Origin of the sequence: Pseudomonas sp. TMW22090 (assembly GCF_022496665.1) — a bacterium.
Classification (GTDB): Bacteria; Pseudomonadota; Gammaproteobacteria; order Pseudomonadales; family Pseudomonadaceae; genus Aquipseudomonas; species Aquipseudomonas gregormendelii.
In genome coordinates, this window is record NZ_SCFH01000006.1 from 340,710 (window position 1) to 397,625 (window position 56,916).

At 60.7% G+C, this 56,916-nt stretch carries 54 protein-coding genes and 1 other RNA gene (2 of these 55 running past the window's edge); 25 read left to right on the forward strand and 30 right to left on the reverse strand.

Annotation, left to right across the window (positions count from 1 at the left end):
* On the forward strand, window positions 1-951 hold the 3' portion of the coding sequence (gene rlmF / locus EQV97_RS18840; RefSeq protein ID WP_045062125.1) for a 23S rRNA (adenine(1618)-N(6))-methyltransferase RlmF. It extends 66 nt beyond the left edge of the window; only the last 951 of its 1,017 coding nucleotides appear in the window; its start codon lies off the left edge, out of view; its stop codon occupies window positions 949-951.
* 186 nt (window positions 952-1,137) lie between these two features.
* On the opposite strand, the gene EQV97_RS18845 is transcribed toward rlmF, so the two are convergent.
* Window positions 1,138-1,419: an HU family DNA-binding protein gene (locus tag EQV97_RS18845; RefSeq protein ID WP_007905514.1), complete on the reverse strand. Its 282-nt coding sequence runs from the start codon at window positions 1,417-1,419 to the stop codon at window positions 1,138-1,140.
* A gap of 485 nt (window positions 1,420-1,904) precedes the next feature.
* Between EQV97_RS18845 and yejK the strand changes: the two genes are divergently transcribed.
* Window positions 1,905-2,909 (forward strand): nucleoid-associated protein YejK, encoded by a 1,005-nt coding sequence (gene yejK / locus EQV97_RS18850; RefSeq protein ID WP_122838817.1) that lies wholly within the window; start codon window positions 1,905-1,907, stop codon window positions 2,907-2,909.
* Window positions 2,909-3,259: a glutaredoxin family protein gene (locus EQV97_RS18855; protein ID WP_122838816.1), complete on the forward strand. Its 351-nt coding sequence runs from the start codon at window positions 2,909-2,911 to the stop codon at window positions 3,257-3,259. The genes yejK and EQV97_RS18855 overlap by 1 nt, the downstream gene beginning before the upstream one ends.
* Before the next feature lie 85 nt (window positions 3,260-3,344).
* Here the strand turns inward: EQV97_RS18855 and EQV97_RS18860 are convergent, their stop codons facing one another.
* The 5 genes from EQV97_RS18860 to EQV97_RS18880 form a co-directional block, all read right to left on the reverse strand.
* The gene (locus tag EQV97_RS18860) at window positions 3,345-4,283 is read right to left on the reverse strand and encodes a glutathione S-transferase family protein (RefSeq protein WP_240889497.1); all 939 of its coding nucleotides are present in this window, start codon (window positions 4,281-4,283) and stop codon (window positions 3,345-3,347) included.
* 84 nt (window positions 4,284-4,367) lie between these two features.
* Window positions 4,368-4,676 (reverse strand): GIY-YIG nuclease family protein, encoded by a 309-nt coding sequence (locus EQV97_RS18865; protein WP_045062121.1) that lies wholly within the window; start codon window positions 4,674-4,676, stop codon window positions 4,368-4,370.
* 40 nt (window positions 4,677-4,716) lie between these two features.
* Window positions 4,717-5,187 carry a nuclear transport factor 2 family protein gene (locus EQV97_RS18870; RefSeq protein ID WP_122838814.1) on the reverse strand — a complete coding sequence of 157 codons (471 nt, stop codon included), beginning with the start codon at window positions 5,185-5,187 and terminating at the stop codon, window positions 4,717-4,719.
* A gap of 112 nt (window positions 5,188-5,299) precedes the next feature.
* Window positions 5,300-6,583, reverse strand: coding sequence for a CynX/NimT family MFS transporter (locus tag EQV97_RS18875; RefSeq protein ID WP_201147553.1), 1,284 nt, complete (start codon window positions 6,581-6,583; stop codon window positions 5,300-5,302).
* A 13-nt stretch (window positions 6,584-6,596) separates the two neighbouring features.
* Window positions 6,597-7,256: a FadR/GntR family transcriptional regulator gene (locus tag EQV97_RS18880; protein WP_122838812.1), complete on the reverse strand. Its 660-nt coding sequence runs from the start codon at window positions 7,254-7,256 to the stop codon at window positions 6,597-6,599.
* Window positions 7,257-7,512: 256 nt separating this feature from the next.
* Here EQV97_RS18880 and EQV97_RS18885 point away from each other — a divergent pair, with 256 nt between their 5' ends.
* Together EQV97_RS18885 and EQV97_RS18890 are read left to right on the forward strand one after the other, a co-directional pair.
* The gene (locus tag EQV97_RS18885; RefSeq protein ID WP_240889499.1) at window positions 7,513-7,656 is read left to right on the forward strand and encodes a hypothetical protein; all 144 of its coding nucleotides are present in this window, start codon (window positions 7,513-7,515) and stop codon (window positions 7,654-7,656) included.
* Window positions 7,653-9,155, forward strand: a complete 1,503-nt coding sequence (locus EQV97_RS18890) for a S8 family serine peptidase (protein ID WP_346769735.1) — start codon at window positions 7,653-7,655, stop codon at window positions 9,153-9,155. Before EQV97_RS18885 ends, EQV97_RS18890 begins: the two co-directional genes overlap by 4 nt.
* Window positions 9,156-9,228: 73 nt before the next feature.
* On the opposite strand, the gene EQV97_RS18895 is transcribed toward EQV97_RS18890, so the two are convergent.
* From EQV97_RS18895 to EQV97_RS18910, 4 genes are all read right to left on the reverse strand, one after another.
* Window positions 9,229-9,993 carry an amino acid ABC transporter ATP-binding protein gene (locus tag EQV97_RS18895; protein ID WP_122838810.1) on the reverse strand — a complete coding sequence of 255 codons (765 nt, stop codon included), beginning with the start codon at window positions 9,991-9,993 and terminating at the stop codon, window positions 9,229-9,231.
* Window positions 9,994-10,004: 11 nt separating this feature from the next.
* Complete coding sequence (locus tag EQV97_RS18900; protein ID WP_045062116.1) at window positions 10,005-11,102, reverse strand: amino acid ABC transporter permease; 1,098 nt, start codon at window positions 11,100-11,102, stop codon at window positions 10,005-10,007.
* Window positions 11,103-11,112: 10 nt separating this feature from the next.
* Entirely contained in the window at window positions 11,113-12,294 is a 1,182-nt protein-coding gene (locus EQV97_RS18905; RefSeq protein WP_045062115.1) for an amino acid ABC transporter permease, read from the reverse strand.
* Between the two features lie 65 nt (window positions 12,295-12,359).
* Window positions 12,360-13,391: an amino acid ABC transporter substrate-binding protein gene (locus EQV97_RS18910; protein ID WP_122838809.1), complete on the reverse strand. Its 1,032-nt coding sequence runs from the start codon at window positions 13,389-13,391 to the stop codon at window positions 12,360-12,362.
* Window positions 13,392-13,860: 469 nt separating this feature from the next.
* Here EQV97_RS18910 and EQV97_RS18915 point away from each other — a divergent pair, with 469 nt between their 5' ends.
* From EQV97_RS18915 to EQV97_RS18935, 5 genes are all read left to right on the forward strand, one after another.
* Window positions 13,861-14,517: an alpha/beta fold hydrolase gene (locus tag EQV97_RS18915; protein WP_122838808.1), complete on the forward strand. Its 657-nt coding sequence runs from the start codon at window positions 13,861-13,863 to the stop codon at window positions 14,515-14,517.
* Window positions 14,518-14,613: 96 nt separating this feature from the next.
* Complete coding sequence (gene rhlB / locus EQV97_RS18920) at window positions 14,614-16,101, forward strand: ATP-dependent RNA helicase RhlB (protein WP_240889501.1); 1,488 nt, start codon at window positions 14,614-14,616, stop codon at window positions 16,099-16,101.
* 141 nt (window positions 16,102-16,242) lie between these two features.
* The gene (locus EQV97_RS18925) at window positions 16,243-17,190 is read left to right on the forward strand and encodes an ornithine cyclodeaminase family protein (protein WP_240889503.1); all 948 of its coding nucleotides are present in this window, start codon (window positions 16,243-16,245) and stop codon (window positions 17,188-17,190) included.
* A gap of 147 nt (window positions 17,191-17,337) precedes the next feature.
* The gene (locus EQV97_RS18930; RefSeq protein WP_240889505.1) at window positions 17,338-18,474 is read left to right on the forward strand and encodes an FAD-binding oxidoreductase; all 1,137 of its coding nucleotides are present in this window, start codon (window positions 17,338-17,340) and stop codon (window positions 18,472-18,474) included.
* Between the two features lie 81 nt (window positions 18,475-18,555).
* A complete protein-coding gene (locus EQV97_RS18935; protein WP_122838804.1) occupies window positions 18,556-19,182 on the forward strand; it encodes a transcriptional regulator in 627 nt (208 codons plus the stop codon).
* 100 nt (window positions 19,183-19,282) lie between these two features.
* Here the strand turns inward: EQV97_RS18935 and hmpA are convergent, their stop codons facing one another.
* On the reverse strand, window positions 19,283-20,461 hold the full coding sequence (hmpA, locus tag EQV97_RS18940; RefSeq protein WP_122838803.1) for an NO-inducible flavohemoprotein: 1,179 nt from the start codon (window positions 20,459-20,461) through the stop codon (window positions 19,283-19,285).
* 146 nt (window positions 20,462-20,607) lie between these two features.
* Here hmpA and norR point away from each other — a divergent pair, with 146 nt between their 5' ends.
* The 5 genes from norR to EQV97_RS18965 all read left to right on the forward strand — a co-directional run bounded on the left by norR (window position 20,608) and on the right by EQV97_RS18965 (window position 25,001).
* Window positions 20,608-22,158, forward strand: a complete 1,551-nt coding sequence (gene norR / locus EQV97_RS18945; protein ID WP_240889507.1) for a nitric oxide reductase transcriptional regulator NorR — start codon at window positions 20,608-20,610, stop codon at window positions 22,156-22,158.
* 137 nt (window positions 22,159-22,295) lie between these two features.
* A complete protein-coding gene (locus tag EQV97_RS18950; RefSeq protein ID WP_240889509.1) occupies window positions 22,296-23,198 on the forward strand; it encodes a chemotaxis protein in 903 nt (300 codons plus the stop codon).
* Between the two features lie 27 nt (window positions 23,199-23,225).
* The gene (locus EQV97_RS18955; protein WP_240889511.1) at window positions 23,226-23,684 is read left to right on the forward strand and encodes an N-acetyltransferase; all 459 of its coding nucleotides are present in this window, start codon (window positions 23,226-23,228) and stop codon (window positions 23,682-23,684) included.
* Window positions 23,685-23,840: 156 nt separating this feature from the next.
* Entirely contained in the window at window positions 23,841-24,167 is a 327-nt protein-coding gene (locus EQV97_RS18960; RefSeq protein ID WP_122838800.1) for a hypothetical protein, read from the forward strand.
* A gap of 84 nt (window positions 24,168-24,251) precedes the next feature.
* Entirely contained in the window at window positions 24,252-25,001 is a 750-nt protein-coding gene (locus EQV97_RS18965) for a YkgJ family cysteine cluster protein (RefSeq protein WP_122838799.1), read from the forward strand.
* A gap of 87 nt (window positions 25,002-25,088) precedes the next feature.
* On the opposite strand, the gene EQV97_RS18970 is transcribed toward EQV97_RS18965, so the two are convergent.
* A complete protein-coding gene (locus EQV97_RS18970; protein ID WP_122838798.1) occupies window positions 25,089-25,346 on the reverse strand; it encodes a hypothetical protein in 258 nt (85 codons plus the stop codon).
* Between the two features lie 288 nt (window positions 25,347-25,634).
* On the opposite strand from EQV97_RS18970, the gene EQV97_RS18975 reads away from it, so the two are divergent.
* From EQV97_RS18975 to EQV97_RS19000, 6 genes are all read left to right on the forward strand, one after another.
* The gene (locus tag EQV97_RS18975; RefSeq protein WP_240889514.1) at window positions 25,635-26,795 is read left to right on the forward strand and encodes an efflux RND transporter periplasmic adaptor subunit; all 1,161 of its coding nucleotides are present in this window, start codon (window positions 25,635-25,637) and stop codon (window positions 26,793-26,795) included.
* Window positions 26,792-29,893 carry a multidrug efflux RND transporter permease subunit gene (locus EQV97_RS18980; protein WP_240889516.1) on the forward strand — a complete coding sequence of 1,034 codons (3,102 nt, stop codon included), beginning with the start codon at window positions 26,792-26,794 and terminating at the stop codon, window positions 29,891-29,893. Before EQV97_RS18975 ends, EQV97_RS18980 begins: the two co-directional genes overlap by 4 nt.
* Window positions 29,894-29,902: 9 nt before the next feature.
* Window positions 29,903-30,580: a heavy metal response regulator transcription factor gene (locus EQV97_RS18985; RefSeq protein ID WP_240889517.1), complete on the forward strand. Its 678-nt coding sequence runs from the start codon at window positions 29,903-29,905 to the stop codon at window positions 30,578-30,580.
* A complete protein-coding gene (locus EQV97_RS18990) occupies window positions 30,570-31,934 on the forward strand; it encodes a heavy metal sensor histidine kinase (protein ID WP_122838794.1) in 1,365 nt (454 codons plus the stop codon). The genes EQV97_RS18985 and EQV97_RS18990 overlap by 11 nt, the downstream gene beginning before the upstream one ends.
* A 287-nt stretch (window positions 31,935-32,221) precedes the next feature.
* Window positions 32,222-32,446 (forward strand): hypothetical protein, encoded by a 225-nt coding sequence (locus tag EQV97_RS18995; protein WP_240889520.1) that lies wholly within the window; start codon window positions 32,222-32,224, stop codon window positions 32,444-32,446.
* A 292-nt stretch (window positions 32,447-32,738) separates the two neighbouring features.
* Window positions 32,739-34,241, forward strand: a complete 1,503-nt coding sequence (locus EQV97_RS19000) for a diguanylate cyclase (RefSeq protein ID WP_240889522.1) — start codon at window positions 32,739-32,741, stop codon at window positions 34,239-34,241.
* Between the two features lie 121 nt (window positions 34,242-34,362).
* Here the strand turns inward: EQV97_RS19000 and lpxC are convergent, their stop codons facing one another.
* The 18 genes from lpxC to rsmI all read right to left on the reverse strand — a co-directional run bounded on the left by lpxC (window position 34,363) and on the right by rsmI (window position 53,861).
* Window positions 34,363-35,274, reverse strand: coding sequence for a UDP-3-O-acyl-N-acetylglucosamine deacetylase (gene lpxC, locus EQV97_RS19005; RefSeq protein WP_045059296.1), 912 nt, complete (start codon window positions 35,272-35,274; stop codon window positions 34,363-34,365).
* A gap of 112 nt (window positions 35,275-35,386) precedes the next feature.
* Window positions 35,387-36,580 (reverse strand): cell division protein FtsZ, encoded by a 1,194-nt coding sequence (gene ftsZ, locus EQV97_RS19010; RefSeq protein ID WP_122838793.1) that lies wholly within the window; start codon window positions 36,578-36,580, stop codon window positions 35,387-35,389.
* A 73-nt stretch (window positions 36,581-36,653) separates the two neighbouring features.
* Window positions 36,654-37,913 (reverse strand): cell division protein FtsA, encoded by a 1,260-nt coding sequence (gene ftsA / locus EQV97_RS19015; protein ID WP_122838792.1) that lies wholly within the window; start codon window positions 37,911-37,913, stop codon window positions 36,654-36,656.
* A 15-nt stretch (window positions 37,914-37,928) separates the two neighbouring features.
* Window positions 37,929-38,798 carry a cell division protein FtsQ/DivIB gene (locus EQV97_RS19020; protein ID WP_045059293.1) on the reverse strand — a complete coding sequence of 290 codons (870 nt, stop codon included), beginning with the start codon at window positions 38,796-38,798 and terminating at the stop codon, window positions 37,929-37,931.
* Window positions 38,799-38,802: 4 nt separating this feature from the next.
* Window positions 38,803-39,759 (reverse strand): D-alanine--D-alanine ligase, encoded by a 957-nt coding sequence (locus EQV97_RS19025; protein WP_122838791.1) that lies wholly within the window; start codon window positions 39,757-39,759, stop codon window positions 38,803-38,805.
* Window positions 39,756-41,216, reverse strand: coding sequence for a UDP-N-acetylmuramate--L-alanine ligase (gene murC, locus EQV97_RS19030; protein ID WP_122838790.1), 1,461 nt, complete (start codon window positions 41,214-41,216; stop codon window positions 39,756-39,758). The genes EQV97_RS19025 and murC overlap by 4 nt, the downstream gene beginning before the upstream one ends.
* The gene (murG, locus tag EQV97_RS19035; protein ID WP_122838789.1) at window positions 41,209-42,279 is read right to left on the reverse strand and encodes an undecaprenyldiphospho-muramoylpentapeptide beta-N-acetylglucosaminyltransferase; all 1,071 of its coding nucleotides are present in this window, start codon (window positions 42,277-42,279) and stop codon (window positions 41,209-41,211) included. Before murG ends, murC begins: the two co-directional genes overlap by 8 nt.
* Window positions 42,269-43,480, reverse strand: a complete 1,212-nt coding sequence (gene ftsW, locus EQV97_RS19040; protein ID WP_177328545.1) for a putative lipid II flippase FtsW — start codon at window positions 43,478-43,480, stop codon at window positions 42,269-42,271. Before ftsW ends, murG begins: the two co-directional genes overlap by 11 nt.
* Before the next feature lie 2 nt (window positions 43,481-43,482).
* The gene (murD, locus tag EQV97_RS19045; protein WP_240889525.1) at window positions 43,483-44,829 is read right to left on the reverse strand and encodes a UDP-N-acetylmuramoyl-L-alanine--D-glutamate ligase; all 1,347 of its coding nucleotides are present in this window, start codon (window positions 44,827-44,829) and stop codon (window positions 43,483-43,485) included.
* A 5-nt stretch (window positions 44,830-44,834) separates the two neighbouring features.
* Window positions 44,835-45,917, reverse strand: coding sequence for a phospho-N-acetylmuramoyl-pentapeptide-transferase (gene mraY, locus EQV97_RS19050; RefSeq protein ID WP_045059287.1), 1,083 nt, complete (start codon window positions 45,915-45,917; stop codon window positions 44,835-44,837).
* Window positions 45,917-47,284: a UDP-N-acetylmuramoyl-tripeptide--D-alanyl-D-alanine ligase gene (gene murF / locus EQV97_RS19055; RefSeq protein ID WP_240889527.1), complete on the reverse strand. Its 1,368-nt coding sequence runs from the start codon at window positions 47,282-47,284 to the stop codon at window positions 45,917-45,919. The genes mraY and murF overlap by 1 nt, the downstream gene beginning before the upstream one ends.
* The gene (locus EQV97_RS19060) at window positions 47,277-48,740 is read right to left on the reverse strand and encodes a UDP-N-acetylmuramoyl-L-alanyl-D-glutamate--2,6-diaminopimelate ligase (protein WP_122838786.1); all 1,464 of its coding nucleotides are present in this window, start codon (window positions 48,738-48,740) and stop codon (window positions 47,277-47,279) included. The genes murF and EQV97_RS19060 overlap by 8 nt, the downstream gene beginning before the upstream one ends.
* A complete protein-coding gene (locus tag EQV97_RS19065) occupies window positions 48,740-50,479 on the reverse strand; it encodes a penicillin-binding protein 2 (protein ID WP_205940065.1) in 1,740 nt (579 codons plus the stop codon). Before EQV97_RS19065 ends, EQV97_RS19060 begins: the two co-directional genes overlap by 1 nt.
* Complete coding sequence (gene ftsL, locus EQV97_RS19070) at window positions 50,479-50,772, reverse strand: cell division protein FtsL (RefSeq protein WP_045059283.1); 294 nt, start codon at window positions 50,770-50,772, stop codon at window positions 50,479-50,481. Before ftsL ends, EQV97_RS19065 begins: the two co-directional genes overlap by 1 nt.
* On the reverse strand, window positions 50,769-51,710 hold the full coding sequence (gene rsmH / locus EQV97_RS19075; RefSeq protein ID WP_122838834.1) for a 16S rRNA (cytosine(1402)-N(4))-methyltransferase RsmH: 942 nt from the start codon (window positions 51,708-51,710) through the stop codon (window positions 50,769-50,771). Before rsmH ends, ftsL begins: the two co-directional genes overlap by 4 nt.
* Before the next feature lie 2 nt (window positions 51,711-51,712).
* Window positions 51,713-52,168 (reverse strand): division/cell wall cluster transcriptional repressor MraZ, encoded by a 456-nt coding sequence (gene mraZ / locus EQV97_RS19080; protein ID WP_008147486.1) that lies wholly within the window; start codon window positions 52,166-52,168, stop codon window positions 51,713-51,715.
* A 357-nt stretch (window positions 52,169-52,525) separates the two neighbouring features.
* Window positions 52,526-52,879: RNase P RNA component class A (gene rnpB, locus EQV97_RS19085), an RNA gene on the reverse strand.
* Between the two features lie 76 nt (window positions 52,880-52,955).
* Window positions 52,956-53,861, reverse strand: coding sequence for a 16S rRNA (cytidine(1402)-2'-O)-methyltransferase (gene rsmI, locus EQV97_RS19090; protein ID WP_163019387.1), 906 nt, complete (start codon window positions 53,859-53,861; stop codon window positions 52,956-52,958).
* A gap of 176 nt (window positions 53,862-54,037) precedes the next feature.
* On the opposite strand from rsmI, the gene EQV97_RS19095 reads away from it, so the two are divergent.
* The 4 genes from EQV97_RS19095 to EQV97_RS19110 form a co-directional block, all read left to right on the forward strand.
* On the forward strand, window positions 54,038-55,849 hold the full coding sequence (locus EQV97_RS19095) for a penicillin-binding protein activator (protein ID WP_240889530.1): 1,812 nt from the start codon (window positions 54,038-54,040) through the stop codon (window positions 55,847-55,849).
* The gene (locus tag EQV97_RS19100) at window positions 55,849-56,211 is read left to right on the forward strand and encodes a YraN family protein (RefSeq protein WP_045059279.1); all 363 of its coding nucleotides are present in this window, start codon (window positions 55,849-55,851) and stop codon (window positions 56,209-56,211) included. Before EQV97_RS19095 ends, EQV97_RS19100 begins: the two co-directional genes overlap by 1 nt.
* A gap of 104 nt (window positions 56,212-56,315) precedes the next feature.
* The gene (locus tag EQV97_RS19105; protein WP_045059278.1) at window positions 56,316-56,909 is read left to right on the forward strand and encodes a phosphoheptose isomerase; all 594 of its coding nucleotides are present in this window, start codon (window positions 56,316-56,318) and stop codon (window positions 56,907-56,909) included.
* Window positions 56,906-56,916, forward strand: the start of a protein-coding gene (locus EQV97_RS19110) for a BON domain-containing protein (protein WP_122838782.1). The gene runs 568 nt beyond the window's last position; the window shows 11 of its 579 coding nt (coding positions 1-11); its start codon is at window positions 56,906-56,908; its stop codon lies beyond the right edge, outside the window. The genes EQV97_RS19105 and EQV97_RS19110 overlap by 4 nt, the downstream gene beginning before the upstream one ends.

A 56,916-nucleotide genomic window follows, 5' to 3' on the forward strand; every position in this document is an offset into this window, starting at 1 on the left:
GTCGAGCCCCGCGAAAAGGCCAGCCTGCACCCGCGCAACCGCCACCAGGGTCGTTATGACTTCCCGGCGCTGATCAAGACCACGCCCGAACTGGCGAAGTTCGTGATCACCAACCCGTACGGCAAGGAAAGCATCGACTTCGCCAGCCCGGACGCGGTGCGGGTGTTCAACCGCGCGCTGCTCAAGTCGTTCTACGGCGTGGCCCACTGGGACATCCCGGCGGATTACCTATGCCCGCCGGTTCCAGGGCGTGCCGACTATGTGCACTTCCTGGCCGACCTGTTGGCCAGCGTCAATGACGGCGAAATCCCCCGCGGCGCGCCGGTCAAGGTGCTCGACATCGGCATGGGCGCCAACTGCGTCTATCCGCTGATTGGCTACAGCGACTACCGCTGGCACTTCCTCGGCTCGGAAATCGACCCGACCGCCGTGGCCGCTGCCAAGGCCATCGTCCAGTCCAACGGGCTGAACAAGGCCATTCAGTTGCGCCAGCAAACCAACCCCAAGCACATTCTGCTGGGGTTGCTGGAACCCGGCGAACGCTTCGACCTGACCATGTGCAACCCGCCGTTCCACGCCTCGATGGACGAAGCCACCAAGGGCAGCGAGCGCAAATGGCGCGCACTCGGCCGCGCCGACCCGAAACGCAAGCTGCCGGTGCTGAACTTTGGTGGCCAGTCGGCTGAACTGTGGTGCGAGGGCGGCGAGGCCCGCTTCGTGACTCAATTGATCGCCGAGAGCGCGCACTTCCAGCACAAGGTGCTGTGGTTCAGCACCCTGGTGTCCAAGGCGTCGAACCTGCCCGCGATCGAGATCGCCCTGAAAAAGGCCGGCGTGCTGGAAAGCCAGGTCGTGGAAATGTCCCAGGGGCAGAAGAAAAGCCGCTTCGTCGCCTGGACGTTCCAGACCAAGAGCGAACAGCAAATCTGGCGTCAGCGCTGGGCTCGCTGAGACCGTAGGCGCTGCGGCACGCTGCGATCTTTTGATGTTGTTGTGAAAGATCAAGAGATCGCAGCCTCGTTTCACTCGACAGCTCCTACGGCGGTGATACTCCCGCGATCGTTCGAGCCCTCCGGCAAATCACAGGCACAAAAAAACCGTGCCCGGATCGCTCCGGAGCACGGTTTTTTACACGTCTTACTTGTTAACAGCGTCGGTCAGGCCTTTGGCCACAACCAGCTTGATAACTTTCTTGGCAGCGATTTCGATGGCAGCGCCAGTCGAAGGGTTGCGGCCAGTACGGGCAGGACGTTCGGTCACTTTCAATTTGCCGATACCTGGCAGAGTGATTTCGCCGCCATTTTCCAGCTGATCGGCAACGATTTGGCCCAGTTGGTCCAGAGCATTACGCGCGGTGGTTTTTGGCGCGTCGATAGCTTCAGCGATGTCGGCGATCAGTTGGTCTTTAGTAAGAGCCATGTAGTGTTCCTTCCCTATCAAATTCATATGGATTGCAGAGTGCAGTGTCAGCCATCGAGCCCGATCTTCTGGATCTGGCACCCTCGGCCAATAACCACGGGATCGGGGTTATAGATACCGAAATCAGGGTTTGGTTCGACCTGACAAATGCTGAATGCACGCTTAACGCAGTGACTTCGCGCAAGACCGGGCAAAACTAGCACAGAGACGGGGAAATATCCGCCTCTAGCTAACCATTTGGTCAGCTTTATTGGTCTAAAACGTTAAAAAACAGCATAAGGACTATCTCGTTGCCCTGAAATGCCCTCGCGCCCCCCGTAGGAGCTGCCGAAGGCTGCGATCTTTTGATCTTTTTTGTTTAAAAAGCAAAGTCAAAAGATCGCAGCCTTCGGCAGCTCCTACAAAGGGCATGCATTCCTAGTTGCGGTACACTGGGCGCTTTTTCGGGGAGCGCGCCCTCCTCTCTACAATCAGCCGAGAAGCCCATGCCGATCCGCCATTGCATCGTCCACCTGATCGACAAAAAACCCGACGGCACGCCTGCAGTTCTGCATGCCCGCAACGAAGAGTTGCCTGAGTCGAGCGCCATCGAGAACATGCTTGCCGACCTCAACGAGAGCTACAACGCCAAACAAGGCAAGGCCTGGGGTTTGTTCCATGCCGAGTCCGGGGCGCACCCGTTCAGCGGCTGGCTGAAGGAGTATCTCGAAGGCGGCAAGGACTTCACGGCATTCAGCCGGGTGGCGGTGGAGCATCTGCAGAAGCTGATGGAGGAATCCAACCTCTCGGTCGGTGGGCACGTGCTGTTTGCACACTATCAGCAAGGCATGACTGACTACCTGGCCATCGCCCTGCTGCATCACAGCGAAGGCGTCGCCGTGACCGAGCAGCTCGATGTGACCCCGTCCCGTCACCTGGACCTGGGTCAACTGCACCTCGCGGCGCGGATCAACGTGTCGGAGTGGCAGAACAACAAGCAGTCCAAGCAGTACATTTCGTTCATCAAAGGCAAGAACGGGAAAAAGGTCTCGGAGTATTTCCGCGACTTCATCGGCTGCCAGGAAGGCGTCGACGGCCCCGGTGAAACGCGCACGCTGCTCAAGGCCTTCAGTGATTTCGTTGAAAGCGAAGACCTGCCGGAAGAGTCCGCCCGGGAGAAAACCAAGACGCTGGTGGACTACGCCAGCAGCCAGGCCAAGATGGGTGAGCCCATGGGCCTGGAGGAACTGTCCGGGTTGATTGATGAAGAACGTCCTAAGGCGTTCTACGATCACATCCGCAACAAGGACTACGGCCTGTCTCCGGAGATCCCTGCGGACAAACGTACCCTGAATCAATTCCGTCGTTTCACGGGCCGTGCCGAGGGCCTCTCCATCAGCTTTGAAGCGCACCTGCTGGGCTCGAAGATCGAGTACGACGAAGAAGCCGGCACCCTGATCATCAAGGGCCTGCCAACCCAGCTCACCGATCAGCTCAAGCGTCGCAACTGATGCTGCGGGGCGTGCTGAAAAAATTCCTGCTGATACTGCTGGTGATCGTGGTCTATCAGAACTGGGGCAAGATAGAACGGGTGTTCAATCCGTCCCAAGTGGTATCGGAGCAGACCCAGGCCAAGGCCAATGTGGTGCTCTACGCCACTGAATGGTGTGGTTACTGCAAGTTGACCCGACGGTTTCTCGACCAGAAAGGCATTCCGTACAAGGAGTTCGATATCGAGAAGGATGCCCAGGCGCGCAAGGCTTACGAGGCGCTGGGTGGCGGCGGCATTCCGATCATCGATGTAAACGGGACGTTGATTCGCGGGTATGACCCGCAAGCCATACTCGCAGCCTTGAAATAAACAAGATCGCAGCCTTCGGCAGCGCCTGCAGATGAACACCGCTCTGCTCTGATGCAGGAGCTGCCGGAGGCTGCGATCTTTTGATTTACCGCTGTTTTTCGAGACGAAACCCGAATCGCGGGAAATGCACATGCACCACCCCGCACCGCTCATCCTCGCGACGCAGAATCAGCTCTTCACTTCCGGCAAACAACAACTCACCCGCCACCGGATCAACCCCGTAATCCGTGGCCGCAATCACTACCCGCTGACCCGCCTCGAAACCGTTAGGTTCTGCAAAGCGTTCCTGCGGCAACTGCGCCGGTGTAGCGCTGCGTGCCACCTCCAGCGCTTGCTCTGAACTCATCTCGCTCGGGGCCCCATGACCAAAGCCCAAGACGCGGCCCAACCAGGCGGACACTGCCGGATACCCATCGACCAGCGGCGAAGTGACCGGCGTCGCCTTGAGGAACCACAGTGGGTGCGCCAGGGCGAAATCGGCAATCGACGGCTCGCCGAAGAGGAAATCACCCTGCTCGCGCTGCAGTTGCTGTTCGAGTCGCGCCATGATCGTCGGCCACTGGTGCCTGGCTTGCTCGGCAGACAAGCGGGTGGCGCTGCCGCCACTGAACAGCCCGGCGCGATCCGCCAGGAAGGCCTTGATGGCATCCGGCGGCAGGCTGGCAAAACGCACGGCGACAGATTCCGGCTGAAACACCAGGCTAACGGCATGCTGGAACACCACTGAGTCCGCCCAGGCGGCGAACGACGCAGCGATCATCTCCTGACCTTCCGGGAAGAGTGCCGGCAAGGCTTTTTCCTGCTCCAGGCGCCGGGCAATCAACGCAGTGTCGCAGTAGATGTCTGCACCGACCTGCAACACCGGCGTCTTGCGATAGCCACCCGTCAAGGCGGTGAGGTCAGGCTTGGGCATTACCGGTGAAATCTTCACCGAACGCCAGGACAGCCCCTTGAAACCCAACAACAGGCGGGCCTTTTCGGCGAAAGGGGACGTCGGGTAATGATGCAGGATCAACTCGGACATGCTCGGCTCCGCCGCGCGAATTAGGAGTCAGCAGCTTAGCGCGCAATCCGCAGGCGGCCTACGGGTCTGCCTGATGGGAACTGATCAGTCAGATTGATAGTTCGCGACCAGGCATTCCTTGGCGCTTTTCCTGAGTTTCTTTATCAGCCGCTCCTGACGTAGCGCTTCACTCCTGTCGCGACAGGCCTCGGTGTACACCAGGGCCACGGCCGGGCTTGAGAGGAAGAAGCGCGCGCCTTTACCCCGCTGATGAGTGGCGAAGCGGCGAACGGGGTCGTCGCTGATCCCGCAGTACAGCGAACCATTGGCGGCACGTACGAGGTAGACAAACCAGGGCTTGCTGACCAGCGGCGTTTCGACGGCGCTGACAGACGTTTGGCTGAGACTGTTCAATTGACGATCTGGATTGGAAAAGAAACAAGTGGCGATCTTATCAGCGCCCGGCCTGGAATGCCTTCAACCCCTTCAAGGCCTGGGCCCGAACGGCGTTTTTTACCAAGGGCGACCAGCCCAACAGCAGACCTTTGAAACCGAGCGCCTGGCGTGACCAGGACCACAAGTCAAAACGGTCGTGGTGCTCGCAGATTTTTCCGTCGCGAAACACGAACCGTGCCTGGATGTCGTTGACCACGGTATTGCCGGTCTGACTGAACAGGTACGTCGCCACCCAATGTGCACTCCCGGTACGCTCGTCGGCACGGACATCGTCGAACGTCAGGGAAAAGTTCCTGGCACGAGTGGTGAGCATGCGCCACATATCACCCGCATCACGCCCATGCAGTTCACCGAAGGCCGGGTCACTGAACACCACGTCATCGGTGTAGCAGGCGCTCATGGCTTCGGCATCCAGCCGCTGGAAAGCCTGGTAAAACCGGGTAATCAATGCTTGGTGGGCATCACTCATGTGCAGGCTCCCTGGGTTGCAGAACAGTTTTGAAGTCTGCCCGCACGATAGCCTGTCAATTCGCGGAACACTATCGGCATTCGTGGGCCGAATACCGATAGTGTCCGATGAGTCAGAGTTTTTCGCTGACTACTTGAACGTACAACGATCGCCCGGCTCCCAGGCCGGCAAGGATCGCGCCCAGGCCGATGACCCCGAAAATCCAGCCGACCGCTGCCCAGCCGCCGGTCCAGTCATGCACGATGCCGACCGCCAATGGCCCCATGGATGCCAGGGTGTAGCCGAAGCCTTGAGCCATGCTCGACAGGTTCGCCGCCACGTGGGCATCTCGCGAGCGCAGCACGATCAGGGTCAGCGCCAGGCTGAACGCCCCGCCCTGCCCCAGCCCGAGCAGAATCGCCCAACCCCACAAGCCATCGATCGGCGCATACAGGCACCCGAACAGGCCGCTGAGGGTCAAGGCCATGACGACCACGATCGCCAGGCGCTGGTCCTTGCCGCGAGTCGCCAGCCAGGGAGCCGCCAAAGAACTGGCCAACTGCACGATCACCGAGCCGGAAAGCACCAGCCCCGCCTGGGTCGGCGTCAGGCCGCGACCGATCAGGATCGAAGGCAACCAGCCGAACACGATGTACGCCAGGGACGATTGCAGGCCCATGTACAAGGTCACTTGCCAGGCCAGCGGGTCGCGCAGCAAACCGCGAACCCGGTAGGCGACATTGTGCGCACCGTGTTTCTGCCCGACTTGCGGCAGCCAGAACAGCGCCGCGACCAACGCCGGAATAACCCAGAAGCCCAGGCCCGTGGCCCAGCTCTGGTCGAAATGTTCGCTCAGCGGCACGGTGGCGCCTGCGGCCATCGCCGCCCCCAGGCACAGGGCCATGGTGTAGACCCCGGTCATGGTACCCGCGTGTTTGGCAAAGTCGCGCTTGACGATACCCGGCAGCAATACGCCGATCACACCAATGCTGGCACCCGCCAGCACGCTGCCGGCAAACAGGCCGATTTCGCCAAACGAACTGCGCAGGATGATTCCTCCGGCCAGCGTCAGCAGAATGCCCAGCACCACCCGTTCGGCGCCGAAACGGCGCGCCAGGATCGGTGCCAGCGGTGCGAACAGGCCGAGGCACAGCACCGGCAAGGTGGTCAGCAGACCGGCCTGGGCCGCCGATAATCCGAGGCTTTTCGACACGTCACTGAGCATCGGCGCCATGCTCGATAGCGCCGGGCGCAAGTTCAATGCCACCAGGATCAGGCCCAGCAACAGCAGCCAGGGCCGGCGCAGGATCGGATGGCTGTTCTGCACCTCGTCGTCATCGGCCTCGGCGTCGATCAGCAGCTCTTCGAGCTCTGCCGTGCGTTTGGCTTCAGGGATGTTGCTGTTACGGCTGGACATGGTTTTCTCGTGTTCAAGGTTCGTTGATCAACTGCCTGGACAGGGCTTTGGCCCGTTCCGGGTCACGTTGCTCGACGGCGTCCAGCAGTTCGATATGCAGGTCGAACACTTCCTGGCGCCGTGGGGTGATGTTCAGGGTCTGGCGCAGTTGCGCACCGACGATGCTGGAGAAGTAGCGATACAGCTCACTGAGCGTGGGGTTGTGTGCGGCATCGACCAGGCGCCGATGAAACACCAGGTCGCAGGCGATGTAGCTGTCGAGATCGCCATGGTAGTGGCTGCCGCTGACGCCCAATGCTTCACGCAAGGCCACCAGGTCTTCATCGGTGCGGCGCAAGGCGGCCAGGCCAATGGCCTCGACTTCAAGAATGTGCCGGGTCTCGCGGGCCTGTTCATGAGAGCAGCGGGACAGCGCTTTGAGGGTGTCGAGTGGATCGATCACCGCGCGCAGGTAACTGCCGTCACCCTGGCGGATCTCAATCAACCCGGAAAAAGCCAACACGCGCATGGCTTCGCGCACGGTGTTGCGGCTGATACCCAGTTCTGCGGACAACTCGGGTTCGGTGGGCAGGCGTTGGCCCACAGCCCACGTGCCTTCGGTGATGCGTAAACGCAGCTGATCCAACGCCTGGTCGACCAGAGACCTTTTTACCAATGGAGACATCTCAGACAAAACACTCGTGCAGTCATCCAATCATAGGATGTATTTTCTGACATGTTAGTCAGGTTTACTCCAGAAGACAACCGCTGCTCCATCAAGGTAGAACTGCCTGCCTACATCCGACAGATATTGAAGAAGTTTCCCGCAACAGCCTCAGCCCTTTCCGATAGATGAACGCTGCACCCGGTCAATAGACTTCCTGCACCCAAGGCACTGCCTTGGGCCGTGCTTCAGCGCCTCCTAACTTCACACAGACAAGGAACACGCTATGCAGGAATTCAAATACGGCACCAAATCAGATCCTTCGTTCTTTCTGGACACCGCCTCTGATCTGGTCGTCGTCCGAACCCTTCCCGGCTTGCCAGCCGTTCTCGACACCACCGCCCCCCCCTGGACCATGCACAACGGGTGATTCATTTTGAGTCGTCAGGACTGAGCGTTTTCAAGCTGCCAGCCGACTCCGGGGATCTGCAGGCCTGCAAGCGCTGCTTGCGACAACTACCCAACGTGCGTTTCGCCGGCAGCGGCCTGGTGGCGGCGGACACCGGGGAACCCGTGATCTATACCGAAAATATCTTCATCAAGTTTATCGACTCACACGACTCGCTGGCCTGCGAAACCGTACTCGAACAAGCAGGACTGACGATCAAGACAAAAGTCGTTTACGCACAAAACGCTTATTTCGTGACGCCAGGAGAAGGCTGCGGAACACAGGTATTCAATCAGGCCCTGACCTTGCTCGAACGTGAGGATGTGGAGTACTGCCATCCTGAACTCCTGACAAAACGTCACTCACGCACTATCCACCCCAATCAGTGGCACCTGAAAAAAACCACTGTGAGCTATCAGTATGAAATTGATGCCAGTGCCAACGTCGAGGCGGCCCACGCCCTGAGTCTGGGCGCGAATGTAGTGATCGCCGTCATAGACGATGCTTTTGATATCGACCATCCCGAATTCACCTCGGCCGACAAGATCGTCGCCCCGAGGAGCTACAGGGACCCCAGGGAACCCGGAGCCGACCCGCGCCCTCAGGACGCCGATGAAAGCCATGGTACCGCCGTCGCAGGTGTCGCCTGTGCCGATGGCCTGCATGGCGCAAGCGGAGTCGCACCCAGGGCAAGACTGATGCCGATCAGCCTGGGTGACGGGGAGTCACTGGGCGGTCAGACCGAAGCGAACGCTTTCGTCTGGGCTGCGCTCAATGGCGCGGACATCATCAGTTGCAGTTGGGGCCCTCCGGATGGAAACTGGGCCGACCCTATGGACCCGGCCCATCATCAAGTCCATCCGTTACCCGCCAGTGTTCGCCTGGCCATTGATTTCGCCGCGCTCAGAGGGCGAAAGGGCAAGGGCTGCCCGATCTTCTTCGCCGCCGGCAATGGCAGTGAAAGTGTCGACAATGATGGTTATGCCAGCCATCCACTGGTCATGGCCGTAGCCGCCTGCAACGACCACAGCCGCCGCAGCGCCTACAGTGATTACGGAAAAGCCATCTGGTGCTCATTTCCCAGTGATCAGGAACAGCACCCGGATAACAATTTCCAGCCCAGAAGTTTTCCCGCTCGCACCCGCGGCATATGGACAACAGATCTGCGAGGAAGAAATGGCTACAACGACAAAGCCCTTGGCCAAGGTGACTTGTGGGGCAACTACACCGAGAGCTTTGGCGGAACGTCGAGCGCCTGCCCCGGCGCCGCCGGGGTGGCGGCTCTGGTTTTATCGGTGAACCCCGCGCTGACACGCACCGAAGTTCGCTCGATCCTTGCTGACTGCTGCGACAAGATCACTCATTTCCTGGATGGAGCGATGGGAAAATATGATCAGAATGGCCATAGCCACTATTACGGTCACGGCAGGCTCAATGCATTGAAGGCAGTGCAGTTGGCGTTGGATAAAAAAACCAGCTGATAGCAGGCGGTTGTCGATTGGAAAAAAATAAACCCGGCACTCAGTCCGGGTTTATTTCACTGCCAAGCTTCGATCAATGCAGGATCTGGCTCAGGAACAGCTTGGTGCGCTCATTCTGCGGGTTGTCGAAGAAGTCATTCGGCGCCGCCTGTTCAACGATCTCGCCTTTGTCCATGAAGATCACGCGGTTGGCCACGGTACGGGCGAAGCCCATTTCGTGGGTCACGCAAAGCATGGTCATGCCGTCTTCGGCCAGGCCGATCATGGTGTCCAGCACCTCTTTCACCATCTCGGGGTCGAGTGCCGAAGTCGGTTCGTCGAACAACATGATTTTCGGCTTCATGCACAGGGCACGGGCAATCGCCACGCGCTGCTGTTGACCGCCGGACAGTTGCCCCGGGAATTTATGCGCCTGCTCCGGAATGCGTACGCGTTCCAGGTAGTGCATGGCGATTTCCTCGGCCTTGCGCTTGGGCATCTTGCGTACCCACATCGGCGCCAGGGTGCAGTTCTGCAGGATGGTCAGGTGCGGGAACAGGTTGAAGTGCTGGAACACCATGCCGACTTCGCGACGCACCGACTCGATCTGCTTGAGGTCGTTGGTCAGCTCCACGCCATCGACCACGATGCGCCCTTGCTGGTGTTCTTCCAGGCGATTGAGGCAGCGAATGGTGGTGGATTTGCCGGAACCCGACGGGCCGCACAGGACGATTCGCTCGCCCTGCCTGACGTTCAGGTTAATGTCCTTGAGTACGTGAAACTGCCCGTACCACTTGTTCACGCCCTGCATCTGGATAATGCCTTCAGGGCTCACAGGCTGTTTGATTGCTTCGCTCATAAAAAGAACTCCTAACGCTTGTGGCCAGTGTCGAGCTTGCGTTCCAGATGCATGGAATAGCGCGACATACCAAAACAGAAAATCCAGAACACCAGGGCGGCGAACACGTAGCCTTCAGTGGCCATGCCCAACCATTTCGGGTCGGCGGCCGCTTGCTTGACGCTGTTGAGCAGGTCGAACAGGCCGATGATGATCACCAGGCTGGTGTCCTTGAACAGCGCAATGAAGGTGTTGACGATGCCAGGGATCACCAGCTTCAGGGCTTGCGGCAGGATCACCAGGCCCATCGAACGCCAGTAGCCAAGGCCCATTGCGGCGGCTGCTTCGTACTGACCTTTGGGAATCGCCTGCAGACCACCGCGCACCACCTCGGCCACATAGGCCGACTGGAACAGGATCACGCCGATCAGGGCCCGCAGCAGCTTGTCGAAGTTCATGCCTTCGGGCAGGAACAACGGCAGCATTACCGAGGACATGAACAACACCGTGATCAACGGCACGCCGCGCCAGAATTCGATGAAGGTCACACAGACCACGCGAATCGCCGGCATGTTCGAGCGCCGCCCCAGTGCCAGGACAATACCCAGCGGCAAGGCGCCGGCAATCCCGACGGTGGCGATCACCAGGGTCAGCATCAGGCCGCCCCATTGGCTGGTCGCCACCTGGGTCAGGCCAAACACACCACCGTGCAACAGGCACCAGGCAATGATCGGATACAGCACCAGGAAGCTCAGCCCGTACACCGCTTTACGCGGGAAGCGCGAGATGAACAACGGGGCTACGCCGATAACCGCCAGCCATACGGTCAGGTCCACGCGCCAGCGCATGTCCACCGGGTAGTAGCCGTACATGAACTGGCCGAAGCGCTGCTGAATGAACACCCAGCAGGCGCCCTCCTTCGTGCAGTCTGCCTGGCTGGTCCCGACCCAGTTGGCATTGATGATCGCCCAGCTGAGGATCGGCGGCACCACGAGGTAGATCAGGTAGAACGCAAACAGGGTCAGCAGGGTGTTGAGCCAGCTGGAGAACATGTTGGCGCGCATCCACGCCACCACACCGATACTGCGGTCCGGTGGCGGCATGTCAGGTTTGAAGATATGAGTACTCATGCGCTATTCCTTACCGCTCGATCAGCGCAATGCGCTTGTTGTACCAGTTCATCAGCAGGGAAATGCTGATACTGATCGCCAGGTACACGCTCATGGTGATGGCAATCACCTCGATCGCCTGTCCGGTCTGGTTCAGCACCGTGCCGGCAAACAACGAAACCATTTCCGGGTAACCGATACCGGCAGCCAGCGAGGAGTTTTTGGCCAGGTTCAGGTATTGGCTGGTCAGCGGTGGAATGATCACGCGCAGGGCTTGCGGGATGATCACCTTGCGCAGGGTCGGACCGTTGCGCAGCCCCAGGGAGTGCGCCGCCTCGGTCTGGCCATGGCTGACCGACTTGATGCCCGAGCGCACGATCTCGGCAATGAATGCCGCGGTGTACACGGTGAGCGCCAGGGTCAACGCCAGCAGTTCGGGGATCAATACCCAGCCACCAACGAAGTTGAAGCCTTGCAGCTTGGGCATCTCCCAATGCACCGGAGCGCCAAAGATCAACGCGCACAGTGCCGGGATCACCAGGAACAGTGCCAGGCCGACCCAGAATTTGTGAAATGGCACGCCGGTTTCTTCGAAACGTTTGTTGGCCCAGCGGCACATCAGCACGATAGCGACAATGGCCACGCCCACGCCGGCCACGAATGGCCAGAAACCATCCGACGCCAACGCCGCTGGCATGTTCAGGCCACGGCTGCTGACAAAGAAGGTATCGCCGAAGTTATGACTGGCACGCGGTCCTGGCATGGTCAGGAATACCGCGAAGTACCAGAAAAGGATCTGCAGCAGCGGCGGAATGTTGCGGAAAACCTCTACATACACTGTCGCCAGCTTGGCAATAATCCAGTTTTTTGACAGCCGTGACACGCCGACGATGAACCCGAGGATCGTCGCCAGGATCACGCCGATGAACGTCACCAGCAGCGTATTGAGCAGGCCGATGACAAACACCCGGGCATAGCTGTCCGATTCGGTGTAGTCGATCAGGTGTTGAGCGATGCCGAAACCGGCACTGCGCTCCAGGAAGTCGAAGCCGGAAGTGATGCCCCGGTGTTGCAGGTTGGTCTGGGTGTTGTCGAACAGAAACCAGCCCAGCGAGACCACCGCCACAATGGTGATGATCTGGAATAGCCACGCACGCACTTTGGGATCGCTGAGGCTGAGCCTCTGCTTTGGTGCGCCGATTGAATTTTGCATGAAGTGCCCCGCAAAGAATGGAACAGAACATCACCCGGCGGTTGGCCCACCGGGTGATAGAACCATCAGCGCACTGGTGGTGCGTATTGAATGCCGCCGTTGTTCCACAGCGCGTTCAGGCCACGGTCGATTTCCAGCGGGGTGCTCTTGCCGAGGTTTTTCTCGAACACTTCGCCGTAGTTACCTACTTGCTTGATGATCTGTACGACCCAGTCTTTCGGCAGTTTCAGATCCTTGCCGTATTCACCGTCAGCCCCGAGCATACGAGCGACGTCCGGGTTCTTGGTGGCCTTGGCTTCAGCTTCGACGTTTTTCGAAGTGATGCCGGCTTCTTCAGCGTTGAGCATGGCGTAGCCAGTCCAGCGGACCACTGCCAGCCACTCGTCATCGCCGTTACGCACGACAGGGCCCAGGGGCTCCTTGGAGATGGTTTCCGGCAGAACCACGTAGTCCTTCGGCGCGGCCAGCTTGCTGCGCTGGGCGAACAGTTGGGACTTGTCGGAGGTCAGCACGTCGCAACGACCGGACTCCAGCGACTTGGCGCTTTCATCGGAGGTGTCGAAGGTGATCGGGGTGTATTTCAGACCGTTGCCGCGGAAGTAGTCGGAAACGTTCAGCTCAGTGGTGGTACCGGCCTGGATGCAGATGGTTGCACCGTCCAGTTCCTTGGCGCTCTTGACGCCCAGCTTGTTGTTAACCAGGAAGCCGATGCCGTCGTAGTAGGTGATGAAGCCTGGAAACTTCAGGCCCATGCCCGCGTCACGGGAGCTGGTCATGGTGGTGTTGCGCGACAGGATGTCGATTTCGCCGGACTGCAGCGCAGTGAAGCGCTCCTTGGCGTTCAACTGACTGAATTTAACCTTGGTCGCGTCGCCGAATACGGCAGCGGCTACAGCGCGGCAGAAGTCAGCATCGATGCCGAGGATCTTGCCAGTGGCGTCCGGAACCGAGAAACCCGGCAGGCCGTCACTTACACCGCACTGTACAAAACCTTTCTTCTGCACTGCATCCAGGGTTGCACCCGCCTGAGCGAACCCGCTGACGCCAAGTACTGCGGCTGCAGTCACGACGGCCAGGGTGGATTTCAACATCTTCATTCAAACCTCCAGTTTTGCTCTTGTTGTGTCGGAGCGTGAGTCCAGTCGCACCCTTATGAGGCGTTGTTGACCCGTGTTGGCTTTTTTTAGGGTCAAGCGACGTAGGACCTTAGCTATGAGTCTAGTAGGAGAAAATCCACATCATGGATCGCTCACTTCTCACCAGTCGGCCGAACGGGCTGTAGCCCTTCACGTTCGCGAAGCCCGTAGCGGCCACTGGCGAACATCCATCACCGGATTTTTGTTGCTATCCCGCCACCGGCAGTACACTGATAGTGTTACCGCCAGTCGCTGGATTGATTGCTCGGGTTTTCCCATAGCAAAGCCCGTACCAGACCGCCCGCCAAAGCGATTCAAAGACAGGTCAATAGCAAAACTTGTAACCTTGCGACATCTTCTTAACTGATCAACCAGACGCGCACTCACATCTCGCACTCAATGAGAGCGCACGCACAAAAATGGAGCGAACATGACCGAGCCCCTGATTCTTCAACCCGTCAAGCCAGCAGACGCCTGCGTTATCTGGCTGCACGGCCTGGGCGCCGACCGTTATGACTTCCTGCCAGTGGCCGAAGCGCTGCAGGAAACCCTGTTGAGCACCCGCTTTGTTTTACCCCAGGCACCCACGCGCGCGGTCACCATTAATGGTGGCTACGAGATGCCAAGCTGGTACGACATATTGGCCATGAGCCCGGCCCGGGCAATCAGCCGCGAGCAGCTGGATGAGTCAGCAAAACGGGTTCTGGACTTGATCGAAACTGAGCGCGCCAGCGGAATAGACGCCTCGCGAATTTTTCTCGCCGGTTTTTCCCAGGGCGGTGCCGTGGTGTTGCACGCGGCCTTCCTGAAATGGCAAGGCCCGCTGGGTGGCGTACTTGCCCTCTCCACCTACGCTCCGACGTTCAGCGACGCGCTGGACATTTCCGCCAGCCAGCAGCGTATTCCCGTGCTGTGCCTGCACGGCCAGTACGATGACGTGGTGCAAAATTCGATGGGGCGCAGTGCCTACGAGCACTTGAAGGCCCATGGTGTCACCGTGACATGGCAGGAATACCCAATGGGCCACGAAGTGTTACCCGAAGAGATCAGCGATATCGGCGCCTGGCTGACCGAACGCCTACGCTAAACAGACTCTGTAAAAGCTGCCTTTGATCATCACACTACGCCGCGCCCGATTCTTGCATTACACTGGCCGGCGTACATTCCTTAATCAATTGATGAGATGACCGTGCTCAAAGCACTCAAGAAAATGTTCGGTAAAAGCGAGACTGAGCAGCTCGCGCCAGCCTCCAGCGCTCCGTCTCACTCACCCAGCCACCGCGCCGACGGTAATCAGTCTGGCCGGACCGCCACCGCAGCGGTACCCAAGCACGAGCCGATGACCCCGCAGGCTGCCCCTACTGTCGAGGTAACAGCCGACGAGCCGCCGCGCAGCGAAGCCCCCAAGCCTGCCAGGCCGCGTCGCGAACCCAAGCCCAAGGCACCGGTTATTCCCTGGAAACTCGAAGACTTCGTCGTCGAACCCCAGGAAGGCAAAACCCGTTTCCACGATTTCAAACTCGCCCCTGAACTGATGCACGCCATCCAGGACCTGGGCTTCCCGTATTGCACGCCGATCCAGGCGCAGGTGCTGGGCTTTACCCTCGCTGGCAAGGATGCCATCGGCCGCGCCCAGACCGGCACCGGCAAGACCGCTGCGTTCCTGATCTCGATCATCACCCAGTTGCTGCAAACCCCGCCGCCCAAAGAGCGCTACATGGGCGAGCCACGGGCGTTGATCATCGCGCCAACCCGGGAACTGGTGGTGCAGATTGCCAAGGACGCCGCTGACCTGACCAAGTACACCGGACTCAATGTCATGACGTTCGTCGGCGGCATGGACTTCGACAAGCAGCTCAAGCATCTCGAAGCCCGTCACTGCGACATCCTCGTGGCCACGCCCGGCCGTCTGCTGGACTTCAACCAGCGCGGCGACGTGCACCTGGACATGGTCGAAGTCATGGTCCTGGACGAAGCCGACCGCATGCTCGACATGGGCTTCATCCCGCAGGTGCGGCAGATCATTCGCCAGACCCCGCCGAAGAACGAGCGTCAGACGCTGCTGTTCTCCGCGACCTTCACCGAAGACGTGATGAACCTGGCCAAGCAATGGACCACCGAGCCATCGATCGTCGAGATCGAGTCGCAGAACGTCGCCAGCGAAAACGTCGAGCAGCACATCTACGCCGTTGCCGGTGCCGACAAATACAAACTGCTCTACAACCTGGTCAACGACAACGGCTGGGAGCGGGTGATGGTGTTCGCCAACCGCAAGGACGAAGTGCGTCGCATCGAAGAACGGCTGGTGCGTGATGGCGTCAACGCCGCGCAGTTGTCCGGTGACGTACCGCAGCACAAGCGCATCAAGACGCTGGAAGGCTTCCGCGAAGGCAAGATCCGCGTGCTGGTCGCCACCGATGTTGCCGGTCGCGGCATTCACATTGACGGTATCAGCCACGTGATCAACTTCACCCTGCCGGAAATGCCGGACGACTACGTGCATCGTATCGGCCGCACCGGACGTGCGGGCGCCGATGGCGTGTCCATCAGCTTCGCCGGTGAAGACGACTCTTACCAGTTGCCGTCCATCGAGGCGCTGCTGGGTCGCAAGATCAGCTGCGAGACGCCGCCGACCCATTTGTTGCGGGCGGTTGAGCGTAAGCGCCCGTAAATACGGGCCGCAGTAGAAGAGGCGCAGCCGGCAACGGACTGCGCTTTTTTTTGCCTGGTTTTTTCTCGAACGGAGCTTGTCGGAATAAACTAAAAGTCCATAATAGACAAAATAGTTCATATGCAGTCTCCGGAGCCGTTCATGTCCAGCACGCCTTACGTGATCACCCAACCTCAAGCACGCGAGTTGCTCGATCAAATCGACGTGCCGCAGATCCTGCGCAAACTGTTCCGTGACCTGGCCGCAGGGTACGCGGTGCAACCGGCGCAGCAACTGGTTGAATTTCCCCAAGGCGCTGGCGACTTCATCAACTACTTGGGTGTGCTGGCCGAAGATGGCGTTTATGGGGTCAAGACTTCGCCTTACATCGTGCGCGAGCAAGGCCCGCTGGTGACGGCATGGACGCTGCTGATGTCGATGCAGACCGGTCAACCGCTGTTGCTCTGTGATGCCGGTGAACTGACCACGGCACGTACGGCGGCGACCACCGCCGTGGCGGTCGATGCCCTGGCGCCGCCAAAAGCACAGCGCCTGGCAATTATCGGCAGCGGCAAGGTGGCCCAGGCGCACCTGCATTACGTGAAGGGCCTGCGTGACTGGCAGAGCATCAACCTGTATTCCCCGAGCCTGGACGGTCTTGACGCTGAAGCGAAGGCACGGCTCACAGGGCTTGATCCGCGCCTGACGCTGGTTTCCAGTCGCGAAGCGGCCGTCCTGGACGCTGACGTGATCCTGCTGTGCACCTCCTCCGCCGGCCCGGTCATCGACCCGTCCACCTTGAGCAAACCGGCCCTGATCACCTCCATCAGCACCAATGCGCCACGGGCTCACGAAGTGCCGCCGCACAGCCTCAACGCCATGCAGGTGTTCTGCGACTATCGCGTGACCACGCCCGGTTCGGCCGGCGAGATGCTGATTGCCGGCGAACAGCATGGCTGGGACAAGGACAGTATCGTCGGCGACCTGTGCGAGCTGATGAGCGAAAAAGTGCAGCGTCCGGCCTACGATCGCCACGTGTTCTTCCGCTCGATCGGTCTGGGCCTGGAAGACATCGCGCTGGCCAATGCCATCTACCGCCTACAGCACTAACACCACCAACCCCTGTAGGAGCTGCCGAAGGCTGCGATCTTTTGATCTTGACCTGGTAAAAGCAAGATCAAAAGATCGCAGCCTGCGGCAGCTCCTACACAGGGGGGTATCAATAACATTGGCATTTGCGCCCATCAGGAGACGTTCATGAGCCAGGCAGACTTCATCATCATCGGCGGCGGCATTGCCGGCGCTTCCACCGGTTTCTGGCTGTCGCAGCACGCGCGGGTGATTGTGCTCGAACGCGAATCCCATCCGGGCTACCACTCCACCGGCCGTTCCGCGGCGTTGTACACCGCCGCTTACGGCACACCACAGGTTCGGGCTTTGACCCAGGCCAGCCGGGATTTCTTCGACGCACCACCGCCAGGCTTCTGCGAACATCCACTGCTCACCCCGCGCGGCGAGATGACGGTGGACTTCAGCGGCGACCCTGCCGAACTGCAGAACCAGTACCTGAGCGCCAAGGCCACAGTGCCGCAAATGCAGCTGCTTAGCGCCGAGGAAGCGTGCGTGCGCCTGCCGATCTTGCGCCGGGAAAAAGTTCATGGCGCCATCTATGACCCGACCGCCAGCGACATTGATACCGATGCGCTGCATCAGGGCTACCTGCGCGGAATCCGCCGCAACCAGGGCCAGGTCCTGACCGATACTCAGGTGGTGAGCCTGAGCCGGGATGCCGAGGGCATCTGGCAGGTGCAAACCGACGGCCAAACCTTTAGCGCCCCGGTCATCATCAATGCGGCAGGCGCCTGGGCGGACAAAATCGGCGCCCTCGCTGGCGCGCAGCCATTGGGCCTGCAACCCAAGCGCCGCGCGGCGTTCATCTTTGCCGGCCCCGAAGGCGTGGACATCCACCACTGGCCGATGCTGGTCAGCCTGGATGAATCCTTCTACATGAAGCCCGACGCCGGGATGTTTCTCGGCTCGCCAGCCAATGCCGACCCGGTCGAACCCCATGATGTGCAACCCGAAGAGCTGGACATTGCCATGGGCATCTACCAGATCGAGGAGGCGACCACCCTGACCATCCGCCGCCCGACCCGCACCTGGGCGGGCTTGCGCAGTTTTGTCAGCGACGGCGATTTGCTGTCCGGCTTCGATCCGCAAGTACCTGGACTGTTCTGGGTGGCGGCTCAAGGCGGTTACGGGATTCAGACCTCTCCGGCGATGGGCCAGGCCAGCGCTGCACTGGTGCGCGGCGAGGCCCTGCCGGAAGCCCTGTCGAAATTCGGCCTGAATGCCGCCATGCTCGCCCCCGCCCGCCTGAACCAACAGGGGTAGTCAGGTGACGTCCACTCCCGTTTGCTGCAAACTTCCAGCGCCCTGCCTTATGGGCGCTGACGTCGCGCGGAGCACCACTGAATGAACGCCCCCGAGAAAGATCCGGCCCTGGATAACTACCGAGCCATCAGTGACGCGATTGCGACGCTGTTCTTTCCCCATGCCGAAGTGGTGCTGCACGATCTGCGCACGCAGAAAGTCGACTACATCGCCAACAACCTGTCGAAACGCGAAATCGGCGACGATTCCTCGCTGGAAGACATGCTCAGTGAAGAGGTCAGCGAACGAAACATCGGGCCGTATGAAAAGCTCAATTGGGATGGTCAGAAAATTCGCAGCCTGAGCAGCGTGTTGCGTGACAGCGCTGGTCATCCTTTGGCGGTGCTGTGCATCAATCTGAATATTTCGTTGTTCGAAAACGCCAAGGCGGCGCTGGATCTGTTCCTGTCGCCGAGCAAGCTGATACCGCAACCGGACTCACTGTTCCGTGATGACTGGCAGGAGCGGATCAACACCTTCCTCCATGCCTGGCTGCGCGAGCGACAGCTGAGCCTGAGCATGCTGACCCGCGACCACAAACGCGAACTGGTCCTGGCCCTGCACGCCGAAGGCGCCTTCAAAGGCAAAAGCGCCTCCAACTATGTGGCCAATGTCCTGAACATGGGACGGGCGACGGTTTACAAACATTTGAAGGAACTGAAGGGCTGAGCTGACTCTCCCGGGGCCGGCTTGCAAGGGTGACTGTACAGGCCTCATCGCGGGCAATCAGCTACACCTTTGCAATCCGTCCGTGCAAAAGGTGCGGTGGTTATTCCAGCGCGGATGCCGGCCCGAAGAACTCGTAGCGGCTTTGCTTCTCCGGCACACCCAACGCCTTGAGATGGCGCTTGACCGCCGCCATGAAACCCTTGGGCCCAAGGAAATAGGCATCCAGATCGCGTTCCTGCGGCAACCACTCGCCTAACTGTTCCTGGCTCAACAACCCCACCTTGTGCGCCGCCGGGCTCACGCCGTCATCTTCGGCATAGCAGTAGAACCGCTTGAGCTGCGGATGACGTTCGGCAAGCCCGTCGATCCAGTCACGAAACGCATGGACGCTGCCATTGCGCGCGCAGTGGATGAAGTGCACCGGACGCTCAGTTGCCAGCGCCGCCTCCAGCATCGCCAGGGTCGGGGTAATCCCAACGCCGCCACTGATCAGCACCAGGGGTTTGTCACTGGCACTGAGGGTGAATTCACCCGATGGCGGAAACAGCTGGATGGACGCACCGACGTGCAGTTGATCGTGCAGGTGGTTGGAGGCGCGACCGCCGTGCTCACGCTTGACGCTGATGCGGTATTGGCCCTTGGTCAATGCCGACAGTGAATAGTTACGGCGAATTTCTTCACCATCGAGTACCAGTTTCATGCCGATGTACTGGCCAGGCTCCGCTGCCAGGATCGGGCCCTTATCGGCAGGCTCGAAGTAGAACGAAATGATCTCCGCACTCTCCTCGACCTTGGCCGCCACGATGAACTCCCGCGCGCCACGCCAGCCGCCAGGCGCCTGCTCCTTCTGGTCGTAGATGCTTTTTTCCGCGCCGATCAGGATATCGGCCAGTTGACCGTAGGCGGCGCCCCAGGCGGCCATCACTTCAGGCGTGGCGATCTCGTCACCCAACACTTCGCAAATGGCACGCAGCAAACAGCTGCCAACGATCGGGTAATGCTCCGGCAGGATTTGCAAGGCCACGTGCTTGTTGATGATCTTGGCCACCAGATCGCCCAACTGGTCGAGTTGATCGATGTGACGTGCATACATCAGCACACCGTTGGCCAAGGCACGCGGCTGATCTCCACTGGCCTGGTGGGCCTGGTTGAACAAAGGGCGCACTTCAGGGTATTCGGAGAGCATCATCCGGTAGAAATGGGTAATTAATGCTTCGCCACCGCTTTCCAGCAACGGCACGGTGGATTTGACGATTGCACGATCTTGAGCGCTCAGCATAAGGTGACTCCTGGGTTTCTATTCGTTTTTCCTTACGTATCAGTTTTCATGCCAGATTTAATCTCCATATAAATCAATAACTTGTGAACAACATAGTCATTTAGACCTGATTTGATTTATAGTCATATCGACTATATGGAGTCACTATGACTGCAAAATCCTTGCTCACCACGCTGCTCCCGCTGGTCTCTGACCTGTCCCGCGAGCTCCCGGAGGGCGAGCGTTATCGACGCCTGCTCGAAGCCATGCGCGCCCTGCTGCCGTGCGATGCCGCAGCCCTACTGCGCATCGATGGCGAATGGTTGGTGCCCCTGGCAGTCGACGGCCTGAGCACCGATACCCTGGGGCGGCGCTTTAAAATCAGCGAGCATCCGCGCTTCGAAGCGCTGCTCAGCAGTCCGGGCCCCACCCGGTTTGCCGCCGATAGCGAGTTGCCAGACCCCTACGATGGGCTGGTCGATGGCCTGCATGAGCATCTGGAAGTCCATGACTGCATGGGCTGCCCGTTGTTTATCGACGAACGCCCCTGGGGCCTGCTGACGCTCGATGCCCTCGATCCGCAACGCTTCGAACCGATTGAGCTGGATGCACTGCAAGCGTTCGCCAGCCTGGCGGCGGCCACGGTCAATGCAGCCGAACGGATCGAGCGCCTGGCCAACAGGGCCGAAGACGAGCATCAGCGCGCCGAGGTTTATCGCCAGGCGAGCGGCCAGCAGAACCGCGAGATGATCGGCCAGAGCAAGGCGCTCAAACGCCTGGTTGAAGAAATCGACCTGGTGGGCAGCAGCGACCTCACCGTACTGATCACTGGCGAAACCGGGGTCGGCAAGGAACTGGTGGCCCAGGCCATCCACGCCGCGTCCGCCCGCGCCGACAAACCGATCATCAGCCTCAACTGCGCCGCCCTGCCCGACACCCTGGTGGAAAGCGAGCTGTTCGGCCACGTGCGCGGCGCCTTCACCGGCGCCACCAATGACCGGCGCGGAAAATTCGAACTGGCCAATGGCGGCACGCTGTTTCTCGACGAAGTGGGCGAGCTGTCGCTGACTGTGCAGGCCAAACTGCTGCGCGTGCTGCAAAGCGGCCAGCTGCAACGGTTGGGGTCGGACAAGGAACACCAGGTGAACGTGCGCTTGATTGCCGCAACCAACCGCGACCTGGCCGAGGAAGTGCGCAGTGGTCGCTATCGTGCCGATTTTTATCACCGGCTGAGCGTCTATCCCCTGCTGGTGCCGGCGCTGCGCGACCGCGGGCGCGATGTACTGTTGCTCAGCGGATACTTCCTTGAGCAGAACCGCTCACGCATGGGCCTCAACAGCCTGCGCTTGAGCAGCGATGCCCAAGCCGCGTTGCTGGCCTACAACTGGCCGGGCAACGTGCGGGAGTTGGAGCACCTGATTGGCCGCAGCGCCCTGAAGGCGCTGGGACACTGCAAGGAGCGGCCGAAGATTCTCACCTTGAGCGCGGCGGATCTGGACCTGCCCAATGGCAACGTCCAAGCAGTGCCAGAGCAACCCGCCGGTGCAGCAGTGGCACCGGTGTCAGGCGACCTGCGTGAAGCAACCGAAAATTATCAGCGACAACTGATCAGCGCTTGCCTGGAACGCCACCACGACAATTGGGCCAGCGCGGCGCGGGAGCTGGGCCTGGACCGGGCGAATCTTGGACGCATGGCCAAGCGCCTCGGCATGAAGTAACCAAGGATCGTTCGATCTTTTGATCAATCGAACATCGATTGAATGCTAAAGCCTGCCCCCGACAAGTCGATAACCCGGCATCGATAGTTGTTGGCGGTCCCCGGCCCGCCCATCACCTTTCTCCACAGAAGGTTTTTATGTCCTCCACCAAAGCCCGCGCAGACTCACTCTCGCTTCTGCTATTTACCTTGCGCAGCGGCAAGCTGATGGCGATTAACCTGCTGAAAGTCAGTGAAATCATCCCCTGCCCGCCGCTGACCAAAATGCCGGAGTCACACCCACACGTCAAAGGCATCGCCAGCCTGCGCGGAATGTCGTTGTCGGTGATCGACCTCAGCCGAGCCATTGGCGAACGACCGCTGGAAGACCCCAACGGTGGTTGCCTGATCGTCACCGATGTCAGCCGCTCCAAACAGGGTCTGCACGTGCAGGCAGTGAGCAAGATCGTCCACTGCCTGACCACCGATATCCGCCCACCGCCCTACGGCTCTGGCGGCTCGCGCTCGTACATTACCGGGGTCACCTCGGTCGATGGCACGCTGGTGCAGGTGCTGGATATCGAAAAGGTCATCCACGGCATTGCCCCGGCCCAGATCGAATCGGCACCGACCGAACTCAGCATGGAAGACGCCGACATACTCGGCAACGCGCGGATCCTGGTGGTCGATGACAGCCAGACCGCATTGCAGCAATCGGTGCACACCCTGCGCAACCTCGGCCTGCAATGCCACACCGCCCGCAGCGCCAAGGAGGCCATCGATTGCCTGCTGGACTTGCAAGGCACCGAACAGCAGATCAACCTGATCGTTTCAGACATCGAAATGTCGGAGATGGACGGCTATGCCTTTACCCGGACCTTGCGTGAAACCCCGGATTTCTCCCACCTCTATGTGTTGCTCCACACGTCTCTGGACAGTGCGATGAACAGCGAAAAGGCGCGTCTTGCCGGCGCCAACGCCGTATTGACCAAGTTCTCCTCGCCGGAACTGACCAGGTGCCTGATCGAAGCCGCCAAGACCGTTGCAGAACAGGGTCATTAAGGTGTGAGCGAGGATTTCTGTTTTCTGATGCGGCGCAACCTCGCTGCAGCGGTGCCCGCGATCACTTGGCCGCCGGGTATTGTCCTCAGCCAGTACCGCCCGGACCGGGCTGAAGCCGTTCATCGCTTGATGCAACAGGGTTATCTGCACGGTGGCGGTCGTGTGCCGGTACTGGATACCTGGCAACGGCGTTTTGAAACCGATCCCGAGTACGACCCGTCCCTGTGCTTCATCGCGCTGGACGATGAAGGGATTGTGGGTGTCTGCCAGTGCTGGACGAGTGCCTACATCAAAAACCTGGTGGTGCATCCGCGGGCCCAGGGCCGAGGTGTAGGCCGGGCACTGCTGCTCCATGCCTTCAACATATTCCAGCAAAGGCGCGAAGGATTTGTTGATTTGAAGGTGCGGGAAGACAACCTGAGGGCGCTGCGGTTGTATGAGCGTGTCGGGATGTATGTGGTCAGGCGCGAACCGGTGCCTGCCTGATATCGCCAGGATCGCAGCCTTCGGCAGCTCCTGCAGACGAACGCAGCCCCCCTGCAGGAGCTGCCGAAGGCTGCGATCTTTAGGCGGTCGGGCAAACTTATCCTGTCGAGGCATACTCCAACCTCGGACAACCCATGCCCCAGGATCCCGGAACCCATGAAAGCGATCACCCTGACCTTCATCTGCCTCGGCGCCCTCGCCACCCAGGCCCAGGCTTCCAGCTCAGACGCCTGGGCCGCCTTCGACAAGGCCGTGCTCACCAGTTGCACCAAGGCCAGCGGCCTGAAGAACACCAAACCGGTCGGTAACGCCGCTCAATTCGATGACCGGGTCGAGTACACCGCACTGCTGCTGCAAGGCCAGTACCCGCAAAAACACATGAAAGGCCAGCAAGGCACCGAGCTGTGCCTCTACAACAAGAAAAGCAAAACAGCCTATGTCACCGAATGGGATTCCATCCGCCCGCCGGCCAAAAACCGGTGAATGGCGCATAACTTGCTTCCAGGCAGGCCTGCGCGGTGATTTTCCGTCACCGCTTGACTGCCTTCGGATGCGACTGACTGCTCAATGAATACGACGTTTTCCTGCGTAGGTTGTGGCAAATGCTGCACCGATCACCATGTCCCCCTGACCCTGGATGAAGCCCGCATGTGGGCCGCTGACGGCGGTCAGGTGATCGTGCTGGTCGAGGGTTTTCTCGGTAATGGCCTGGGCCTGCCCGTGCAGCAACGCGAACATGCCGAGCGTCGCTCGGTACAGGTCAGCAGCGGCGAAACCGAGGCGTTCGTGGCCATTACCTTTGCCGCCTACAACCAGGGTCGCTGCCGGAATCTTGACGAAGACAACCTGTGTCGCATCTATGACCGCCGCCCGTTGGTCTGCCGCATCTACCCCATGGAGATCAATCCGCACATCCCGCTCGACATCGCGGTGAAGGAGTGCCCGCCACAATCGTGGGAAAGCGGCCCGGACCTGATCGTCGGCGGCACCCTGGTCGATCAGCCACTGGCCGAGCTGATCCAGCGCTCCCGCCAGGCGGACCGCGACGACGTGCTGGTCAAGGATGCGATGTGCGCGCTATTGGGCATTCGCACCACGGCGTTGAAGGGCGACGGGTTCACTGCGTACCTGCCGGACATGGCCGAATTTGCCACGATCTTCGATGAACTGGCCGGCCAGACGCTGCCGGAATGGGCCAGCGAGTGGCTGTTCCATGTGTCAGGCGACGACATCGCCGGCCAGGTGCAAGCCGCCGGTGCCGAGGTGACCAGCGAGACAGCGCAGAACTATGCGTTTATTTCGTTGCGGGCGGCCTGATCTGAAAACCTGTCGCGGCCAAGCCCGCCCCTGTGGAAACGAGCCTGCTCGCGATGGCGGTGCACGCATCAGCAATTAGCCTGAAGCCTAGCGCTTACCCATCGAACGACGGGTACCCGGGGGCGCAGCGCCTGGGGTCTTGGTATGGCCATTCTTCGCGCCATTCTTGTACCAGGGCTGGCTGGCGTTTTTTGCCGCAGACAGCTCACCTGGCTTGAACGGGAACTTGAAGGCCGGGATTGCAGTTTTGGTTTCGCTGTCTGCGTTGGAGTCGACGCTGTCTGGCAGGTCTGCCGGGGCGTCGCTCGAAGCGTCGGCAACCGGCGGTTGTGTCGGGGAAGTCATGAAAGCTCCGGGTGATGCAAAAGAGTCGGGCCCGGTCACCGGGCCGCGAAAGGCGGCAGTATACCTGCCCGGCCGACCCGCGCACGCGCACCTTCGGTCGGCGCTGCAAGAATTTTCAACGTCTGCTGACAACCGCTGCCTACGGGTAGATGACGGTGCCTCTTACAGGCTTGGCGGCCAAACTGACAGCGCTGTCAGTTGGCAGTCACTTTGCTGACGGTGTAACAGGGCTATAAGGGAGGTATAAATCTCCCTCCCCTTTCGATCTTCTGCCCGGCGCCCACTCGCATGCGAATCCAGAAAAAGACCGCCCTGCTCGCCACCCTTCTGATCGCGCTGATGGCGCTGGGCATCTGGTACCTGAGCAAGCCAGCCACGGCGAAACTGGCCACGCCGACCGCCATTCCCGTTCGCGTAGTGAACGTCGCTGAAAAAGATGTTCCGCGCTTTGTCAGCGGCATTGGTTCGGTGCTGTCCCTGCACAGTGTGGTGGTGCGTCCGCAGATCGATGGTGTGCTCACCAAGTTGCTGGTCAAGGAAGGACAATTGGTGAAAGCAGGCGACCTGCTCGCCACCATCGATGACCGCACGATTCGCGCCAACCTTGATCAGGCCCGCGCGCAATTGGGTGAAAGCCAGGCGCAGTTGCAGGTGGCACAGGTCAACCTCAAGCGCTACAAATTGCTCAGCGTCGATGATGGCGTGTCGAAGCAGACCTATGATCAGCAGCAGGCGCTGGTCAATCAGCTCAAGGCCACGGCCCAAGGTAATCAGGCCTCGATCGATGCGGCGCAAGTACAACTTTCCTACACGCAGATTCGCTCCCCGGTCACCGGTCGAGTGGGTATTCGCACGGTAGACGAAGGTAATGTGCTGCGCATGACCGATACGCAGGGGCTGTTCACGGTGACCCAGATCGACCCGATTGCGGTGGAATTCTCCCTGCCCCAGCAAATGCTGCCGACCCTGCAAGGCCTGATCAACGACCCCGAGCATGCACAGGTATCAGCCTACATCGGTGCCGACACCGACGGCGAGACCGGCAACCTGCTGGGCGAGGGGCATCTGACCCTGATCGACAATCAGATCAACGCGAACACCGGGACCATCCGCGCCAAGGCCGAATTCAACAATCCCGGACAAAAACTTTGGCCCGGCCTGCTGGTGACGGTAAAAATCCAGACAGCCCTGGACAAGGCTGCGCTGGTAGTTCCACCCACGGTCGTACAACGCGGGCTTGATCAACATTTCGTGTACAGGGTCAAGGGTGACAAGGTCGAGATCGTCCCCGTGCAGATGGTGTATCAAGGCAGCGGGCAGGACATTATCAAGGGCGTGAAGCCCGGCGATGTGCTGGTCAGTGATGGCCAGTCCCGGCTCAAGCCCGGCTCCACGGTGCAGGTGCTGACCGAGCCGCCGCAGGTCGTGCAGTCGGGGCCCAAGTCATGAAAGGCCACGGTTCGGTTTCCGCCTGGTGCATCGATCATCCGGTCGCGACGATCCTGCTGACATTCGCCCTGGTGCTGCTCGGGTTGATCGCGTTCCCGAAATTGCCGATCGCGCCCCTGCCGGAAGCCGAATTTCCCACCATCCAGGTGGCTGCGCAATTGCCCGGGGCCAGCCCGGAGACCATGGCTTCATCGGTGGCCACGCCACTTGAAGTGCAATTCAGCGCCATCCCCGGCGTGACCCAGATGACTTCGAGCAGCGCCCTGGGCTCGACCAACCTGACCCTGCAGTTCACCCTCGACAAAAGCATCGACACCGCCGCCCAGGAAGTTCAGGCGGCGATCAACACGGCCTCAGGCAAACTGCCCAAGGACATGCCTAACCTGCCGACCTGGCGCAAGGTCAACCCGGCCGACAGCCCGGTGCTGATCCTCAGCATCAATTCGACCCTGCTGCCCGGCCCGGAACTCAGTGACCTGGTGGAAACCCTGCTGGCACGGCAGATCAGTCAGATCGACGGTGTAGGCCAAATCAACATTACCGGTCAGCAGCGTCCAGCCATCCGCGTCCAGGCTTCCGCCGACAAGCTCGCAGCGATCGGCCTGACCCTGGCCGACATCCGCCTGGCCATCCAGCAGACCAGCCTCAACCTGGCCAAGGGTGCGCTGTATGGCGAATCAAGCATCTCGACCCTGTCGACCAACGATCAGCTGTTCCACCCCGAGGAATACGGCCAACTCATTGTTTCCTACACGGACGGTGCCCCGGTTCATCTCAAGGACGTGGCCAAGGTCGTCAACGGTTCGGAAGATGCCTACGTGCAGGCCTGGGCCGGTGATCAACCCGGGGTGAACCTGGTGATCTCGCGCCAGCCGGGGGCCAACATTGTCGAAACAGTCGACCGCATCCAGGCCGCGTTGCCCGGCCTGGAGGCCATGTTGCCGGCCTCGGTCCAGGTCAAGGTGCTGATCGACCGCACGCAAACCATCCGTGCGTCGCTGCACGAGGTGGAAATTACCCTGCTGATCGCGATCGCCCTGGTCGTCGCGGTCATGGCGCTGTTCCTGCGCCAGCTCTCCGCAACGTTGATCGTCTCGGCGGTACTGGGGGTTTCGCTGGTCGCCACTTTCGCCCTGATGTACATCATGGGCTTCAGCCTGAATAACCTGACCCTGGTTGCCATCGTGGTGGCCGTGGGGTTTGTGGTCGACGACGCGATTGTGGTGGTGGAGAACATCCACCGTCACCTGGAGGCCGGCGATGGCATGCGCGAGGCGGCGATCAAGGGTGCGGGCGAGATCGGTTTCACCGTGGTCTCGATCAGCTTCTCGCTGGTGGCGGCGTTCATTCCGTTGCTGTTCATGGGCGGCGTGGTCGGGCGGCTGTTCAAGGAGTTCGCCCTGACGGCCACCGCGACTATCATGATTTCGGTCGTGGTGTCGCTGACCCTCGCGCCGACCCTGGCCGCGCTGTTCATGCGCGCGCCGGTGCATCACGCCAACCGCAAGCCGGGGTTCGGCGAGCGCCTGCTGGGGTGGTACGAAAAAGGCCTGCGCCGTGCACTGGCGCATCAGAAGCTGATGATCGGGGTGTTCGGCGTTTCATTGGGCCTGGCCATTGCCGGCTACATATTCATTCCCAAGGGGTTCTTTCCGGTGCAGGACACCGGGTTCGTCCTGGGCACGACCGAAGCCGCCGCGGATATTTCCTACGGTGACATGGTGAAAAAACACCTGGCCATGGCCGAGATAGTCGCCGCCGACCCGGCCGTGCAAGCGTTCTCCCATTCGGTCGGCGTGTCGGGCAGCAACCAGACCATCGCCAACGGCCGGTTCTGGATATCCCTGAAAAAACGCGGCGACCGTGATGTCTCGGCCAGCGAGTTCATCGACCGGATTCGTCCGCAGTTGATGAAGGTCCCCGGCATCGTGCTGTACCTGCGCGCCGGCCAGGACATCAACCTGAGCTCCGGCCCGAGCCGCGCGCAGTATCAATACGTGCTCAAGAGCAACGACGGCGCGACGCTCAGCACCTGGACCCAGCGCCTGACCGACAAGCTGCGCAGCAACCCGGCGTTCCGCGACATTTCCAACGACCTGCAACTGGGCGGCAGCATCACCCATATCAGCATCGACCGCAGCGCCGCCGCGCGTTTCGGCCTGACCGCAAGCGATGTCGACGAAGCGCTGTACGACGCCTTCGGCCAGCGCCAGATCAACGAATTCCAGACCCAGATCAACCAGTACAACGTCATTCTGGAGCTGGATACCCGGCAACGCGGCAAAGCAGAAAGCCTTAACTATTTCTATCTGCGCTCGCCGTTGAGCGGGGAAATGGTGCCCCTTTCGGCCCTCGCCCGATTCGATGCGCCAACGGTGGGCCCGCTGTCCATTGCCCACGATGGCATGTTCCCGGCCGCCAACCTGTCATTCAACCTGGCCCCCGGCGTGGCCTTGGGCGATGCAGTGATCATGCTCAACCAGGCCAAGGCCGAGATCGGCATGCCGGCCGCCATGAGCGGTAATTTCCAGGGCGCAGCCCAGGCCTTCCAGAGTTCGCTGGCCAGCCAGCCGTGGCTGATCCTGGCGGCGCTGGTGGCCGTGTACATCATCCTCGGCGTGCTCTACGAGAGCTTTGTCCACCCGCTGACCATTATCTCGACGCTGCCATCGGCGGGGCTAGGGGCCGTGATCATGCTGTGGATCTGCGGGCAGGACTTTTCGATCATGGCGCTGATCGGCCTGGTACTGCTGATCGGCATCGTGAAGAAAAACGGTATCCTGATGATTGATTTTGCTCTCGATGCCCAGCGCAACCGTGGCCTGACACCGCAAGAAGCCATCTATGAAGCCTGTATCACGCGGTTCCGGCCGATCATCATGACCACCCTCGCCGCACTGCTGGGCGCCTTGCCGTTGATGCTCGGCTACGGCACCGGCGCCGAACTGCGCCAGCCACTGGGGATCGCGGTGGTAGGTGGCCTGCTGGTGAGCCAGGCGCTGACGCTGTTCACCACGCCGGTCATATACTTGTGGCTGGAGCGGCTATTCCATCGACCTGAACCAGCGCCGGTAGCGGCGCTGGCGACCACAGACTGAGGCGGGGTCATGCGCGTCCTGATTATCGAAGACGAAGAAAAAACCGCAGACTACCTGCACCGCGGCCTGACGGAACAAGGCTACACCGTGGACCTGGCGCGCGACGGCGTGGAAGGCCTGCACATGGCGCTGGAAAGTGACTACGCGGTGATCGTCCTCGACGTCATGCTGCCGGGCCTCGACGGCTTTGGCGTCCTGCGGGCGTTGCGTGCGCGCAAGCAAACCCCGGTGATCATGCTGACCGCCCGCGAGCGAGTCGAAGACCGCATCAAGGGCTTGCGCGATGGTGCCGACGACTACCTGGGCAAGCCGTTCTCCTTCCTCGAACTGGTCGCGCGCCTGCAAGCGCTGACCCGCCGCAGTGGCGGACATGAACCCGTGCAGGTGAGCATCGCCGACTTATGGATCGACCTGATCAGCCGCAAGGCGACCCGTGCCGGAACCCGCCTGGAACTGACCGCCAAGGAGTTCTCGCTGCTGAGCGTACTGGCCCGTCGCCAAGGGGAAATTCTCTCGAAGACCGCGATCGCCGAGATGGTCTGGGACATTAATTTCGACAGCGATGCGAACGTCGTCGAGGTCGCGATCAAGCGTCTGCGCGCCAAACTCGACGGGCCTTTCGAGGAGAAATTGCTGCACACCATTCGCGGCATGGGCTACGTGCTGGAGAGCCGTAATGTCCAGTAACTCGATCGCCCTGCGCCTCAGCGGCATGTTCACGCTGGTGGCTTTGCTGGTGTTCCTGTTGATTGGCGGGGCCTTGTACCAGCAGGTCGACAAGGGCCTGGGCCTGCTGCCCGAAGCCGAACTGGATGCGCGCTACAGCGTGCTCGAATCCACCGTCGGACGTTACGGCACGCCAGAGCACTGGGTGAAGATCAACAACAAGCTCAAGCTGCTGGGCGAGGAAGACAAGCGCATACGCTTCTGGATCATCAGCGGCGATCAACACTATGAATACGGCGAGCTCACGCCCCAGATCCGCGCCTTTGCCCAAGGCCCCCTGGGCATGCGCGACCTGAAGCTGCCGGACCAGCCTTATCCACTCAAGGTGTTGGTCAGTCAGTTTCCCGCCAAGGACCAGCGTCCCGCGCTGCGCTTCATGATCGGCATCGACACCGAAACCTTTTTCCAGACGCAGCACCACTTGCTGATCGCCCTGATCAGCCTGGCGATCGTTGGCGTGCTGCTGGCTTCTGCGCTTGGCTATTGGGTGGCACGCATCGGCCTCAAACCCCTGATCAAGTTATCCCAGGAAGCCCAACGCCTGGCGCCGCCACTTCTATCCGGCCGGTTGCAACTGTCGCCGCTGCCGCCGGAGCTGAACCAGTTCGTCAGCTCATTCAATTCAACGCTGGAGCGGGTCGAGCAGGCCTACTCACGCCTTGAGTCCTTCAATGCCGACGTGGCCCATGAATTGCGCTCGCCGCTGACCAACCTGATCGGCCAGACCCAGGTCGCGCTGACTCGCGGAAGGTCGGCGGAACATTACTTCGAAGTGCTGCAATCGAACCTCGAGGAACTGGAGCGACTGCGCTCGATCATCAACGACATGCTGTTCCTGGCCAGTGCCGACCAGGGCAGCAAGGCCACCAAGCTGACTTCGACCTCGCTGGCGGATGAAGTGGCGACCACCCTGGAGTACCTGGATTTCATCCTCGAGGACGCTCAGGTTGAGGTGCAGGTCAGCGGCGACGCGCAGGTGCGAATCGAGATCGCACACCTGCGCCGTGCGCTGATCAACTTGTTGAGTAATGCCGTGCAGCACACCGAGCCCGGGCAGGTGATCCTTGTGCGCATCGAAGCCCAGGCTCATCAGGTCAGCATTGGCGTGGCCAACCCGGGCGCACCGATCGCCAGCGAGCACCTGCCGCGCCTGTTCGAGCGCTTCTACCGGGTTGATGCTTCGCGCAGCAACAGCGGGAACAACCATGGCTTGGGGCTGGCGATCGTCAAGGCCATTGCTTTGATGCATGGCGGGGATGTGTTTGCGCGCAGTGATGAGGGCGTGAATACGTTCGGGATTCACCTGCCCGTCTGATACGCCAGCTGGGCTCTTCCCGCTGAAAATGTACTGCCTGAGCCGCCGCAATCGCGAGCAGGGTCATTCCCACAGGGGTTTTCTCCAAAACGTTGAAATCAATTGTGGGAGCGAGCCTGCTCGCGATGCAGGCACGGCAGTCCAACGGTAACAGGCACACGCCAGGCAGCGGCCTATTTTTGCCCAATGCGCAACAGTCCTTTCACGAATCCACTCTTTTTCCCCTCCTCGTTCAGCCTTATCTTTGCGCCACCAAACAGCACTTGCCAAGCAAGAAGGTTTTAAAGATGTCCAACTCCATGGGTATTGCCAGCACTTTCGTTTTGTCCTCATTGTTCCTCTCCCCACTCGCCATGGCTGAAGAGTCCCTGACCTTCGCCGCCCGCAACGCTGAACGCGCTGCGGCGTTCGAAGCCTATCAGGGTGAGATGACGGCCAAGGCCCAGGACGCTGGCCAGACCCCGCAAGCATCGACGCTCCATGCCCAGCCCGAGGCTGGGAAAGACAGCTGACCCGCTGCAGGATCCTATTTCCCTCGACACTTTTCATCGGCTCTTCCCTTTGAAAAGTTGTCTTCAAGCCGCTGCTATCAGCGGCTTTTTTTCGCCTGCCAATTCTTGCAACAAGTGCAACGATAGGCAAAACGGTCCACTACCTGCTTAACTCTGTAGGAGCGAGCTCGCTCGCGAAAAACGTCAACGATAACGCAGGCTGTCTGGAACAACGCGATGCCTCGACGTTCTTCGCGAGCAAGCTCGCTCCTGCAAACATGCCTTAACCGAAGTTCACGCAGACCTCATGCCCATGATCGCCAGTCGCCTCCCTCAAGTTTCAGGCAAGACCGGTCGACCTGAACTCATGGTGATCCTCGGCAGCACCCTGACGGTCATCGCGATTCTTGGCATCGTCACCTTCCTGCTGATCCGCGAACATGCCGGAGCGAAGGAGGCCGCCACCCGCAGCGCGACCACCATTGCGCAACTCATCGATGCCGACGTGTTGCGCACCGTCGAGCTCTACGACATGACCCTGCAAGGCCTGATCGCTGCCGCGCAACGGGACGACCTGCGCCAGGTCTCACCGCAGATCCGCCACCTGGTGCTGTTCGACCGCTCCACCACGGCCCGATTCAAGGGCGATATCCTGCTACTCGACAAGCACGGCGAGGTCCTCGCCGACTCATCCCTGATCGAGCCCCGGCCAGGGAATTTCGCCGACCGCGACTACTTTCAGGCCCACGTCACCAACACCGGCAGCGGCATGTACATCAGTCGCCCGTTCAAGCCCCGCTGCGATTGCGAGGACAGCAATGAATGGCGAATCAGCTTCAGCCGTCGCATTGCCTCGTCGACCGGGGAGTTCCTGGGGGTGGCCGTGGCATCGATGCGCCTGACCTACTTCGACCAGCTGTTCAACAGCCTGTACATCGGCAGCGACAGCACGCTGAACATCATCGACGACGCAGGCATTCTCCTGGCGCAGAAGCCCTACCTGGAGCATGACTCGATTGGCAAGAGCTTCGCCACCCGACCCAATGTCGTGCGCATCCTGCGCGAAGGCAGTGGCAGCTTCGAGAGCGTTTCGAGTATCGATGGCCGGCAACGCCTCTATACCTTTTCCCGGGTCGGTAATCTGCCGCTGACGGTGATCGTCGCGCTGTCCGACAACGACGTGTTTGCGGCCTGGCGGCGCACGGCGCTGGTGATCAGCGGGGCAACGGGCGTGCTATGCATTGGCTTGCTGTGGCTTAGCGGGTTGCTGTGTCGGGAACTGCGTTTGCGCCACCACGCCGAGCAGGAGCTGGCACAACTGGCCGCCACCGATTCCCTGACCGGGGTCGCCAACCGCCGGATCCTTGACCTGACCCTGCGCCACGAATGGTTTCGCGCACAACGCTCAGGCCAGCCGCTGTCGGTGCTGATGATCGACGCCGATCACTTCAAGGCCTTCAATGACCGTCATGGGCATCAAGGCGGTGACGAGGCCTTGCGCACGATCGCCAAGGTAATCGAGGCCAATGTACGGCGTCCCGCGGACCTGGTGGCGCGCTACGGTGGCGAGGAGTTTTCGGTGATCCTGGCGGAAACTGACAGCACGGGTGCCCGGCAGATTGCCGAAAAGATCCGGATGGCGGTGGAACAGTTGCCGAAGACGGAGGGAGACGAGCTACCCATGACCGTCAGTATCGGTATCAGCACCTGGACCACCCAGACGGATGTGCCCCTGGAGCAACTGCTGTTTGCAGCGGACAAGGCGCTGTATCAGGCCAAGGACCAGGGGCGCAATCGGGTAGTGGCAGGCAGCTGATGGTTTCGCTGCCCCGTCAGGCCTGCTCGCGATGAGGCCGGATCAAGCAACGAAATGTTTGTTGAGAGCCATAAAAAAAGGCCACCCGAAGGCAGCCCTTAAAAACTAGAGAGGTTTTTACTTACACGGCCGCAACTGGGCGCATGTAAGAGATCGGTGCAGTGCTGGCGTCTTCGAAAGTCACGACTTCCCAAGCATCTGTCTGCTCAATCAACTTGCGCAGCAGCTGGTTGTTCAATGCATGTCCGGACTTGAAGCCCTTGAACTCACCTATCAGGCTATTGCCCAGCAGGTAGAGGTCACCAATAGCATCGAGGATCTTGTGCTTCACGAATTCGTCTTCATAGCGAAGGCCGTCTTCGTTCAGTACGCCATCCGCGTCGACCACAATAGCGTTTTCAACGCTGCCGCCGAGTGCGAGGTTGTGCTTGCGCAGGTACTCAATGTCACTCATGAAACCAAAGGTACGGGCGCGGCTGACTTCTTTTACAAACGAAGTGCTGGAAAAATCCACGCTTGCACTTTGTGTGCGGTCACGGAAAACCGGGTGATCGAAATCGATCTCGAAACTCACCTTGAACCCTTCGAAAGGGACGAAAGTGGCGCGCTTGTCGCCGTCTTCCACTGTCACTTCACGCAGGATGCGGATGAATTTCTTGGCGGCGTCCTGTTCTTCCAGGCCAGCCGACTGAATCAGGAATACGAAAGGTCCAGCGCTACCATCCATGATTGGAACTTCGGACGCGGAGAGCTCGACGTAGGCGTTATCGATGCCCAGGCCAGCCATGGCCGAGAGCAAGTGCTCCACCGTATCCACTTTGGTGTCACCACTGACCAGCGTGGTCGACATCGTGGTTTCACCAACGTTTTCCGCGCGGGCAGGAATCTGCACCACAGGGTCGAGATCGGCACGACAAAACACAATGCCGGTGTCGATAGGTGCGGGCTTGAGGGTCAGGTATACCTTCTCCCCGGAGTGCAGGCCTACACCTGTGGCACGGATAATATTTTTCAGTGTGCGTTGTTTAATCATGGCTTGGGCCGCTTCAGCGCAAATTGCGAACTGGTATCAACAAAGGCTGGCGATAATAGCAGACCAGACCTTTGCTGAACACCAATCACCTTCATAGCCCTGATACATTCCATCAATCGGCCTGTCGACGCAGGAAGGCCGGGATGTCCAGGTAGTCCAGGTCATCTTGCGGATTCATCTTCGCGGCAGTCGCTGCACCGGCCTGGGCCTGGTTGCGCATGACGGTCGGACGGTCCAGATCACGGTAGTTCACGGCAGGAGCTTCCTGACGAGCGGGCGCCTGTTGCTGTGGCTGCGAGGTCACGGAGGTGTGCATGGTGTTGTCGATGACCTTCACCGGCTTCTCGATTTTCGCGCCCAGGCCGGTCGCTACTACAGTCACGTGCAGCTCGTCGCGCATGTCCGGATCGATAACGGTACCGACCTTGACCATGGCGTGCTCGGAAGCGAAGGCTTCGATGATGCTACCCACGTCGGAGTACTCACCCAGGGACAGGTCAGGACCGGCGGTGATGTTCACCAGGATGCCGCGTGCACCTTGCAGGTTCACGTCTTCCAGCAACGGGTTGCGAATGGCCGCTTCGGTGGCCTCGCGTGCACGGTTCGGACCGCTGGCGCAGCCAGTGCCCATCATCGCCATGCCCATTTCGCTCATCACGGTACGTACGTCGGCAAAGTCGACGTTGATCATGCCCGGACGCTTGATGATGTCGGAGATACCGCGAACGGCACCGGCCAGTACATCGTCTGCCTTGGCGAAAGCCGACAACAGGCTCGCGTCCTTGCCGAGGATGGTCAGCAGCTTCTCGTTGGGGATGGTGATCAACGAGTCGACGCTTTCAGACAGCAGACGGATACCTTCGTCAGCGATCTGCATGCGCTTGCGGCCTTCGAAAGGGAACGGACGGGTCACCACCGCAACGGTGAGGATCCCCATTTCCTTGGCCACTTCGGCAATGATCGGCGCAGCACCGGTACCGGTACCGCCGCCCATGCCAGTGGTGATGAACACCATGTTGGTGCCCTGCAGGACTTCGGCAATGCGCTCACGGTCTTCGAGAGCGGCCTGACGACCTACTTCAGGATTGGCGCCAGCGCCGAGACCTTTGGTCACGCCTGTGCCCAGTTGCAGGATGGTCCGCGCGCCGATGGATTTCAGCGCCTGGGCATCAGTGTTGGCGCAGATGAATTCAACGCCTTCAATGTTGCTCTTGACCATGTGGTTGACAGCGTTGCCGCCGCCTCCGCCAACACCGATAACCTTGATGACCGGGCTTGCGGGGATGTTGTCTACGAGTTCGAACATTTTCCCTCTCCTTACATTCTCTAGTTTTTTCGCCTACTGCGTTTGTTGCGGTCGTGCGGTGCTGCGTAATTCTTTAGAAGTTGCCTTGTACCCAGCTCTTGATGCGATCGAGCAAGGCGGGTTTGGCTTCTTCATTGCTGTAGCTGTCGCGGCTGCTGATGCCCGAGAACGAAATCCCGTCGGACTGCTTTTGCAGGCCGTACATCAACAGGCCAACGCCAGTGGAATAGATCGGGTTGCGCACCACGTCATCCAGGCCTTTGACGCCATGAGGCACGCCCAGGCGGACCGGCATGTGGAAAATCTCCTCGGCCAGTTCCACCGCGCCTTCCATTTTCGAGGTGCCACCGGTCAGCACGATGCCGGCCGGGATCAGGTCTTCGTAACCGCTGCGGCGCAATTCGGCCTGGATCAGCGTGAACAGCTCGTCGTAACGCGGCTCGACCACTTCGGCCAGGGCCTGGCGGGACAGTTCGCGCGGTGGACGATCGCCAACGCTTGGCACCTTGATGGTTTCACCAGCGCCGGCCAGCTTGGCCAGGGCGCAGGCATAGCGAATCTTGATTTCTTCGGCGTACTGGGTCGGGGTGCGCAACGCCATGGCGATGTCGTTGGTCACCTGGTCGCCCGCAATCGGGATCACAGCGGTGTGACGGATCGCACCTTCGGTGAAGATGGCGATGTCGGTGGTGCCGCCGCCAATGTCGACCAGGCACACCCCCAGCTCTTTCTCGTCGTCGGTCAGGACCGAATAGGCCGAAGCCAGTTGCTCGAGAATGATGTCGTCGATTTCCAGGCCGCAGCGTCGCACGCACTTCTCGATGTTCTGAGCAGCGTTGACCGCGCAGGTGACCACGTGGACCTTGGCTTCCAGGCGAACGCCGGACATGCCCAGGGGCTCACGTACGCCTTCCTGGTTATCGATCACGTAATCCTGTGGCAGGGTGTGCAGTACACGCTGGTCAGCCGGGATCGCTACGGCCTGGGCAGCGTCAAGAACGCGCTCGAGGTCGGCAGAGCTGACTTCGCGATCACGAATCGCCACGATGCCGTGGGAATTCAGGCTGCGGATGTGATTACCCGCCACACCGACGAACGCCGAGTGGATCCGGCAACCGGCCATCAGCTGCGCTTCTTCGATAGCGCGCTGGATCGATTGCACGGTGGACTCGATGTTCACCACCACGCCTTTTTTCAGGCCACGGGAAGGGTGCGTACCGATCCCGACGATTTCCAGCGTGCCATCGTCCGCGACCTCGCCGACCAGCGCCACCACCTTGGAAGTGCCGATATCCAGACCGACGATCATTTTGCCGCTTTGCACGTTTGCCATGGGTCCTGCCTCTTCTTAATTCTTCGCGACAGCGGGTTGGGCTGTCGTGGGCGCTGCAGGTTCCCGCCAGCCAACAGCGAGGCCGTTGGCGTAGCGCAGATCGATGCGCGCAATGTTCGTAATCTGTTCTTTAAGCGTCTTGTCATAGATGGCGATAAAACGGCGCATCTTTTCCAACAGGTTGCCGCGTCCCAGCAGCAACTCGATGCCCGGGCCTGCACTGCCGGCTCCGGTGGTCAGGAACCAGCTGCCGCGTTCACGCAGTTCCAGCCGTGCAATCGAGAAGCCCAACGGCCTGAGCATCTGGCTCAGCACCTGGTACTGCTGCATCACCTGCTGCTGGGCCCGTTGTGGACCGAACAGCTGTGGCAGGTGTTCGTAGTTCGCCAGCTCACGCGGGGTGAACGCCTGGCCCTGGTTGTTAAGCAACGACTCATCACCCCAACGGGCCACCGGCAGTTGCTCTTCCAGGCGAATCACAACCTGATCCGGCCATACCCGCCGCACTTCGGCGTGGGCGATCCAGGGCATTTGCTCCAGTTCGGTACGCATGCTCGCCAGGTCGATGGTGAAGAAGCTCGCCGCCACAAAAGGGGCGATCCGCTGCTGCACCGCTTGCTGGCTGATGTAGCTCAGGTCGCCTTGTACCGCGATCTTGCTAATCGGCCGGTCTGCGTAAGGCAGCAAACGCTGCGCACCTTCGTAAGTACCGAAACCCAGGGCGACCAGCAGCACTGGCCAGAACAGGGCTTTGAGAAAACCGAAGTTGGCTTTCGGCAGGCGCGCGGACATCGGCTCTTTGGCCACCATTCGGCTTGCACCCCGCGGCACCGGCTTGCGGCCGGGCGGTGCGGGAGGCTGATGTCTCAGCTGGGCGCCTTGCATGGTATTAACCTCGCGGCTCTAGGCTGGCGGCCAAAATGGCCAGAACCAGTTGCTGGAAATCCAGACCGGCAGCACGGGCCGCCATCGGCACCAGGCTGTGATCGGTCATGCCCGGCGCGGTATTGACTTCGAGAAACCAGAACTGCCCATCGGCGTCCTGCATCACGTCTGCCCTGCCCCAACCGGCGATACCCAGCGCCTCACAGGCTTTCGCCGTGAGGTCGATCAATTCTTTCTCTTTGTTGCTGTCGAGCCCGCACGGGATCCGGTACTGGGTATCGGAGGCCACGTACTTGGCGTCGTAGTCGTAGAAGCTGTGCGGTGTGCCCAGGGCAATCGGAGGCAACACCTGGTCACGCAGGGTGGCGATGGTGAACTCCGGACCTTGAATCCATTGCTCGACCAACACTTGCGAATCGTAGGTACTGGCCGCTTTCCAGGCGTCGATCAACTCGGACGTGGAAGTCACTTTGGCCATGCCGATACTTGAACCTTCATGGGCCGGTTTGACGATCAAAGGGAAGCCCAGTTCCGTCGCTGCAGAAATACAATCGGCCTCGCTGCACAGTACGGCGTGACGTGGCGTCGGAATGCCGAGGCTGTGCCAGACCTGCTTGGTGCGCAACTTGTCCATGGCCAGCGCCGACGCGAGGATGCCACTGCCGGTGTACGGAATGCCCAGGCATTCGAGCAGGCCCTGCATGCTGCCGTCTTCACCGCCACGACCGTGGAGAATGATGAAGGCGCGGTCGATTTTTTCGCTCAGCAGGCGTTGCAACAAATCGTCGCCCACGTCGAGACCAAACGCATCCACCCCGGCGCTTTGCAGCGCCTCGAGCACGGCGTTACCCGATTTCAGGGAAACCTCGCGCTCGGCGCTCCGGCCACCGAACAGCACGGCCACCCGCCCGAAGTCTTTCGGCGCGATGGTGGAAAAGAGGTTGGCGTATGCAGCGGTCATTTCAACTTCCCCACGCTCGGCGCAGCAACGGCGCCAACAAATAACGGACTGTTCAGCAGTTTCGGGGCGAGGCCACCGATATCACCCGCGCCCTGGCACAGCAGGATGTCGCCGGCACGCAGCAGTGGTTTGACGATGGGTGCAAGGTCGACGCCGCGCTCGATGTAGATTGGGTCGAGCTGACCACGCTGGCGGATGCTGTTGCACAGCTTGCGGCTGTCGGCGCCCGGGATGGGTTCCTCACCGGCCGGATAGACTTCCATCAGCAGCAGCACGTTGGCGTCGGCCAGTACATTGACGAAATCGTCGTACAGGTCGCGGGTGCGGCTGTAGCGGTGCGGCTGGTAGACCATCACCAGACGGCGCTCCGGCCAGCCACCGCGCACGGCCTTGATCACGGCGGCGACTTCGGTCGGGTGGTGGCCGTAGTCATCCACCAGCATCACGTTGCCGCCGTCTACCGGCAGTTCGCCGTAAACCTGGAAGCGTCGGCCGACACCCTGGAACCCCGACAGGCCCTGGACGATGGCCTCGTCGCTGACGCCTTCGTCGGTGGCGATGCAGATGGTCGCCAGGGCGTTCAATACGTTGTGATTGCCCGGCATGTTCACCGAGACATCCAGCGGCTCGCGCTCAGGGCGCAGCACAGTGAAGAAAGTCTGCATGCCCTGCTGGCGCACATTGATTGCGCGCACGTCGCAGTCATCGCCGAAGCCGTAGGTAACGGTCGGACGCTTGACCAGTGGAAGGATTTCGCGCACCACCGGATCGTCCAGGCACACTACCGCCAGACCGTAGAACGGCAGGTTGTGAAGGAACTCGACGAAGGTCTTCTTCAGCTTGTTGAAGTCGCCGTCGTAGGTCGCCATGTGATCGGCGTCGATGTTGGTGACCACGGCCACCAGCGGCTGCAAGTGCAGGAAACTGGCGTCGCTCTCATCGGCCTCGGCGATCAGGTACCGGCTGGTACCGAGCTGGGCATTGGTACCTGCTGCATTCAGACGACCGCCGATGACGAACGTCGGGTCCAGGCCACCTGCGGCGAACACCGAAGCGATCAGGCTGGTGGTGGTGGTTTTGCCATGGGTACCGGCGACGGCAATGCCGTGACGGTAGCGCATCAATTCAGCCAGCATTTCGGCGCGCGGCACCACCGGGATACGACGTTCCAGGGCGGTGGCGACTTCCGGGTTGGAGGTGTTCACGGCGCTCGAAGTGACCAGCACATCGGCCGTCGCGGCGTTCTCGGCGCGGTGGCCGATATAGATGTGGGCACCGAAGGATTCCAGGCGCTCGGTCACCGGCGATGCCTTCAGGTCGGAACCGGACACTTCATAACCCAGGTTCAACAACACTTCGGCAATACCGCACATGCCCACGCCGCCGATACCGACGAAGTGGATGCGACGGATGCGGCGCATCTCCGGATGAGGCATGGCTTTCTGATTCTCAACCATGGGCCACCTCCAGGCAGGTATCGACAACGTTACGGGTAGCATCTGGTTTGGCCAGGCGGCGGGCTGCGGTGGCCATGTCATTGAGTCGTTGCGGTTGCATCAGGACCTCTGTCAGGCGTGCGGCAAGATCCGCAGCGCCGGTCGTTCTTTGTGGCATCAGGAAGGCAGCGCCTTCACGGGCCAAATAATCGGCGTTGCGGGTCTGGTGATCGTCGATGGCATGGGGCAAAGGCACCAGCATCGAGGGCAGACCGGCGGCAGCCAGTTCACTGATGGTCAGCGCGCCAGCGCGGCACACCACCAGGTCGGCCCAGCCATAGGCTTGGGCCATGTCTTTGATGAAAGGCTGCACCTGCGCCTCGACGCCGGCAGCGCGATAGCGCTCTGCAGTCACTTGATCGTGGTTTTTGCCAGCCTGATGGAACACTTCCGGGCGCACGTCGGCAGCGACTTGGGCCAGGGCTTCAGGCAGCAACTTGTTCAATGGCTCTGCGCCCAGGCTTCCGCCCAGGATCAGCAAACGCGCTTTGCGACCGGCCAGGGCCGAACGCGGTGTTTCGAGGAACAGTTCGGTACGCACCGGGTTGCCAGTGGTGCGGCGGCTGTCCGACAGGGTAAAGGTGTCGGGGAAGGCTTCACACACCCGGGCGGCCAACGGCACCAGCAACCGATTGGCGGTACCGGCCACCGCGTTCTGCTCGTGAACGATCACTGGCACACCGGCCAGTTTGGCAGCAACACCACCAGGACCGGTCACATAGCCACCAAAGCCGACCACGCAGACCGGCTGCAGTTGGCGAATGATCGCCCGCGCCTGCCAGACCGACTTGAGCAACATGATCGGAGCCTTGAGCAGCGACAACTTGCCCTTGCCACGTAGACCACTGGCATTGATGCGGTGCAGCTCGATACCGGCCATCGGTACCAGTTCGTTCTCGATGCCACGCGGGGTGCCGAGCCAGTGCACGGTATAACCGCGGGCCTGGAACTCGCGTGCACAGGCCAGCGCCGGGAACACGTGGCCACCGGTGCCGCCCGCCATGATCAGCACGTTAGCGCCCATGGGTCGGCTCCTCGGCGAAGTCGCTTTCCTGGAATTCCATCTCTTCGCTGCCAAGATGGGTTCGACTCTCCCATTCGATGCGCAGCAGCAGGCCCAGGCACGCACAGCAGATCACCAGCGAGCTGCCGCCATAGCTGAGGAACGGCAGGGTCAGGCCCTTGGTAGGCAACAGGCCGACGTTCACGCCGATGTTGATCAGGAATTGACCGATCCACAGGAACGACAGGCCATAGGCGATGTAGGCGGCAAAGAACTGCTTGGCTTTTTCCGCCCAGTAACCGATGTACATCCCGCGTACACAGACGAAGGCAAACAGCGCAACCGTGAACAGCGAACCTACTGCACCCAGCTCTTCGGCCAGGACCGAGAACACGAAGTCGGTGTGGGCTTCCGGCAGGTAGAACTGCTTTTGCACGCTGTTGCCGAGGCCAACGCCCAGCCACTCGCCGCGACCGAAAGCGATCAACGCTTGGGACAGCTGGTAGCCGGCGCCAAACTGGTCAGCCCATGGGTCGGCAAAGTTGGTCAGGCGCGCCATCCGGTAAGGCTGCATCTGGATCAGCAGTACGACTGCGCCGACTGCCAGCAGCACCATCAGCAGGAAGCGGAACAACCCGACCCCGCCGAGAAACAGCATGGCCGCAGCGGCCCCCATCATCACGACGGTGGCACCGAAGTCCGGTTCCATCAGCAACAGGCCGGCCATCGGCAACAGCACGATGAACGGTTTGAAGAAGCCCATCCAGCTTTCACGTACTTCTTTCTGGCGCCGCACCAGGTAGCCGGCGAGGTAGATCACCACGAACACCTTGGCGATTTCGGAAGGCTGCACGTTGAAGAAGCTGAAGCCGATCCAGCGCATCGAACCGTTCACTTCACGGCCAATGCCGGGAATGATCACCATCACCAGCAAGCCGAACGCGCCAATCAGCATCAGCCAGCCCAGGCGCTGCCATGTGGCGATCGGGATCATCATGGTGACGATGCAGGCGCCCAGGCCGAGCACCACATAGATCAGGTGGCGGATCATGTAATAGAGGGCGCTGCCCGACTGGACGGCAGCGACTTCGGTCGACGCCGAGGCAATCATCACCAGGCCCAGGCCCAGCAATGCCAGGCACCCGGCAAGCATCGGGAAGTCGAGATCGATGCCGCGCCCGGTAATGATCGGCGACGGGTACGGCTTGATGATATTAAGCAGGCTCATGCCAGATCCTCCACAGCGCGGACGAACTGGTGACCACGGTCTTCGTAATTCTTGAACATGTCGAAACTGGCGCAGGCCGGCGACAGCAGCACCACGTCACCTGGATGGGCGGCGGCGCGGCATTGTTCCACCGCCTCGACCAAAGACCCGACGCGGATCAGCGGCACACGGTCGCCAATGGCTGCACCGATTTTGTCGGAGTCACGGCCCATCAGGATCACGGCACGGCAGTTGGCCGCCACCGGATCGCGCAAGTCGGTGAATTCGGCCCCTTTGCCGTCGCCACCGGCGATCAGCACGACCTTACCGTCGATATCGGCGCCCAGGCCTTCGATGGCTGCCAGTGCGGCACCTACGTTAGTGGCTTTGGAGTCGTTGTAGTAGCCCACGCCATCCAGGTCGCGGACCCATTGGCATCGGTGTTCAAGGCCGGCGAAGGTGTGCAGGCTCGACAGCATCGCGTCGAACGGCAGGCCCACGGCGTGCCCCAGCGCCAATGCCGCCAGGGCGTTGGATTGATTGTGGGCACCGCGAATCTTCAACTCGCGCACCGGCATCAGGTTCTGAAATTCGAAGGCCAGGTACTTCTCGCCGTCTTCTTCGCGGATACCGAATGCCTTGAAATCAGGTTTGCTCAGGCCAAAGGTCCAGCATGGCTGGCCTTCGCCCATCAGCGGACGGCTCAGGGCATCCTGGCGGTTGACCACGAACTGGCGGGCGCCGCGGAAGATCCTGTGCTTGGCCAGGTGATAGGCCGGCAGGCCGCTGTAGCGGTCCATGTGGTCTTCGCTGACGTTGAGCACGGTCGCCACTTCAGCGCCGAGATTGTCGGTGGTTTCCAGCTGGAAGCTCGACAGTTCCATGACATACAGCTCGACGTCGTCGGCGAGCAGGTCCAGCGCAGGCGTACCCAGGTTCCCGCCGACCGCCACGCGCTTGCCGGCCGCTGCGGCCATCTCGCCGACGAGGGTGGTGACGGTGCTTTTCGCGTTGGAACCACTGATGGCGACTATCGGTGCCTTCGCGTTACGCGCGAACAGCTCGATGTCACCGGACAATTTCACCCCACGGGCGGCGGCGGCTTGTAAAGCCGGGGTCGCCAGCGCCAGGCCGGGGCTCACGTAGAGCTCGTCGGCACGGCACAGGAACTCGACGTCAAGCTCGCCACAACGCACTTCCACGTGCGGATAGTCACGCTTGAGCGTGGCCAGTTCCGGTGGATTTTCCCGCGTGTCGGCGACAGCAAACGACGTGCCCCGGTTCGCCAGGAAGCGAACCAGGGACATGCCGCTCTTGCCGAGGCCGACAACGATGCGGAAGTGGCCAGAAGCGATCAGAGACACTCGTTCTACCTCAGCTTCAGGGTGGCAAGGCCAACCAGTACGAGAATCACGGTGATGATCCAGAATCGGACGATCACGCGCGGCTCGGGCCAGCCCTTGAGTTCAAAATGGTGGTGTATGGGTGCCATGCGGAACACCCGGCGGCCGGTCAACTTGAAGGAGGCCACCTGGATGACCACCGACAGGGTTTCCATCACGAACACACCGCCCATGATGAACAGGACGATTTCCTGACGGACGATGACCGCGATGGTGCCCAGGGCAGCGCCCAACGCCAGCGCGCCGACGTCACCCATGAAGACTTGTGCCGGATAGGTGTTGAACCAGAGGAAGCCCAGGCCCGCACCGATCAGCGCGCCGCAGAATACGATCAGTTCACCGGCACCCGGCACATAAGGAATCAGCAGGTATTCGGCGAATTTCACGTTACCCGACAGGTAGCAGAAGATCCCCAGCCCGCCACCGACCATCACTGTCGGCATGATCGCCAGGCCATCGAGACCGTCGGTCAGGTTGACCGCATTGCTCGAGCCGACGATGACGAAGTAGGTCAGGACAATGAAGCCTGCGCCCAATGGAATGCTGTAGTCCTTGAGCATCGGCAGGATCAGCGTGGTTTCCACAGGCGTGGTGGCGGTCATGAACAGGAAGATCGCCGCGCCCAGGCCGAATACCGACTGCCAGAAGTATTTCCAGCGGCTCGGCAGGCCACGGGAGTTTTTCTCGATCACCTTGCGGTAGTCATCCACCCAACCGATCGCGCCGAACAGCAGGGTCACCAGCAATACGGTCCAGACGTAGCGGTTGCTCAGGTCAGCCCAGAGCAAGGTGCTAACGCCGATCGAAGACAGGATCAGCGCGCCGCCCATGGTCGGGGTGCCCGACTTGGACAGGTGCGATTGCGGACCGTCGTTACGAACCGATTGGCCGATCTGACGCTTCTGCAGGGTACGAATCATCCACGGGCCATAGCACAGCGAAAGGACCAGCGCGGTCAGCACACCGAGAATCCCGCGCAGGGTCAGGTACTGGAAGACCGCGAAGCCTTTGTAGAACTGTTGCATGTACTCCGCTAGCAGCAGCAGCATTAATGTTTCTCCAAACTGGACCCGCACAAAGCGGCAACGATGTTTTCCATCGCAGCGCTGCGCGAGCCCTTGATCAAAATGGTGGTGTTGGTGTCTTGCTCGGCGCCGAGGGCCTGGATCAGTTCAGCCTGAGTGCTGAAGTGACGGGCGTGCTCGCCAAATGCGTTAACGGCATGGGCCATCATTGGCCCAACAGCGTAAAGCGCGCTGACTTTGCCGCGGGCGTATTCGCCCACGTCGCGGTGTCCCTGCTCCGCCCAGTCACCCAACTCGCCGATATCCCCGAGCACCAGAACGGTGCGGCCGGAAAAGCCGGCGAGTATATCAACGGCGGCGCACATCGAGGTGGGGTTCGCGTTGTAAGTGTCATCGATAACCCGCATGCCGTTGCTGGCCAGCTGCGCAACGGTGCGCCCCTTGACCGGTTGCACCGCGCCAAGGCCGGTGGCGATGCCGGACAGGGATACACCCAGCGCATGGGCAGCGGCTGCGGCAGCCATGGCATTGGCGACGTTATGGGTGCCGAGCAGGTTCAGTTGAACACGCTCCACACCGTCGGGACTGTGCAGGTTGAACGCCGGACAGCCGCGAGCGTCGCGGTCCAGGTCACTGGCGTAGAAGTCGGCCGCGACATTGCTCAGGGCAAAGGTCAGTACTTTGCGACCGGCTGCGCGGGTCTTCCAGATTTCAAAAGCCTTGTCATCGAGATTGAGCACAGCGACGCCGTCGGCATCCAGCCCTTCGATAATCTCGCCCTTGGCCTCGACGATTTTTTCCGGCCCGCCAAACTCACCCACGTGGGCAGTCCCGGCGTTATTGAGCACGGCGACATGGGGCTTGGTCATCGCAACGGTGTAGGCAATTTCGCCGAGACGCGAAGCACCCAGTTCGATTACGGCAGCGGTATGTTCCGGCGCCAGTTCGAGCAAGGTCAGGGGGGCGCCCAGGTCGTTGTTCAGGTTGCCGCGGGTGGCCAGCACGGGACCACGGGTGCGCAAGATGCTTGCAAGCATTTCCTTGACCGTGGTCTTGCCGCTGGAACCGGTAATGGCCGCCACGGGCTGGGTGAACGCGACACGGTTGATCGCGCCCAGTTGACCGAGGGCCTGGCGGGTGTCTTTGACCACCAGTTGCGCCAGCGGGCTGTCGGCGATTTCACGCTCGACCAATGCCGCTACTGCGCCTTTGGCGGCGACGTCATTGAGATAGTCGTGCCCGTCAAACCGCGGACCGGTCAGAGCCACGAACAGCTGGCCCGGCTGGATCGCGCGGCTGTCGATGCTGACGCCGTTGAAGCTCGCATCGGCACTGACCAGGCGGGCGTTCAGCGCGCCGGTGAGTTCGCTCAATTTCAAGGCTTCAAGCATGGGCCACCTCCCATGCGGTCAGGGCGCGATCGGCCTCGACCAGATCGGAGAACGGCTGACGTTCGCCGTTTATTTCCTGATAGTCCTCGTGGCCTTTGCCCGCCAGCACGATGACGTCATCGGCCGAGGCGCCGGCAATCAGCTGGGCAATTGCCTGGCCACGACCGGCAACGAAGGTCACGTTATCCACAGCGCTGAAACCGGCACGAATGTCGTCGAAGATCACCGAAGGGTCTTCGGTACGCGGGTTGTCATCGGTGACCAGCACGCCGTCCGCCAGACGTTCCACCACTTCAGCCATCAGCGGGCGCTTGCCGCGATCACGGTCACCGCCGCAGCCGAACAGGCACAACAGGCGCCCTTTGGCGTGCGGGCGCAGGGCCATCAATACTTTTTCCAACGCATCCGGTGTGTGGGCGTAATCGACCACCACCAACGGTTGAGTGCCGCCGCCCAGGCGCTGCATGCGACCGGCCGGGCCTTCGAGTTTCGGCAGCACTTTTAGAATTTCGTCGAGCGCGTAATCCAGGCCGAGCAAGGCGCCGACTGCGGCCAACACGTTGCTCAGGTTAAACCGGCCGAGCAATGTGCTGCGCAAGTGATGCTCGCCCTGAGGCGTGACCAGCGTGGCGCGCACGCCTTCGTCGTCGAAATGCGCTTCACGGCAATAAAGGTAGGCGCGGGCGTCTTCGAGGCTATAGGTGATCAGTCGCGACTCGCGTTTGTCAGCGGCCAGCTGGCGGCCAAACTCGTCGTCGAGATTCACCACGCGGCATTTCAGGTCATTCCAGGCAAACAGCTTCGCCTTGGCTTCACCGTAAGCCTGCATGGTGCCGTGGTAATCGAGGTGATCGCGGGACAGGTTGGTCATCACCGCCACGTCGAACGCCAGCGCCGTCACTCGCCCCTGATCCAGGCCGTGGGAGGACACTTCCATGGCCACGGCCTTGGCCCCGGCTTTCTTCAAGTCGGCGAGGGTCGCCTGTACGGCTATCGGGTTTGGCGTCGTGTGCAGGCCGCTCTCCAAGCCGCCGTAGAAACCGCTGCCCAGGGTGCCAACAATGCCGCAGTGCTGACCGAGCAGGTCCAGGGCTTGCGCGACCAGTTGGGTAACGCTGGTCTTGCCGTTGGTGCCAGTGACGCCGATCAGGTTCAGGTGGCGGCTCGGGTCACCATAAAATCGCCCGGCGATGTCCGACAGCTGCGCTGCCAGGCCCTTGACCGGAATCAGCGGCACGTCAGTGATCGGCAGCACGGTGGCGCCTTCAACCTCATAGGCCACGGCGGCGGCGCCGCGCTGCAAGGCATCGCCGATGTGCGCACGGCCGTCGAACTTGCCGCCGGGCACGGCCAGGAACAGGTCGCCAGCCCGCACATTGCGGCTATCAAGGGTCAGTTCGCGGATCAGCAGATCACGACCGGCGTGGGCGAATATCTTGTTCAGACTTAGAGACATCAGCCGCGCCCTCCATTGGCTTTCAGCGGAACAGCCGGGGTGGCATTGGCCTGCTGGACCGGAGGCAGGTTGTCAGGAGTGATGTTCATCAGGCGCAAGGTCCCGGACATCACTTTGCTGAACACCGGCGCCGATACCAGGCCGCCGAAGTAACCGGCTTTGCTTGGTTCATCGATGACTACAACGATTGCGTAACGCGGGTCGCTCATCGGGCCGAAGCCGGCGAACAGCGAACGGTAGGAATTCTCGGCATAGCCCTTGGTGCCCACCGAGGTTTTACGCGCAGTACCCGACTTGCCGCCCACGTGATAAGCCGGGACCTGTGCACGGAACACGCCGCGCGGGGCTTCGATCACTTGTTGCAGCATGGTCTGCATGGTCTTCGCGACTGTCTCGGGCAATACCTGGGTGGTCTGTGGCGCCTTGTCGGTCTTGATCAGCGTCAGCGGCGCCAGGCGACCGTTGTTGGCCAGCGCCGAAAACGCGTGCACCAACTGGATCGCGGTCACGGAAATACCGTAGCCGTAGGACAGCGTGGCGGTTTCAGCCTTGCGCCATTCGCGGTAGTTCGGCAGGTTGCCGACGCGCTCGCCCGGAAATCCCAGCCCGGTGTCCTGGCCGAGGCCGACTTTCTGCGCCAGGCGGAAAATGGTTTCGCCGCCAATGTCGAAGGCGATCTTGCTCATGCCGACGTTACTGGAGTTGATCAGGATGCCGGTCAGATCGAGTACCGGGCCCTCGGACTTGGATACGTCCTTGATGGTGTATTTACCGATCTGCAAGGTGCCTGGATAGACCTCGACGGTATCGGTCGGCTTCCAGCGCCCAGATTCAATCGCGGCGCTCATGGAAATCGCTTTCATGGTCGAACCCGGCTCGAACACGTCGATCATTGCGCGGTTGCGCATCATCGCCGGCTGCAGGTTGCGACGGTTGTTCGGGTTGTATGTTGGCTGGTTGACCATGGCGAGGATTTCGCCCGTCTTCACATCCATGATCACCAGGCTGCCGGCCTTGGCGCCATTCTCGATGATTGCGTTGCGCAGCTCGCGGTTGGCCAGGTATTGCAGGCGCAGGTCAATGGACAACGCCAAGGGCTTGCCGGCCTTGGCGTTTTTGGTGACCTGTACATCCTTGATCAGTCGGCCGCGCCGGTCCTTGATGACCTGGCGCTTGCCCGGGACACCGGCGAGCCATTCGTCATAGGCCAGCTCGACACCTTCGCGCCCGTGGTCGTCGATATCGGTAAACCCGACCATGTGCGCGGTGACTTCACCGGCAGGATAAAAACGCCGGAACTCTTCGATGCCATAGACGCCGGGTACTTTCAGGTCGAGTACCGATTGCCCCTGCTCCGGGGTCAGGCCACGCACCAGGTAGATGAATTCCTTGTTGGCCTGGGCTTCGAGACGCTCGCTCAGGGCTTTCGGGTCCTGGCCCAGAGCCGCTGCCAGTGCTGGCCACTTTTCTTTGGCCAGTTGCATTTCCTTGGCGTTGGCCCACAGCGTGGTGACCGGCGTACTGACGGCCAAAGGCTCGCCGTTACGGTCGGTGATCAGACCACGGTGAGCCGGAATGGGAATGTGACGAACGCTGCGCGCATCGCCCTGGCCTTTAAGGAACGCACGATCAACGATTTGCAGGTCAATGATACGCCAGCAGATCGCCGCGACCATGACGCCGAGCAAGCCCAGTACCAGGCGAAACCTCCATGGGAACAGTGCGCCCTCGAGTTTCATCATGGCGCCACCATTTGCACTTCAGCTGCGCCGGGAATGCGCATCTTCAGTTGCTCGGAGGCCAGAACTTCGATTCGGCTGTGTGCGGTCCAGGTACTCTGCTCGAGAATCAGCCGCCCCCACTCCGCCTGCGCCTTGTCGCGCACGCTCAATTCGTTGTACAGCGAGTTCAGCAACTGGCGGTTCCAGTGGGCACTGTAGGACACGCCGATAGCCGACACGAGCACGCCGACAAATAGCAGCAGCATGAAAAAGCTTCCGCCGGGAAGTGGCTTGGCGAAAAGCTTGCTCACCGCAACTTCTCCGCGACACGCATGACGGCGCTACGGGAACGTGGGTTGGCTTTGAGTTCGGCCTCGGAGGCGGACTGCGCTTTGCCATGGACTTTGATTTTAGGTTCGAAGGCCACATGCCGCACCGGCAGGTTGCGCGGCAGGTTGTCCGCTTCGCCTTTCACCAGCTTGCGCATGAAGAGCTTGACGATGCGGTCTTCCAGGGAGTGAAAGCTGATCACCACCAGGCGGCCGCCGATTTCCAGGCACTCCAGGGCGGCTTCGAGGCCAGCCTCCAGGTCGCCCAGCTCGTTGTTGACGTGGATACGCAAGCCCTGGAAAGCACGGGTGGCCGGGTTCTTACCCTTCTCCCATGCCGGGTTGGCGACTTTCAGGACTTCAGCCAGGTCACCGGTGCGCTCGAATGGCTTGATATCGCGACGTTCAGCGACCGCGCGAGCCATGCGTCCGGAAAAACGTTCCTCGCCGTATTCCTTGAACACCCGGGCAATCTCTTCCACCGGCGCGGTGTTGACGAACTCGGCAGCGCTGATCCCTCGCGAAGGATCCATGCGCATGTCCAACGGGCCGTCGTTGAGGAAACTGAAACCGCGCTCAGGGTCGTCAAGTTGCGGGGAAGACACCCCGAGGTCCAGCAGAATGCCGCTGACCTTGCCGGCCAGGCCGCGCTCGGCCACTTCCGAGCCCAACTCTGCAAAGCTGCGCTGCACAACGACAAAGCGGCCGTCTTCGGCCGCCAGCGTTTGCCCGGTGGCAATCGCTTGAGGATCTTTGTCGAATCCCAGCAACCGGCCATCGGGACCCAGCTGGCTGAGGATCAAACGGCTGTGTCCGCCGCGTCCGAACGTACCGTCCAGATAGCAGCCATCAGGACGTACGGCGAGAGCCTCCACGGCTTCGTCAAGCAGTACGGTGATGTGGTTGAAGCCGCTATCAATAGTCACAGAATTAAATCACGCAGTTCATCAGGCATGGCGCCCGGTTGTTGAATAGCAGCCAGGTCAGCGGCAGAAACCGCATCCCAGGCATCCTCGTCCCATAATTGGAACTTGTTCAGTTGGCCTACCAACATCGCGCGCTTATCCAACTTGGCATATTCACGCAGACGCGGCGGAACCAGAAAACGACCACTGCCATCGAGCTCGAGGTCGACGGCGTTACCGATCAGTAAACGTTGCAGGCGGCGGTTTTCTTCGCGAAGCGAAGGCAGTGCGCGCAATTTGGTTTCAATAATTTCCCACTCATCGAGGGGGTAGACACACAAACAGGGATCAACGGCATCGATCGTGACGATTAACTGCCCGGAACTACGCGAAACGAGCTCGTCGCGATACCGGCTCGGCATAGCGAGACGGCCTTTTGCGTCGAGACTGATAGCGTTAGCTCCGCGAAACACGTCAGCGTTTCTCCAAATTTTAGCGTTTTGAGCTCAAAAAACCCACTTCATGCCACTTTCCGCCACTTGCGCACACTATAGGAATGCGGCTACCACACCGTCAAGGCGCGCAGTAAAGGAAAAGTCTTACATAACTGTGATTTAGGAGCGCAAAAGGGGGGGGGCAACGAGAATCTGACGCATAATCTTGCTCAATAACTTGAACCAGCACTGAAGGCTGCGCCCGGAAGTTAAAGTAGTTTGTTAAGAGTAAGATTTTTTTGGTATTACGAAAGTGCTTCTGCTGAGGTTTCTGGAAGGAGGAAAAGCGTTACTGCCTGCGCCCTGTCCAATGCTGCAAACAGGGAGGGGAAAAAGGTGGAGAGTCGATCTGTAAGCCGGGTTCTGTCTTGAACAGTCATTCGTCTACGATGGCCATCACTGGACATCTTTAGCAACCTACCCGGTCCCAGCGCGGGCCACGCCTTGGGACCCTATTTGGTCTTGCTCCAAGTGGGGTTTACCTAGCCACGAACTGTTGCCAGACGTGCGGTGCGCTCTTACCGCACCTTTTCACCCTTACCGGCGCCGAAGCGCTTAGGCGGTTATTTTCTGTGGCACTTTCCGTAGGCTCACGCCTCCCAGGCATTACCTGGCACTTCGCCCTATGGAGCCCGGACTTTCCTCCCCCCCCTAATTTTCATAGAGGGCAGCGACTGTCCGATCGACTCTCCGCCGAGAAGGTTAACGGGACAGCGACCGAAGAACAAGCGCTAAAAGCCTTTGGCCACTCCTGCGCGTCGGGTTTTCACTCGCCCTTCTGTTTATCCAGCGCAACCTGATACAACACATTCTTGCGCTCACCAGTGATTTGCGCAGCCAGCGCGGCGGCACGCTTGAGCGGCATTTCTTCGAGCAGAAGATTGAGGATGCGCATGGCCTCGCTGCTGACTGCCTCTTCGGTTTCAGGCACGGACCAACCTGCCACCAGCACCACGCACTCGCCCCGCTGCTGATTACTGTCGGACTCGACGAACTCGCGCAACTCGGCCAGGGGCAGCCCCTTGAGGGTTTCGAACGTCTTGGTGATCTCCCGGGCCAGCAAGGCCGGACGCTCACCACCAAACACCAGCTCCATATCCTGCAGACACTCCAGGATACGGTGTGGCGCTTCATAGAAAATCAAGGTGCGCGGCTCTTCCTTGACCAGCTCCAGGCGGGCCCGGCGCCCTACTGCCTTGGCGGGCAGGAACCCTTCAAAGATGAAGCGGTCCGACGGCAGGCCCGCAGCCGACAATGCCGCAATCAATGCACAGGCACCTGGCACTGGCACTACATTAATGCCCGCTGCGCGTGCCTGGCGCACCAGGTGATAGCCCGGATCGGAAATCAACGGCGTGCCGGCATCGGATATCAACGCCACATCATCGCCCGCCAGCAACCGGGTAATAAAGCGGCTACCTTCATCCCGTTCGTTGTGCTCATGACAGGCCGCCAGCGGCGTTGGAATGCCAAAGTGCTGCATCAGGCGCTGGGAGTGCCGGGTATCTTCGGCGGCAATCAAGGCCACATCACGGAGGATCTTCAGGGCGCGCGCACTGATGTCGTCCAGGTTGCCGATGGGCGTCGCCACCACATAAAGCGAGCCAGCAGCGGAATTCAAAGCACCTGGAGCAGTCAAAGCGCACACCTCATGATCGTTAAAAGTCGCCATTGTAGCGCGTAGCGTCGTCGGCGACAGGCGTCTGCCACTGCAGGTTTTCCTGCCTTCGGTGCCTTGCTGCAACATTTGCATGAGCTAAATTGATCGATTCACGCCAGTAACATCGCGCCCCGGCCAGTGCTTGGGTACAATTCCACGCTAATTTGATCGAGTATCAGGAACACTACATGATCGCTTGCCTGCGGCTGTTCACTGCCCTCTGCCTCGCTGCCTTGCTGGCGGCCTGCGCCAGCTCGCCCTCCTCCAGCCTTGGCGACCTTCCACGGACTCCGGATGCCAGTATCGAGCAACTGCTCGAGCAGGCTTCCCAGAGCAAAGACCCGGAAAAAGCTGCGCTGTTGCGCCTGAGCGCCGCCGACCTGGCCTATCGCCAGGGTAACGCCGGCCAATCGGCGCAAATCCTCCAGCAAGTACCGGTGGAACAACTAAAGCCTGGACAGCAGGTGTTCGCCAGCACGCTGGCCGCAGAACTGGCGATGGTGCGCAATCAGCCCAAGGCAGCACTGACTGCATTGAGCCATCCGAGCCTGCAGCGCCTGAGCGAACTGCCGGTCGAACAACAGGTGCGTACCGGCACCGTGCATGCCCGCGCGCTTGAAGCCGACGGACAGGCATTGGCGGCTGCACGGGAGCGCATTTTCATCGCACCCATGCTCGAAGGCGAAGCCGCCGGCAAGAACCATGAAGCGATCTGGACCCTGATCGCTTCGCTGCCAACCGACCAACTGCAGCCCACCTCCACCGATGACCTCGGCGGCTGGATGAGCCTGGCGCTGGCCGTCAAGACCGCGGGCACCCTGGAGCAACAGCAGGCCGCGATCGACAACTGGCGCGCCCAGAACCCCAAGCACCCGGCAGCCATCCAGCTGCCAATCCCCCTGACCAAGCTCAAGGAACTGGCCAGCCAGCCCCTGGGCAAGATCGGCCTGCTGTTGCCACAGGACGGCCCGCTGGCCGCTGTCGGCAAGGCGCTGCGCGAAGGCTTCATGGCCGCGCACTACCAGGCACAGCAAGCCGGCCAGAATCCGCCGGCCATCGAGTTCTATGACAGCTCGCGCCTGACCTCCCTGGACGAGTTCTATCGCAAGGCCCAGGCCGACGGCGTGCAACTGGTCGTGGGGCCACTGGAAAAGCCGCTGGTCAAACAACTCAGCACTCGTGCGCAACTGCCGATCACCACCCTGGCCCTGAACTACAGTGAAGGCACCCAGGGTCCGGCCCAACTGTTCCAGTTTGGGCTTGCAGCCGAAGACGAAGCCCGGGAAGTCTCCCGCCGCGCTCGCGCCGACGGCCTGACCCGCGCCGCCATCATGGTGCCCAAAGGCGAGTGGGGCGACCGTGTACTGCGAGCGTTCAGCCAGGACTGGCAAGCCAACGGCGGCAGCATCGTCGCCACCGAACGCGTTGACCAGCCGGTGCAACTGGCCCAGCAGATTGCCGACATGTTCCAGCTGCGTCAGAGCGAAGGTCGTGCCAAGAGCCTGCAAACCACGATAGGTTCGCAGGTCGCCGCCCAGCCTTCGCGTCGCCAGGACATCGAGTTCATCTTCCTGGCGGCAACTCCGCAGCAAGCCCAGCAGATCAAGCCGACCCTGAACTTCCAGTACGCGGGTGACGTGCCGGTCTACGCCACGTCCCACGTGTACAGTGCCAGCGGCGATGTGAACCAGTACAACGATATGAATGGCGTGCGGTTCTGCGAAACCCCATGGTTGCTGGACGTCAACGATCCGCTGCGCAAACAGGTTACCGCCCAATGGCCACAAGCCGCCGGCAGCCTGGGACGCCTGTATGCGATGGGCGCCGATGCCTACCGCCTGGCACCTCGCCTGGGGCAGCTCAAGGCTTTGCCGGACAGCCGCATCGAGGGTGAGTCGGGCAGCCTGGGCATGACTCAGAACCAGCGCGTCGAACGTCAGTTGCCGTGGGCGCAGTTCGTCAATGGCCAGGTCCAGCGCCTGCCGGACACCTCGCGCTGATGCCCGAGAGGACACGCCGACAAAGCGGTCAGGATGCCGAGCGCCATGCGCTCGAGCATCTGCAACAACAGGGTCTGCGCCTGCTGGCGCAGAACTGGTTATGCAAACGCGGCGAGCTTGATCTGGTCATGCTCGATGGCGATACAGTAGTATTCGTTGAAGTCCGCTACAGAAAAAACACTCAATGGGGTGGCGCGCTCGATAGCATCGATGAGCGCAAACGGCAGAAGCTGATTTTTGCCGCGCAGTATTTTCTTCAGCGCGAGTCGCGCTGGGCCAATTCCCCTTGCCGTTTCGACGTGATTGCCATCGACAGCAATCTCGATCAGTTGAACTGGTTGCAAAATGCCTTCGACAGCTGATCGATTGCGCGCTGAACCGCACACTTCCACCCAACACTTTTGCTCTTTGCTTTGCGGGCTGCACATTCCTGTGCCAGGTAGCCGCGCTAATTAAGGTCACACAGATGGACATGCAATCCCGAATTCGCCAGCTTTTTCAGGCCAGTATCGACACCAAGCAAATGGCGATGGACGTACTTGCACCGCACATCGAGCAAGCCAGCCAGGTGATGGTCAACGCCCTGCTCAACGAGGGCAAGATGCTGTCCTGCGGCAACGGCGGCTCTGCTGGTGACGCCCAGCATTTTTCCTCGGAGCTGCTCAACCGCTTCGAACGCGAGCGCCCCAGCCTGCCAGCCATTGCGCTGACCACCGACAGCTCGACGATCACCTCGATCGCCAACGACTACAGCTATAACGAAATCTTCTCCAAGCAGATCCGCGCCTTGGGCCAACCAGGCGACGTATTGCTGGCGATTTCGACCAGCGGCAACTCGGCCAATATTATTCAAGCGATCCAGGCCGCACATGATCGCGAAATGATTGTCGTAGCAATGACGGGCCGCGACGGTGGTGGCATGGCATCACTGCTTCTGCCCGAGGACGTCGAGATCCGCGTCCCGGCCAACGTCACTGCACGTATTCAGGAAGTCCACCTGCTGGCGATCCATTGCCTCTGCGACTTGATCGACAGCCAACTGTTCGGGAGTGAAGAATGACCCCTAA

Excerpts from the sequence above, each read along its gene's own strand:
- EQV97_RS18845 (WP_007905514.1), bottom strand. The coding sequence starts at position 1,419 with ATGGCTCTTACTAAAGACCAACTGATCGCCGACATCGCTGAAGCTATC.
- yejK (WP_122838817.1), top strand. The coding sequence starts at position 1,905 with ATGCCGATCCGCCATTGCATCGTCCACCTGATCGACAAAAAACCCGAC.
- EQV97_RS18855 (WP_122838816.1), top strand. The coding sequence starts at position 2,909 with ATGCTGCGGGGCGTGCTGAAAAAATTCCTGCTGATACTGCTGGTGATC.
- EQV97_RS18860 (WP_240889497.1), bottom strand. The coding sequence starts at position 4,283 with ATGTCCGAGTTGATCCTGCATCATTACCCGACGTCCCCTTTCGCCGAA.
- EQV97_RS18870 (WP_122838814.1), bottom strand. The coding sequence starts at position 5,187 with ATGAGTGATGCCCACCAAGCATTGATTACCCGGTTTTACCAGGCTTTC.
- EQV97_RS18875 (WP_201147553.1), bottom strand. The coding sequence starts at position 6,583 with ATGTCCAGCCGTAACAGCAACATCCCTGAAGCCAAACGCACGGCAGAG.
- EQV97_RS18885 (WP_240889499.1), top strand. The coding sequence starts at position 7,513 with ATGCAGGAATTCAAATACGGCACCAAATCAGATCCTTCGTTCTTTCTG.
- EQV97_RS18895 (WP_122838810.1), bottom strand. The coding sequence starts at position 9,993 with ATGAGCGAAGCAATCAAACAGCCTGTGAGCCCTGAAGGCATTATCCAG.
- EQV97_RS18900 (WP_045062116.1), bottom strand. The coding sequence starts at position 11,102 with ATGAGTACTCATATCTTCAAACCTGACATGCCGCCACCGGACCGCAGT.
- EQV97_RS18905 (WP_045062115.1), bottom strand. The coding sequence starts at position 12,294 with ATGCAAAATTCAATCGGCGCACCAAAGCAGAGGCTCAGCCTCAGCGAT.
- EQV97_RS18910 (WP_122838809.1), bottom strand. The coding sequence starts at position 13,391 with ATGAAGATGTTGAAATCCACCCTGGCCGTCGTGACTGCAGCCGCAGTA.
- EQV97_RS18915 (WP_122838808.1), top strand. The coding sequence starts at position 13,861 with ATGACCGAGCCCCTGATTCTTCAACCCGTCAAGCCAGCAGACGCCTGC.
- rhlB (WP_240889501.1), top strand. The coding sequence starts at position 14,614 with ATGACCGTGCTCAAAGCACTCAAGAAAATGTTCGGTAAAAGCGAGACT.
- EQV97_RS18925 (WP_240889503.1), top strand. The coding sequence starts at position 16,243 with ATGTCCAGCACGCCTTACGTGATCACCCAACCTCAAGCACGCGAGTTG.
- EQV97_RS18930 (WP_240889505.1), top strand. The coding sequence starts at position 17,338 with ATGAGCCAGGCAGACTTCATCATCATCGGCGGCGGCATTGCCGGCGCT.
- EQV97_RS18935 (WP_122838804.1), top strand. The coding sequence starts at position 18,556 with ATGAACGCCCCCGAGAAAGATCCGGCCCTGGATAACTACCGAGCCATC.
- hmpA (WP_122838803.1), bottom strand. The coding sequence starts at position 20,461 with ATGCTGAGCGCTCAAGATCGTGCAATCGTCAAATCCACCGTGCCGTTG.
- norR (WP_240889507.1), top strand. The coding sequence starts at position 20,608 with ATGACTGCAAAATCCTTGCTCACCACGCTGCTCCCGCTGGTCTCTGAC.
- EQV97_RS18950 (WP_240889509.1), top strand. The coding sequence starts at position 22,296 with ATGTCCTCCACCAAAGCCCGCGCAGACTCACTCTCGCTTCTGCTATTT.
- EQV97_RS18955 (WP_240889511.1), top strand. The coding sequence starts at position 23,226 with ATGCGGCGCAACCTCGCTGCAGCGGTGCCCGCGATCACTTGGCCGCCG.
- EQV97_RS18960 (WP_122838800.1), top strand. The coding sequence starts at position 23,841 with ATGAAAGCGATCACCCTGACCTTCATCTGCCTCGGCGCCCTCGCCACC.
- EQV97_RS18965 (WP_122838799.1), top strand. The coding sequence starts at position 24,252 with ATGAATACGACGTTTTCCTGCGTAGGTTGTGGCAAATGCTGCACCGAT.
- EQV97_RS18970 (WP_122838798.1), bottom strand. The coding sequence starts at position 25,346 with ATGACTTCCCCGACACAACCGCCGGTTGCCGACGCTTCGAGCGACGCC.
- EQV97_RS18975 (WP_240889514.1), top strand. The coding sequence starts at position 25,635 with ATGCGAATCCAGAAAAAGACCGCCCTGCTCGCCACCCTTCTGATCGCG.
- EQV97_RS18980 (WP_240889516.1), top strand. The coding sequence starts at position 26,792 with ATGAAAGGCCACGGTTCGGTTTCCGCCTGGTGCATCGATCATCCGGTC.
- EQV97_RS18985 (WP_240889517.1), top strand. The coding sequence starts at position 29,903 with ATGCGCGTCCTGATTATCGAAGACGAAGAAAAAACCGCAGACTACCTG.
- EQV97_RS18990 (WP_122838794.1), top strand. The coding sequence starts at position 30,570 with ATGTCCAGTAACTCGATCGCCCTGCGCCTCAGCGGCATGTTCACGCTG.
- EQV97_RS18995 (WP_240889520.1), top strand. The coding sequence starts at position 32,222 with ATGTCCAACTCCATGGGTATTGCCAGCACTTTCGTTTTGTCCTCATTG.
- EQV97_RS19000 (WP_240889522.1), top strand. The coding sequence starts at position 32,739 with ATGATCGCCAGTCGCCTCCCTCAAGTTTCAGGCAAGACCGGTCGACCT.
- lpxC (WP_045059296.1), bottom strand. The coding sequence starts at position 35,274 with ATGATTAAACAACGCACACTGAAAAATATTATCCGTGCCACAGGTGTA.
- ftsZ (WP_122838793.1), bottom strand. The coding sequence starts at position 36,580 with ATGTTCGAACTCGTAGACAACATCCCCGCAAGCCCGGTCATCAAGGTT.
- ftsA (WP_122838792.1), bottom strand. The coding sequence starts at position 37,913 with ATGGCAAACGTGCAAAGCGGCAAAATGATCGTCGGTCTGGATATCGGC.
- EQV97_RS19020 (WP_045059293.1), bottom strand. The coding sequence starts at position 38,798 with ATGCAAGGCGCCCAGCTGAGACATCAGCCTCCCGCACCGCCCGGCCGC.
- EQV97_RS19025 (WP_122838791.1), bottom strand. The coding sequence starts at position 39,759 with ATGACCGCTGCATACGCCAACCTCTTTTCCACCATCGCGCCGAAAGAC.
- murC (WP_122838790.1), bottom strand. The coding sequence starts at position 41,216 with ATGGTTGAGAATCAGAAAGCCATGCCTCATCCGGAGATGCGCCGCATC.
- murG (WP_122838789.1), bottom strand. The coding sequence starts at position 42,279 with ATGGGCGCTAACGTGCTGATCATGGCGGGCGGCACCGGTGGCCACGTG.
- mraY (WP_045059287.1), bottom strand. The coding sequence starts at position 45,917 with ATGCTGCTGCTGCTAGCGGAGTACATGCAACAGTTCTACAAAGGCTTC.
- murF (WP_240889527.1), bottom strand. The coding sequence starts at position 47,284 with ATGCTTGAAGCCTTGAAATTGAGCGAACTCACCGGCGCGCTGAACGCC.
- EQV97_RS19060 (WP_122838786.1), bottom strand. The coding sequence starts at position 48,740 with ATGTCTCTAAGTCTGAACAAGATATTCGCCCACGCCGGTCGTGATCTG.
- EQV97_RS19065 (WP_205940065.1), bottom strand. The coding sequence starts at position 50,479 with ATGAAACTCGAGGGCGCACTGTTCCCATGGAGGTTTCGCCTGGTACTG.
- rsmI (WP_163019387.1), bottom strand. The coding sequence starts at position 53,861 with ATGGCGACTTTTAACGATCATGAGGTGTGCGCTTTGACTGCTCCAGGT.
- EQV97_RS19095 (WP_240889530.1), top strand. The coding sequence starts at position 54,038 with ATGATCGCTTGCCTGCGGCTGTTCACTGCCCTCTGCCTCGCTGCCTTG.
- EQV97_RS19100 (WP_045059279.1), top strand. The coding sequence starts at position 55,849 with ATGCCCGAGAGGACACGCCGACAAAGCGGTCAGGATGCCGAGCGCCAT.
- EQV97_RS19105 (WP_045059278.1), top strand. The coding sequence starts at position 56,316 with ATGGACATGCAATCCCGAATTCGCCAGCTTTTTCAGGCCAGTATCGAC.